Consider the following 57671-nt stretch of genomic DNA (forward strand, 5'->3'; position numbering starts at 1 on the left):
GATCGGGTGGAGCAGGTCGAGATACGCGAACGCGACGATATAGGTGGGCACCGCCAGCGGCAGCAGCAGCGCCCACGTCAGTATCCGGCGGCCGGGAAAGTCGTACGCGGTGACGAGCCATGCGCAGCCGGTACCGACCACCGTGACGATCGCGCCGACGCCGGCGAGCAGCAGCAGCGTATTGGCGAGCGCCTGCGGCAACACGAACGCGCCGAGATGTTTCCAGTGCGCGAGATCGGCGCCGAACGCGGCAGCCACCAGCACCGCGAGCGGCGCCGCGACCGCCGCGGCGATCGCGACGGCCGCGCCGAGCCAGAGGCTGCCCGCGCGCGAACGCAACGACCGGCGGCGCGCGCGGACGAACGATGCGTCAGTTGTCAAAGCCGACCTTGTCGACGAGCTGGCTGGCCGCCTTGCGATGCTTCGCGATGTCGGCCAGCGGCAGCGGATCGACCTTCAGCGTGCCGAAGCTCGCGATCACCGGATCGAGCTTCACGTTCGCGCGCACCGGGTATTCGTAGTTCGCCTGCGCATAGAGCGCCTGTGCTTGCGGCGACACGAGGTATTCGAGCAGCTTCACCGCGTTGGCCTTGTTCGGCGCGTGCTTCGCGACCGTCGCGCCGCTGATGTTGACGTGCGTGCCGCCGCTCTTCGCGTTCGCGAACGTCGGCCGCACGACCTTGATCGCGTCGCCCCACTTGCGCGCATCGGTGCCCGGCTCCGCGTTCTTCATGTGACCCACGTAGTACGCGTTGGCGAGGCCCACGTCGCAGATCCCGCCGAGAATGTCGCGCGCGACGTCGCGGTCGCCGCCCGTCGCCTTGCGCGCGAGGTTCGCCTTCACGCCGCGCAGCCACTTTTCGGTCGCGGCTTCGCCGTCGTGCGCGATCATAGCCGCGACGAGCGCCGTGTTGTACGGATGCTGCCCCGAGCGGATGCAGACCTTGCCCTTCCATTTCGGATCGGCGAGATCCTCGTAGCGGAACGCGTCGACCTTCAGGTCCTTCTCCACATACAGCACGCGATCGCGCAGCGACAGCGCGTACCAGTCGCCCTGCGCGCCGCGCAGGTTCGCGGGAATCGCGTCGTCGAGCACCTTCGAGCGCACCGGCTGCGCGAGCCCACCGTCGACGAGGTCGAGCAGGTTGCCGATGTCGACCGTCATCAGCACGTCGGCCGGCGACTGCGCGCCTTCCGCCTTCACACGCTCGAGCAGGCCGTCCTTCACGAATACCGTGTTGACCTTGACGCCGCTCTGCTGCGTGAACGCGTCGATCAGCGGCTGGATCAGCTTCGGTTCGCGGGTGGTGTACAGGCTCACTTCCTCGGCGGCGTGGGCCAGCGGCGCGAATGCGGCGACGGCAACGGCGAGGGCGCCGACGAGCGGCAGCAGGCGGGTGCGCGGATTCGACATGGAGACTCCGGTGAGGCAGGCGGACGAAGAGGCGTTCCGGGGCGTGCCTGCCACCCGAGCGACCCGAAACATTACAAAGCGAAAGATTCTGGATTCTAGATCGAAATGGGAATGATTATCAAATGAAAGGTGTCGGAAGGCTGGACGGAAGGCGGGACGAGGGGGACGTAACGGGGCGTCGCGGCGCGGGCGCAAGCGCGTAGAATGCCCGCTTCAACGAATTCGACGGAGCCGGACCGACCATGAACGATCAGCGCAAGAAGAACCCTGTCCGCAACGTGAGCATCCTGATCGTCGTGGCCGTGCTGCTCGTGATCGGGACGATCGCGTACAACGCGATCTCGCAGAAGCACGCGTACGACGAGGCCCATCCGGCCGAGGCCGCGAGCGCCGCGTCGCACTGACGCCGGCACGGCGGGCCTGATCGCTGCGGCCTGGTTGGCTGGGTGCGCAAGCGACGTTGGGGAACAGCAGGAGGAGCGGCGGGCGACGCAATGCGTCGCGCCGGGACAGACGCGGGCGCCGGACCCGGCGCGCCGCATGGGAAGGTCAGTCGTGCGTCAACGTGACGCAGCCGCGAACTTCGGGCGGATCCGTGCGTAGAACACGACCGCGAGCAGCACGAGCCATCCCGCGCCGACGTAGAGCGCGACCCGCGTGTCATCGAACCACCCGAGCATCACGATCACGAAACCCATGAACGCGATCGTCAGCGCGGGCGCGACCGGCCACAGCGGCACCTTGAACTTTAGCGCGGCGAGTTCCGCGCTCGACAGGCGACGGCGCATCGCGACCTGCGACAGCAGGATCATCAGCCATACCCACACGGTCGCGAACGTCGCGATCGCGGCGACCACCAGGAACACGTCCTTCGGCATCAGATAGTTGAGCACCACGCCGACCAGCAGCGCGCCGGCCATCACGAGCACCGTGACCCACGGCACGCCGTGCCGCGACGTTGTCGTCAGCACGCGCGGCGCCTGACCCTGCCGCGCCATCCCGAACATCATCCGGCCCGCGCCGAAGATGTCGCTGTTGATCGCCGAGATCGCCGCGCTGATCACCACGAGGTTGAGGATCGTCGCGGCCGACTTCACGCCGAGCGCCGAGAAGATCTGCACGAACGGGCTGCCGTCGCTGCCGACGCCGGTCCACGGGCTGATCGACATCAGCACGACCATCGTCAGCACGTAGAACAGCAGGATCCGCACGGGTACCGCGTTGATCGCGCGCGGAATCACGCGCTCCGGATCCTTCGCCTCGCCGGCGCTCATCCCGATCACCTCGATGCCGCCGTACGCGAAGATCACGACCGACAGCGACGCGATGAGGCCGCCGATCCCGTTCGGGAAGAAGCCTCCATGGTTCCACAGGTTCGCGAATGTCGGCACGTCGGCCGAATGGCCGAAGTGCATGCCGGTCAGCAGGATCGCGACGCCGCCGCCGATCATCGCGACGATCGCGCCGACCTTGATGATCGACAGCCAGAATTCGAGCTCGCCGAACACCTTCACGTGGCACAGGTTCAGCCCGCAGATGACCGCGACGACGCCGAGCACCCAGATCCATTGCGGCACGTCCGGAAACCAGAAGCTCATGTAGATGCCGAACGCGGTGATGTCGGCGATCGCGACGATCACCATTTCGAGCGTGTAGGTCCAGCCGGTGACGAAGCCGGCGAACGGGCCGAGGTTTTCGGTCGCGTAGTGGCCGAACGAGCCGGCGACGGGTTCGCGCACGGCCATCTCGCCGAGCGCGCGCATCACCATGTAGACGGCCGCGCCGCCCAGGATGTAGGCCAGGATCACCGCCGGGCCCGCGAGCTGGATCGCGGACGCCGAGCCGTAGAACAGGCCGGTACCGATCGCCGAGCCCAGCGCGAGAAAGCGGATGTGCCGTGCGCCCAGATGGCGCTGCAGGTTCTTCATCGAGTCTCCGATATCGTTATGCGACGGACCGGGCGAGCAGGGCCGGCCCGGTCGGCTCAAGTTGTATATACAACTTGAATGTGAACGAATGATAACAAGCCCGGCCATGTGACCGGAATCGGGTATTCCCTGACTGGCGCAACCGGTTGAATCGCGGGTGGGGCAATCGCGCGGCGCGCGCACGGGCCGCGTGGGGCGGGCGGGTCATGCTATGGAACGGTATTGCGGGAGCGGGAAAGCGGTGGAGCGCCGCCGGTCGGCTCGCTTGCATGCGCGGCCGGCCGGCGGCGGGAACGACGTCATGCGGTCATGCAGGAAGGCGGATCACGCTCGCGTCCTTGCGGATCAGCAACGACGACGCGAGCATCTGCTTGCACTGGTGCGCGAGCACCTTCAGGTCGTGCGTGAGCTCGGCGCCCACCGCGTCGGATTTTTCCGCGGACACGACCATCGCGTCGAGGTCGCGCGTGATCTGCTTCGTCGCATCGAGCCGGTCGGCCGGCGGCGGCTCGCCGGCTTCCGCCTTCTCGAGGTTCTCCAGCACGGCGGACAGGCCGCGGTGCAGCGCGTCGTCGTGGACGAGGGTCTCGTCGGCCGCGCATGCGCTGCGGATCAGCGGCGCGGCGGCGGTGATCTGCGCGCCGAGGACATGCGTCTGCACGAGCAGGTCGTTCAGCTCCGGCACGAAGCGCTGATGCGCCTTCGGCTCGATCATCATCCGCTGGAACGCCTGGCCGAGGTTCGCGAACGCGATATGCACGTCCTTGCGCGCGAGGCGGTAGCGGTAGTCGTCGTCGAGGGCGGTGGTGGGCGCTTCGATCGCCGCGGCGACGACCGGCACGACCGCCGCGCCGTCGGCAGTCGGCACGGGCGGCGGCGATGCGCCCCGTCCGGCGCGCCACACGGCCTCGAAATACTTGCGGGTCGACGTCAGCATGTCGGTGACGAGCTTGCCCATCAGCCGGTATTCCCAGTACGGGAACAGGCGGCTCGCGGCGATCGCGATCATGCAGCCGACCACGGTGTCGATCGCGCGCTCGCCGATGATCCGCATGCTGCCCGGCGCGAGCAGGTGGAACATCAGCAGCACGTACGACGACGTGAACACGACGCTCGCCGCGTAGTTGAACAGCAGCAGGCTGTAGCTCATCACCATCGAGCCGAACATGATCGCGATCAGCAGGTGCGGCTCCTTCACCGTGTAGATCAGCGCGATGCTCGCCGCGCAGCCGATCAGCGTGCCGACGATACGCTGCGCATTGCGCTGCTTGGTGAGCGAGTAGCCGGGCTTCAGGATGATGATGGTCGTCATCACGATCCAGTATGCGTTCGTGAGCGGCAGCAGCCGGCCGAGCCAGAAGCCGACCGCCACCGCGATCGTCACGCGCAGCGCGTGGCGAAAGCTCGGCGAGCGCATGTTCAGGTTCGAGAAGATCAGCAGCGGCGACATCCGGCGCCGCTGCAGGAAGCGCGTGAGCGCCTTGTCGATCTTCAGTTCCATCTGCTGCGGGTCGGCATGGCCCGACAGGTTGCGGCGCATCCGGTCGATCAGGCGCGTCGCGCTCCAGATGCGCCGGAACGTCGCGAGCACGGCCGCGTACGCTTCCGCATTGCTGGCCGGGAAGTTCTTCTTGCGCATCAGCTCGATCTCGTACTCGATCGCGCGCAGTTCGGCCTTCACGCTGATTCGCGAATGCGGCGCGCGGTTTTCGAGCACCGCGAGGCCGATCTGCTCGAGATCGGCGGCTGCCTTGCGGATCAGGTCGCGGTAGAAAATGATCAGATCCGAGCCGCCGAAGGTGTTACGCACGAGCGGATAGTCGGTGTGCGCGCCCACGAACAGCTCGTGCAGGTCGACGCTGTTGATGAACAGGTTGTACATCGTCGCGCGGCCGGGATCGAGCTTGCCGCGACGCAGCTTCGGCAGATTGCGCAACACGATGTCGCGCGCGGTTTCCTGCGTTTCGACCGCGGTGATCTGCTTCGCGACGAGGTTGCGGTAGCACTCGTCGAGATCGGCGTCGAGATCGTAGAACTGCGCGCGCGCGAGCAGGTAGTCGGCGCAGGCGAACAGGCTTTCGGCGAGCGCCTGCTGTTCGATCCGGCGCGCCTGCCATTGCGACACGAGCGTCGCCCAGTACGTGTACCAGAGGCCGCCCGCGAGAATCCAGCCCGCGTTGACGAACGCCTCCAGCGGCGTGAACTTCTCCTCGAGCGTCATCACCATCATGAACAGCGTCGCGAAGCTGATCTGCGGCCAGCGGTTGCCGTAGACGACGATCAGCGACAGCACGAACGTGAGCGGCACGATCGTCAGCCACAGCCCGAAGATGTTCGGCGTGGCGAGGCCGGTTGCGAGCGCGGCCAGGAAGCCGATCACGCTGCACGCGAGCATTTCGTTGTGCTTGTACTTCAGCGGGCCCGGCATGTCGACGACGCACGCGCCGAGCGCGCCGGTCGAGATCGTGAAGCCGAGCTCCCGGTTGTGAAACACGATCAGGCACAGTACGGCCGGCAGCGACACGCCGACCGCGATCCGCAGGCCGCCGAAAAAGTACTGGCTGTAGAGAAACTTTCTGATTTCGACCGAATAGCGCATCGATGGGCTGAATGACAGACGAAGACGCCGGGGCGGCGTATTGACTGGCGACGAGTCTATCGTATTTCGCGGTCCGCAAAACCTGGCCGTTCGGACGAGCTTCGTGGTGCCGGGCCTTTTGCTATCCTTGGTGCTTCTGTTCGCCCGGCCCGGCCGGCGCGACGCTTCGACACCCGCTTGATGCTCCATCTCTTCTATTCGAACCGTCACGAAACGCTCGCCGACGCACTGCTCGACGACCTCGCCGCGTTCCCGGCCCGCAACGGCCCGTGGGCGCCGCAGCAGGTCATCGTGCCGAGCGCGGCGCTCCGCCGCCGGCTCGAGCTCGACATCGCCGCGCGCCACGGCGTGTGCGCGAACGTCGAGTTCACGTATCTCGCGCAATGGCTGTGGGCGCAGATCGGCCGCGTGCTGACGGTGCCCGCGCGTTCGCCGTTCGCACCCGACCGCCTCGTATGGCGCTGCTACCGGTTGTTCGCGCAGGCCGAGGGGGACGCGCCGTGGCTCGCGTCGCCGCGGCTGGCCGCGTATCTGTCCGCATCCGACGACGCGATGCGCTACGAGCTGGCGCAGCGCGTCGCGGCCGTGCTCGATCATTACCTGACCTATCGGCCCGAATGGCTGGCCGCGTGGCAGGCCGGCGAGTCGGTGCTCGCGGGCGACGCCGCGCCGCGCGGGATCAGCGATGCCGCACGCGACGACGAGCACTGGCAGGCCGCGCTGTGGCGCGCGCTGCTCGCCGAGCTGAGCGACAGCGGCACGCCGCCCGCGCATCGCTTCCTCGTGGAGGCGCGCAACCTCGATCCCGAAACCGTCGCGCGCGCCGACTGGCCGGAATCGGTCAGCGTGTTCGCGCTGCCGACGATGCCGCCGCTGCACGTCGCGCTGCTGCGCGAGCTGTCGCGCTGGATCGACGTGCGCGTCTATGCGCTCAACCCGTGCCGCGAATTCTGGTTCGACATCGTCACCGCCGCGCATGCCGAGGCGCTCGATGCGGCCGGCCGGCTCGACTATCAGCAAGTCGGCCATCCGTTGCTCGCGGAGTGGGGCCGGCAGACGCAGGCGCAACTGCACATGCTGCACGAACTGACCGAGAGCGCCGCATTAGGCGACGCGTCGCGCTTCGTCGGCAATCCCGCGCCGACCTGGCTCGCGCGCGTGCAGAACGCGATCCTCGACCTGCAGCCGGAGGCCGAACTCGGCGAAGCGCCGGCCGAGCACGGGATCGAGGTGCACGTGTGCCACAGTCTCGCGCGTCAGCTCGAAGTGCTGCATGACCGCCTGCTCGCGTGGTTCGACGCCGACGCGACGCTGCAGCCGTCCGATGTGCTGGTGGCGGTCGCCGATCTTGCGGCGGCCGGGCCGCTGATCGATGCGGTGTTCGGCACGGCGGGCGCCGGCGGAGCGCGCGTGCCTTACCGGATCACCGGCCTGCCGCCGTCGCAGGCGAACCCGGTCGCGCGCGTGCTGCTCGAATGGCTCGCGTTGCCGGAGCGGCAGGTAGGCGCGCCGGAGCTGGTCGAATGGCTGCGCGTCGACGCGGTCGCGGCCCGTTACGGCATCGACGCCGCCGCGCTCGAGACAGTGCAGACCTGGCTCGCGGCCGCCGGCGCGCGGCGCGGGCTGTCGCCGACGGCGAGCGACGATGCGGCGGTGCCGGCGCCGCGCCATACATTCTCCGATGCGCTCGCGCGGCTCTTTCTCGGCTATGCGATGCCCGAAGGCGCGGCCCCGGTCGGCGCGTGGCTGCCGATCGAGGCGGCCACCGGCAGCGAGGCCGAACTGCTCGGCCGGCTCGCGCGCTTTACCGACGATCTCGATGGCTTTTCGCGGCGGCTCGCCAGCGCGCATACGCCGCGCGCATGGAGCGAACTGTTCGCCGACACCCTCGCGCGCTTCTTCGATTCCGGCGCCGCGTATGCCGATGCGCTCGCGGGCGTGCGCGACGCGCTCGACGCGATGCTCGCCGCGATGACGGAAGGCGCGCCCGACGAGGCGTTGCCGGCGGCCGTCGTGCGCGCGGGTCTGACGGCCGCGCTCGACGATCCGGCGCGCGGCGGGGTGCCGTGGGGCGGCGTCACGTTCTCGTCACTGACGAGCTTGCGCGGCTTGCCGTACCGCGTCGTGTGCCTGCTCGGCATGGACGACGGCGTGCTGCCGAGCCTCGCGCGCGCGGACGAGTTCGACCTGATGGCCGTCCTGCCGAAGCTCGGCGATCGCCAGCGCCGCGACGACGAGCGCAACCTGTTTCTCGACCTGCTGCTCGCCGCGCGCGACCGGCTGCTGATTGCCTATACGGGGCGAAGCATTCGCGACAACGCGCCGTTGCCGCCCGCGGCGCTCGTCGACGAACTGCTCGACCATCTCGCGCTCGTCACGGCCGGCGCGGACACCGCACCGGGCGCGGTCGATGCCGCGCGGCGCGCGTTTATCGTCGAGCATCCGCTGCAACCGTTCGCGGCCGAGTATTTCCGGCCCGGCAGCGAACTGGCGTCGTACGACGCCGAGCGCGCGACGCTCGCGTCGCTGCTGGCGGCCGAAGCCGCGCGCGACGCAACGCGCGAGCAGCCGTTCTTCGCGCAGCCGCTGCCGGCCGAGCCGGTCGAGCCCATTGCATTCAACGAATTCGAACGTTTCTGGCGCCATCCGGCCCGCGCGCTGCTGCGCGCGCGGCTCGGCATCGTGTTGTCCGACGCGCAGGCCGAACTGCTCGACACGGAGCCGTTCGCACTCGACTTCGCCGGCAGCGACGCGCTCGCCGAGCGCGTGCTGCCGCTCCTGATCGAATCGGACGAAGGCGGCGTGCACGATCATGCGCTGCGCATCGCGGACACCAGCCCCGAACTGCCCGGCGGCGCGACGGGTGCCGTCTGGCGCGACCAGGCGCTCGGCTCGATGATGCAGCTTGCGTCGAACGTGCGCCGTGCGCTGGCCGACGGCATGGAGCGGCGGCCGTTCACGCTCGCGATCACGCCCGCATGGCCCGACACCGACCAGGCGCTGTTCGGTGCCGATGACGCGATGCTGTCGGGCGACGCGCTGAGTGCGCCGCTCGAATTGCACGGCACGCTGAACAGGGTGACGCCGGCGGGCCAGATCATCTATCGCTATGCGCGGCCGAGCGCGCGTGACTACCTGTCCGCGTGGCTTGCGCACCTCGTCTATTGCGCGGTGGAGCCCGACGGCCCGCGCCGCACTATGTGGTTCGGCAGTGGCGGCGCATTCGAGCTCACGCCGGTCGCGACGCCGCTCGAGCGGCTCGCGCCGCTCGCCGCGCTGTTTCGCGCGGGGCGGCGCATGCCGCTGCGGTTTTTCCCGCGCAGCGCATGGGCGCGCGTTTCCGACGGCGAGGCAAAGGCAGCGAGCGTCTGGATCAACGAGCGCGTGGTGAGCGAGGCGGACGATCCGGCCATCGCGATCGCGTGGCGCGGCGCCCATCCGTCGCTCGACGAGCCGTTCGGCACACTTGCGCGGATCGTGTTCGAGCCGATGCTGGAACATCTGAAGGAGATCGCATGAGCGCCGCATCGCAGCCGCAGGCGGCGCTCGAACTCGACGTGTTCGCGTGTCCGCTCGGCGGCGTCAACCAGATCGAGGCGTCGGCCGGTACCGGCAAGACGTGGAACATCTGCGCGCTGTACGTGCGCCTGCTGCTCGAGAAGGATCTCGGCGCGGACGAAATCCTCGTCGTGACCTTCACGAAGGCCGCGACCGCCGAACTGCACGAGCGGATCCGCGGGCGGCTCGCGCAGCTCGCGCATGCACTCGATACCGGTGACGACGGCGGCGATCCGTTCGTCGCGCGCCTGCTCGAGACGACACTCGGCGACGCCGGCACGCTCGACCCCGAGACCGCCGCGAAGCGGATCCGGCGCGCGTTGCGTGCCTTCGACCAGGCGGCGATCCACACGATCCACGCGTTCTGCCAGCGTGCGCTGCAGGAAGCGCCGTTCGCGGCCGCGATGCCATTCGCGTTCGACATGCAGGCCGACGATGCGGCGCTGCGCTTCGAACTCGCGGCGGACTTCTGGCGCACGCGCGTCGAACCAATGGCCGCGCGCTGGCCCGGCTTCGCGACGTGGCTCGTCGATTCGGGCGCGGGCCCGGCCGCGCTCGACGCCCAGCTTGCGCGCCGGTTGAAGAAGCCGCTCGCCGCGCTGCGCTGGGACGGCGTCGTCGAACCGGACGAATCGGCGGAGGCCGCTGCCGCCGAGTGCTTTGCGGAGGCGGCGCGGCTGTGGGCCGACGAGCGCGATGCGATCGACGCGTTGCTGCGCACTGCGCAGCCCGCGCTCAACCAGCGCTCGCACAAGCCCGACGCGCTCGCCGATGCGCTCGCCGCGTGGAGCGCGCATTTCGCGCAGGGCGATGCCGCGGCCGCGCTGCCGAAGGCGGCGCTCAAGCTCACGCGCACCGCGCTCGCGAAGGCGACGAAAAAGGGCGGCGTGACGCCCGAGCACGCGTTCTTCGACGTGGCCGACGCGCTCGAAGCGGCGGTGGCCGCGGCCGAGGCCACGCAGCGCGCCCGCTGGCTCGCGCTGATCGCCGACTGGCTCGACACCGCGCCGGGCGAGCTGGCCGAACGCAAGCGTACGCGGCGCGTCGTGTCGTTCGACGATCTACTCGCGAACCTGTATCACGCGCTGCATGCGCACCCGTGGCTTGCCGAGACGCTGCGCGCGCGCTATCCGGCCGCGCTGATCGACGAATTCCAGGATACCGACCCGCTGCAGTTCGCGATCTTCAACCGGATCTTCGCGCCGGGCGGGCCGCTCTTTCTCGTCGGGGACCCGAAGCAGGCGATCTACAGCTTCCGCGCGGCGGATCTGCATACCTATCTCGCCGCACGGGCAAGCGCGAGCGCGTGCTATACGCTCGCGGTCAACCAGCGCTCGACGCCGGCGATCGTCGACGCGTGCAACCGCTTCTTCATGTCGAACCCGCGCGCGTTCGTGCTCGACGGGCTCGACTATTACGCGGTGCGCGCCGGCACGCGCGTGCGCGCACCGTTCGTCGACGCAACGGATCCGGGCCCGGCCGGCGATTTCCGGATCTGGTCGCTGCCGGGCGGCGATGGCACGCTGCTCAAGCGCGAGGCGCAGGCGCAGGCCGCCCAGGCGTGCGCGGCCGAGATTGCCCGGCTGATGCGCGGCGCGCGCGAGGGCCATGCGCGGCTCGGCGATACGCCGCTGTCGCCGGGCGACATCGCAGTGCTGGTGCAGACACACCGGCAGGGCAGTCTCGTGAAGCGCGTGCTCGCCACGTGGGGTATCGGCAGCGTCGAGCTCGCGCAGGCGTCGGTGTTTTCGACCGGCGATGCGGAGCAGCTCGAGCGCGTGCTGGCGGCGATCGACGCGCCGGGCGACTTGCGGCGCTTGCGTTCGGCGCTGGCCGCCGACTGGTTCGGCCTCGATGCCGGTGCGCTGTGGCGGATGGAGCAGGGCGACGGCGACGCGTCGCGCGAAGCGGCTGACAGCGCGGACGCGATGAGCTGGGTCGAGCGCTTCTCGCGCTATCGGCTGCTGTGGCGCGAACGCGGCTTCGCGGTGATGTGGCGCACGTTCACGCGCGAGCTGCGCATCGCCGAGCGGCTGATGGCGGGTGCGGACGGCGAGCGCCGCGTGACCGACATCAACCATCTGGCCGAACTGACGCAGGCGCGCGCGTCCGCGCAGCCGGGCATCGCACCGACGCTGCGCTGGCTCGCCGCGCAACGGCTCGACGGTGGCGGCGAGGAAGCCCAACTGCGCCTGGAATCCGATCGCAACCTCGTGCAGATCGTGACCGTGCACAAGTCGAAGGGCCTCGAATACGCGGTCGTGTTCTGTCCGTTCCTGAACGACGGCGGGCTGCGCGAGCCGCCCGCGTCGGGGTTGCCGGACGCGCGCGAGTATCACGACGACGCGGGCGACGCCGTGCTGCATTACGGGTGCGACGACGAAGCCGCCGAGCATGCCGCGCGCCAGGCGCTGCGCGAACAGGCGGCGGAACGCGCGCGGCTCGTCTACGTGGCGCTCACGCGCGCGGTGTATCGGTGCTATCTCGTCGCCGGGCCTTATCTGTCGTCGCGCTCGACCCGCGAGGCACGGCGCAGCGTGCTGAACTGGCTCGTGGCCGGCGCCGGCCAGTCGTTCGACGCTTGGCTCGACGAGCCGCCCGACGAAGCGGTGCTCGACTCGGCGTGGCAAGCACTGGCCGGCGGCCCGGTGAGCGTTGCACCGTTGCCGGTGCCGGCTCGGCGCGAACGGCTCGCGGCCGGCCACGATGCAACGCAGACGCTCGCGGCGCGCCATGCGACGCGCGTGCTGCGCGACGCGTGGCGGATGGCGAGCTTCAGTTCGCTGACGTCGTCGATGGCACGCGAGGAGGCGGGCGTCGCGGTCGTGCCGGACGACGAGCTTCGGCCTGATCACGATGCGCTTGCCGCCGTGGCGCCGGATGGTGCGTTCGTCGCGGCCGACACGGTTGCATCCGAGCCGCCGGACGACGACATCCTCCGGTTTCCGCGCGGTGCGGCAGCGGGCGAGTGCCTGCACCGCCTGTTCGAACTCAGCCGCTTCACGGAGCCCGATTCGTGGTACCAGGCAGCGCTCGGCGCGCTGCACGACCGGCCGGTCGAGGCCGAGCCCGAACTCGCGACGCGTCTGCCGGCGATGATGGCGCGGCTCGTCGACGATGTCGTGCGTACGGAGCTCGTGCCGGGCATGCGGCTTGCGGATCTCGACCCAACCAGGCGGCTCGACGAAATGGGTTTCCTGTTCCCGGCGCCCTCGCTCGAGCTGGGCGCGCTGCGCCGGCTGCTGGTGGCGCACGGCTATCCGGACGTTGCGCTCGACTCGGGCATGCTCGCCGGTTTCATCAAGGGTTTCATCGACATGATCCTCGAACACGACGGCCGGTTCTGGATCGTCGACTGGAAGTCGAACCATCTCGGCAATACGCCGGATGCGTATGGCCCGCGCGCGCTCGACGTCGCGATGTCCGATCACGCGTATCACCTGCAGGCGCTGCTCTATACGGTCGCGCTGCATCGCTATCTGCGCGGGCGGCTGCCCGACTACGACTACGACACGCATATGGCGGGCTACCTGTACCTGTTCGTGCGTGGCGTGCGGCCCGACTGGCGCAGCGGCGGCGAACCGGCCGGCGTGCATGCGCGGCGGCCCGCGCGCGAACTCGTCGACGCACTCGACCGGATGATGGAAGGGGGCCGCGCATGAACGCGTCCGACGATACGCTCGAATTCACCGGCGGCCTCGTCGCGCGCCTGCCCGAGCCCGCGGATTTCGGCATCGCGCTCGCGGAAGGATTCGCGCGCCGCATGGGTGACCTGTCGCGCCGCGCGGGTGCGCCGGCCGTGGCCGCGCGCTGGGCGGCGCGTGCCGCGTTCGCGGCGAGCCGTGCGACCGCGGGCGGCCACGTGTGCGTGTCGCTCGGCGCGCTCGCGCAGCGCTACGAGGAGCCGGTCGACGACGTGCGCGCGGCGCTTGCCGCGAGCGGCGTGGTGGCGTTCGGTACGCTCGCGCGCGGCGACGAGCGGCCGCTGATCGTCGACCGGCTCGACCATCTGTATCTGTCGCGCTATTTCGACTACGAACGGCGGCTCGCCGATGCGCTCGTCGCGCAGGCCGGCGTCGCCGCACCGGGCGACGCGCTGTCGCCCGAGCGCTTGCGCGACAGTCTTGCGCGTTACTTCGGGCCCGCGACCGGCGAGGTGGACTGGCAGCGCGTCGCCGCGATCGTTGCGCTGACCGGGCGTGTGACGATCGTCAGCGGCGGCCCCGGCACCGGCAAGACGACGACCGTCGTCGGCGTGCTGGCTTGTCTGCTCGACGCGCATCCGGGGCTGCGCATCGCGCTGGCGGCGCCGACCGGCAAGGCCGCGCAGCGGATGCAGGAAGCGCTGCACGCGCGGGCGGGCGATCTGCCGCCGGAACTTGCCGCGCGCCTGCCCGACACGTCGTACACGCTGCATCGCCTGCTGGGCGGCGGCGGGGCGGCGGGCTTCCGCCATCACCGCGACAATCCGTTGCCGTATGACCTGATCGTCGTCGACGAGGCGTCGATGATCGACGTCGCGCTCGCCGCGCATCTGCTCGATGCGCTCGCGCCCGGCGCACGGCTCGTGCTGCTGGGCGACAAGGATCAGCTCGCCGCGGTCGAGGCCGGCGCCGTGTTCGCCGAGCTCAGCGCACGGCCGACGTTTACCGCCGCGGCACGCACGCGCATCGCGGGTGCACTCGGGATCGACGAAGCGGCTTTCGTCGCGGCGTTGCCGGTGCCCGACGGCGAGGCGGCGGCGGTTGCGGCGACCACTCAAGCTCCGGCCCCAGCGCCGGCTCCGGCATCCGCGCCGGTGTCGACGAGCGCTGCGCGCAGGCCGCCGGCGCGGCGGAACGTGGATACGCGCCAGGCGTCGCTGTTCGACGACGATCCGCAGGACGAAGCGATGTCCGCTGCCGATGTCGCCGCGCCGCCGGCCGCTTCGTTGTCACCTGCGGCGGCCGCGCCGACCGACATCGATAGTGTTGGCGCTTCCGCCGATCCAGCATGGATCGAGGCCGACGAACTCGCGTGGCTCGACGCGATCGAGCTCGCGCCATTCGATCCGGCCGATGCAGCCGATGCGGCAAATGCGTCGCTTGCATCCACCGCCGCAACGCAAGCCGACGACCCCGCCGCAGCGTCACCCGCACCCGCACCGCTTGCAGACTGCGTCGTATGGCTCGAACGCAATTACCGTTTCGGTCTCGATTCGCCGATCGGCCGCCTGTCGCTGGCGATCCGCCGCGGCGACGTGCAGGCCGCGCTCGATGCGTTGCCGGCGGACGATGCCGCTGCCGCGTCGTTTCATGACGACGCGGGCGATACGCTTGCGGCGTCGACGGTCGAGCGGCTCGCGCGCCGGTTCGCCGCGTACCTCGACGCATTGCGTACCGCGTTGTCCGAGCCGGTGCCCGATCCGTTGCCGCTGTTCGATGCGCTCAATCGCTTCCGGATCCTGTGCGCGACGCGCACCGGATCGCGCGGCGCCGAGCACGTCAATGCGCTGGTGGCCACGCACGTGCGACAGGCCGCGCGCGTGCCGCTCGCAGTCGGTGCACACTGGTTCACCGGGCGGCCGATCATGGTCACGCGTAACGACTATGCGCTCGGACTGTTCAACGGCGACATCGGCATCGCATTGCCGGACGCGCACGGCGTGCTGCGCGTGTGGTTCCGGCGCGCGGACGGCACTGCGCGCGCCGTGTCGCCCGCCGCGCTGCCGCCGCACGAAACGGCGTTCGCGCTGACGGTCCACAAGTCGCAGGGCTCCGAATTCGACGAGGCCGCGCTCGTGCTGCCGGCGTCGTTCGGGCGCGTGCTCACGCGCGAACTCGTCTATACGGCCGTCACGCGCGCACGCACGCGCGTGCAGGTGATCGGTCTGCGGCGCGTGCTCGCGCAGGCAGTCGCGACGCGCACGCAACGCGATTCGGGCCTTGCGGCCCGCGTCGACGAGGCGCTCGCGCGGCGTCGCAAGGAGCCGTCGCGATGATGATCCGCTACACGCTCGATCCGGCCGAAGTCGAATGGACCGCCGTGCGCGCGCAGGGCGCTGGCGGACAGAACGTCAACAAGGTCTCGAGCGCGATTCATCTGCGCTTCGACATTCGCGCGTCGTCGCTGCCGCCCGTCATCAAGGAGCGGCTCCTCGCGCTGTCCGACCAGCGCATCACGCGCGACGGCATCGTCGTGATCAAGTCGCAGGAATACCGCACGCAGGAGAAGAACCGCGACGCGGCGCTCGCGCGGCTCGATGCGTTGATCGGCAGCGTCGCGTACACGCCGCGTGCGCGGGTCGCGACACGCCCGACGCGTGCATCGAAGGAGCGGCGGCTGGAACACAAGTCGCGTCGCAGCGCGGTGAAGTCGGGAAGAGGGAAGGTGACGGACTGACGAAGGGCCGTGCCGGTCGGCGTGGCGGACGGTTCCGGGCCGCCGCGCGCGCTACCGCATCACGGTGCCCGCGCTGTCCAGCACGAAGTCGACGCAGAACACGACGAGGCGGCTTTGCGCGCGAATCGCCACCGCCGCGGTATAGCAGTCGCGGCCTTCGGTGAGCGAGAAGTGCGGGCCCATCAGCGCGACGCGGCCCGGCGCCGCGATCGCGCGCTGGAAGTAGGGGCGTCGCGACCAGTTGCTGTGTGTTTCCGGGAACAGCGGCGAGAGCCGGGTGCCGCCCGCCTGGCCGTCCTCGGCGGGCGCGCCGATCGACGGCAGGAACTGTTCGCCGATCTCGTCGGTGACGAACACGCGGCGCGCGGCCGGCACCGCGAATACGCGCTGCGCGGCGTCGTTCAGGTTGCCGCTCGCGGAAAACGCGGCCGCGCCGGCGAGCACGAGCCGCTCGATCGCGTCGAAGCCCGGCTGCTCGGCGCTCCCCGGCGTATGCCGCTGCGCGATGAAACGCTGCCACGCGGCATCGAGCATCGCGGGCGCCGCGGCGCTCGCATGTGCGATCGATCCATCGGGCTGGCCGAACTGGAAGCCCTGGACGAAATCGATATCGGCGTCCATCAGCGCCTGCAGCGCGTCGTCGTTTTCGACACCCTCGGCGAGCACCATCGCGCCGGCCTGGTGGAGCATCGATACCAGGTGATGCATGATGCGGCGATCCTCGCCCGACCCGGTCGCGCGTTCGACGAGCGAGCGGTCGAGCTTCACGATATCCGGCCGTGCGCGCCACACGCGGTCGAAATTCGAGAATCCGGTGCCGAAATCGTCGATCGCGATCAGGAAGTCGCGATGCTGGATCATGTCGATCGTGCGGGCGAGCGCGGCTTCGTCGCGCGACGGCTGCTCGACGACTTCCAGCACGATGCGGTTCGGCGGGAGTGCGAAATGCCGGCACAGCGCCTCGACGAATTCGCGCTGCACGAGGCCCGAATCGAGCACGCGCGGCGTCACGTTCAGGAACAGCCAGCCGTCGCCGATGCCTTGCGCGACGAAGTTGGCCGTATGCAGGCAGCGCGCGAGCCGGTCGAGCAGCAACGCGTCGGCGACCGCGCGCGTCTTGTCGAACAGTGCGACCGGCGACACCAACGTGCCGTTCGCGTCCACGACGCGCAGCAGCGCTTCGTAGCCGACCACGCGTTTGTGCGTGATCGACAGCACGGGTTGGAACACGCTGCGCAGCGTCGTCTCGCGATACGTGGCGATCCAGCCGCTGGGCGTCGGCGTCAGGCGTTCGAGCAGGGATTCGAGCGAGAGCTCGCGGGAGGCCTTCATGTCAGTGGTGCGCTGGCGCGCTCCGGGGGGCCGTGTCGTGCCGCCACGCCGAAGCCGTCGCACGCGCAGGTGGACGCGAAAGAACGTGGCGCATCGTGACCGCCTTCTGCGGATGAGTGTCCCGAGTGTAACGGGAATGGCGCGGCGCGCGTATCAGGGTAACTCCAGACGCAAACGCTACACAGCACGTGGGCGGCGTTTTGCGGCCGCGAGCATGCACCCCGCGAGGGCGCCGGTCGAGCTCGCGGCGACAGCGCAGCGTGGCCCGCATGCATTGCGTGCGAAGAATGCGGCGGGGTTCGGAAAGCGGGGGGCCGGAAGGCGGCGTACCGCGCGCGGTCGTCGGCCTTGGACGAAAGACGCCGTGCTTCCGCGCGTATCGGTGGACGCGCGGTGTTCGAAGAAGACCGAGAACTGACAACGGGCGCGTCACGCGAAACCGACAACCGGCGGGGCGCCGGCCGCCACGCTCACCGCCGTTCAGTTCGCTCAGGCTGCTCAGTCCGCTCACACCGCTCACACCGCTCACACCGCTCACACCGCTCACACCGCTCAGGCAACTCCGGCCGCTCAGGCAGCTTCCTCCCCCCGCGGACGGACCCCGGGAATCCGCTTGATCACGCCAGTCGCAAGCGCGGTGCCGACGAGCACGATCGCGCAGCCTTCGAGCATCACGACCGATACGTGTTCACTGAGGAACAACGCACCCCACAGCAGCCCGAACACCGGGATCACGAACGTCACGGTAATCGCGCGGGCCGGGCCGACATGCGCGATCAGGTAGAAGAAGATGAAGTACGCGATGCCCGTGCACGCGATGCCGAGCGCGAGCACGGCGCCCCATGCATGTGCACTGACCGCCGCCGCGGGCCAGGTCGCGATTGCGAACGGCAGCAGCAGCACGGTCGAGCCGATCATGCTGCCGGTCGCGTTGACGAGCGGATCGACGCCGCTGAGCTTGCGCTTCGTATAGTTGGCCGCGATGCCGTACAGCAGCGTCGCGCCGAGCGCGGCGACGGCGGCCAGCGCGGTCGCGCTGGCGCCGGTGCTGCCGTGCGCGTTCGCGATCTGATCCCACACGAGCGTGAGCACGCCGGCAAAGCCGATCACGAGGCCGAGTGCGCGCGGCAGCGACAGCTTGTCCTTCAGCCATACGTAGGCGACGAGCGCGCCCCACAGCGGCGTGGTCGCGTTGATCACCGAGGTCACGCCGGCCGACAGCGTCAGTTCGGCATAGGCGAACAGGCAGAACGGTGCGCCCGAGTTCAGTAGTCCGACGACGAACAATGGCCACGCATGCCGACGCAGCCGCGCGGCGAGGTCGGCGGGCTTGAAACGCGTCAGCGCGAGCCCCGTCAGGAACAGCGCGCCGATCCCCACGCGCAGCGCCATGAGCGGCGCGACGCCGAATTCGGCGACGCCGATCCGGATGAACAGGAACGACGCGCCCCACAGGGCGGCGAGTACGGTCAGCAGAAAGGCGTTCTTGGGCGACATCGAGGGCGGCGGGCGAGGGGAGGGGATGCGCTGAATCTTACACCGCGCTACCACGCCGTCGTTTCACGATCGGATGAAACGACAAGAAACGGGAAATCCGCTCGCTGCCGCCGCGAACCGGCCGGATGGCCGGCTCGGTGGCTCAGTGATGGCGATGGCCGCCGCGTCCGCCGAAACCGAAGTTCAGCGACAGCGCGGGGCCCCAATAGCCGCCCCATGCCGGCGCATACGCGGGGGCCGGATAGTAGTACGCGGGGCCGGGCTCGACATACACCGGCGCGGTCTGTACCGGCGCCGCTGCGTAATAGCCGGACGGATAGTAGCCGTAAGGGTAGTAACAACCAGCGAGTGTCGCGCACGCGAGCGCCGCGGCGACGAGGGTCCTGTTCATGATGTTTCTCCGGCGGGGCCGGCAATCGGCAGATGCTTAAAGCTTAGGCCGCGCGGCGATGACACGGTGCGCAAAACGGTAACGGATCATTTCCGGGCGTCGGCGGCGTCGGCCGCGCCGGATGCGAAAACGGCGCTTCCGCACTGCGGAAACGCCGTCTGGTCAAAACTGAAACGTGCCGCGCGTCGCACGGCACGCGTGGGGCCGGCTTACTTGCCGACCTGGTTGCCGATGAGGCCGCCGGCTGCCGCGCCGCCGAGCGTCGACAGTGCGTTGCCGCCGATCGCCGCGCCGGCTACGCCGCCGACACCCGCACCGATTGCCGTATCGCGCTGGCGCCGTGACATCGAATCGCAGGCCGACAGGCTGGCCACCGTCGCGACGAGGAGCGCGTATACCCCAAAACGCCGAATCGAGTTCATGATCGTTGTCCTTGTGGTAGTGGGCGGAAGTCGCGCGACCCCCGGGTCGCGCATGACCCCAATCTACGCGCCGTACCCCCATGCTGCTGTAAGGACTTGTTAAGCGTGGTACGGTTTCGTAATCAATTGTTTCCCGCCCCCGAGCAGGCATGCGTGATGCGGGCGCAAAAAAGCCCGCTCGAAAGCGGGCTTCCTGCAGGGCGTCACGAGGCGGTGCGTGCGGATCGCCATGCGCGCTTACTGACGGTGATAGATCTCGGCGCCGGTCTTCACGAACTCGACCGCCTTGACTTCCATCCCCTTCTTCAGCGCCTCGGTTTCCGACACGCCCTGCTGCGCGGCGAACTCGCGCACGTCCTGCGTGATCTTCATCGAGCAGAAGTGCGGGCCGCACATCGAGCAGAAGTGGGCGACCTTAGCCGAATCCTTCGGCAGCGTCTCGTCGTGGAATTCGCGCGCCTTGTCCGGATCGAGGCCGATGTTGAACTGGTCTTCCCAGCGGAACTCGAAACGCGCCTTCGACAGCGCGTTGTCGCGCACCTGCGCGCCGGGGTGACCCTTGGCGAGGTCGGCCGCGTGCGCGGCGAGCTTGTACGTGATGATGCCTTCCTTCACGTCGTCCTTGTTCGGCAGTCCGAGGTGTTCCTTCGGCGTCACGTAGCACAGCATCGCGGTGCCGAACCAGCCGATCATCGCGGCGCCGATGCCCGACGTGATGTGGTCGTAGCCCGGTGCGATATCGGTGGTCAGCGGCCCGAGCGTGTAGAACGGCGCTTCCTTGCACCAGTCGAGCTGGAGATCCATGTTCTCCTTGATCAGCTGCATCGGCACGTGGCCGGGGCCTTCGATCATCACCTGCACGTCGTGCTTCCATGCGATCTGCGTGAGCTCGCCGAGCGTCTTCAGTTCGCCGAGCTGCGCTTCGTCGTTCGCGTCGTAGATCGAGCCGGGGCGCAGGCCGTCGCCGAGCGAGAAGCTCACGTCGTACGCCTTCATGATCTCGCAGATCTCTTCGAAGTGTTCGTACAGGAAGCTTTCCTTGTGATGCGCGAGGCACCACTTCGCCATGATCGAGCCGCCGCGCGACACGATGCCCGTCATCCGGTTCGCGGTGAGCGGCACGTACTGCAGCCGCACGCCCGCATGGATCGTGAAGTAGTCGACGCCTTGCTCGGCCTGCTCGATCAGCGTGTCGCGGAAGATTTCCCAGGTGAGATCCTCGGCCTTGCCGTTGACCTTTTCGAGCGCCTGGTAGATCGGCACCGTGCCGATCGGCACCGGGCTGTTGCGGATGATCCACTCGCGCGTTTCATGGATGTGCTTGCCGGTCGACAGGTCCATCACGGTGTCGCCGCCCCAGCGGATCGCCCACGTCATCTTGTCGACTTCCTCGCCGATCGACGACGTGACGGCCGAGTTGCCGATGTTCGCGTTGATCTTCACGAGGAAGTTGCGGCCGATGATCATCGGCTCGGATTCCGGGTGGTTGATGTTCGCGGGGATGATCGCGCGGCCGCGTGCCACTTCGTCGCGCACGAACTCGGGGGTGATCTCGGCGAGCGCGTTCGCGCCGAAGGCCGCGGCGCCGAACGCCTGGCCCGGGTGCTGGCGGCCCATCATCGCGGCGAGCTTCGCGCCGTTCGGGCCGCTCGACTTCAGGCTCTCGATGTACTCGGCGCGGCGCTGGTTCTCGCGGATCGCGATGTATTCCATTTCCGGCGTGATGATGCCCTGACGCGCGTAGTGCATCTGCGTGACGTTCTTGCCCGGCTGCGCACGGCGCGGGTTGCGGTGCAGGCCCGGAAAACGCAGGTCGGCGGTGGCCGGGTCGGCCGCGCGCTCGAGGCCGTACTGGCTCGACAGGCCGTCGAGCACTTCGGTGTCGCCGCGCGCTTCGATCCAGCCCTGGCGCAGCGCGGGCAGGCCCGCGCGGATGTCGATCTTGGCGTCCGGATCGGTGTACGGGCCCGACGTGTCGTACACGTAGATCGGCGGATTCTTTTCGCCGCCGAAGCCGGTCGGCGTGTCGGCCTGCGTGATTTCACGCATCGGCACGCGGATGTCGGGCTGCGAGCCGGTTACATAAACCTTTCGCGAATTGGGCAGCGGCGCGACGGCAGCGGCATCGACGTGGGCGTCGGCGGACAGAAACTTCGGATTGGCGTTCATGCAATCTCCTGTGTGAGCGCCGGGCACGCGCTGCGGCGCTTGCCCGGAGCCCTTGACGAATGTGGGGCTCGAGCTAAGCAGGAGACGAGGTTTGGTGAGGCGGCGGATTTCGTCAGAAGGAAGGCGGCGAAATCCGTACGCTTCCCTGCGCTGGCATTATCCAGATCAGGTTCAAAGGGTATTTCTCACCCGCAATGCCGGTTTGTTTGACCGAACGCATTGCAGGACCCCCGCGTTAGCAAGGGCACACGATACACCGGCTTCGCGGCGGTTTCAACCGGGGGGCGGAACTTAGGCGAGGGTGCGGCCGCGGCATCGCGGGCCGCGCGCGCGGCCGTCGCCCGGGCCGCCAGCACGGCCGCCGCGGCGAAGCGGTGCGGCATCGCGGCCATTCGATTCCTGCCGGAAACCCCGATCGAAAAAAAATATTCAACCGGCTGTCATTTCCAGGCTCATGCTGCGTCTATTCGGCTCCTTAAACCCATGTACCGGAGAGATGTCATGAAAAATGGACTGCTGGCTGCCTGTGTCGCCGCTTTCGCGATGGTTGCCGTGAGCGCGCATGCGCAGAACGATGCGATGTCGAAGGACGGCACGTCGATGTCGAAGGACGCGATGGGCCACGACGCGATGGCGAAGGACGGCGCGATGAAGAAGGGCACCATGAAGAAGCATGCGATGAAGAAGGATGCGATGGGCCACGACGCAATGGGCAAGACGACGCCGAGCGACAAGATGGCGCCGTCGAACTGACGCCGGCGGGCGCGGCAGGCGGTGCGTGCATTGCATCGCCCGCCGCGCCGTATGAGTGCGTTTGCGTCATTCCCGCATCTCCGGAGGTTTCATCATGCAAACCGTTCCCGCCACCGGGCGTGCGGCCGCCACGCCGCCCGCGCGGCCGATCCATCCGCTGTGGGTACGCGCGAGCCACTGGCTCAACGCACTCGCGGCCGTGCTGATGGCGCTATCCGGCTGGCGCATCTACGACGCGTCGCCGATCTATCCGCCGTTCACGTTTCCTCACGGCATCACGCTCGGCGGCTGGCTGGGCGGCGCGCTGCAATGGCATTTCGCGGCGATGTGGCTGCTCGTCGGCAACGGGCTGTTCTACCTGACGATGTCGCTGGCGACCGGGCGCCTGGTGCGCAAGATGCTGCCGGTCACGCCGGCGTCCGTGTGGCGCGACGTGCGCGCGGCGCTCCGCGGGCGGCTGTCGCATGCCGACCTGAGCGTCTACAACGCGGTGCAGCGCGCGGCATACCTGACCGCGATCGTCGATCTCGTCGTGCTGGTGCTGTCGGGGCTCGCGATCTGGAAATCCGTGCAGTTCCCGCTGCTGCGCGAACTGTTCGGCGGTTACGACAACGCGCGCGTCGTGCATTTCTGGGCGATGTCGCTGCTCGTCGCGTTCTTCGTCGTGCATGTCGCGATGGCGCTGCTGGTGCCGCGCTCGCTGCTCGCGATGCTGCGCGGCCGCTGACCCGCGAGCCGCGGGCGAAGGAAATCATCATGTCGGAATCCGAAAACAGGCGCGGCCAGCCGCGCTGGACCCTCGACCGGAAGTCGCTCGAACTCGATGTGCGCCGCGAGCTCGAGATGCCGTCGCGGCGGCTCTTCAACCGGCGCGTGCTGACGCTCGGCGGCCTGACGATGCTGACCGGCTGCACGCTGCAGGACGACGCGTCGGTCAACACGTTCCTCGAGAAAGTGTCGCGCATGAACGATCGCGTGCAGGCGTGGCTGTTCAGCCCCGACCGGCTCGCGCCGACCTACACCGAAGCCGACATCACGCGGCCGTTCCCGTTCAACGCGTACTACGGGATCGACGACGTGCCGCACGTCGATGAATCGACCTATCGGCTCGTGCTGTCCGGCCGCGTGACGGGCAAGCGCGTGTGGACGCTCGACGAGCTTCGCGCGCTGCCGCACGCGGAGCAGATCACGCGGCATATCTGCGTGGAAGGGTGGAGCGCGATCGGCCGTTGGGGCGGCACGCCGTTTGGCGCATTCCTCGCGCGCGCGGGCGCCGATACGCATGCGAAATACGTCGGCTTCAAATGCGCGGACGATTACTACGAAAGCATCGACATGCCGACCGCGCTGCATCCGCAGACGCTGCTCACTTTCGACTACGACGGCCAGCGCCTGCCGCCGGAATTCGGCTTTCCGATGAAGCTGCGGATGCCGACCAAGCTCGGCTACAAGAATCCGAAGCACATCATGGAAATCTTCGTGACCGATACGTTTCCGGGCGGCTACTGGGTCGACCAGGGGTACAACTGGTTCGGCGGATCGTGAGCCCGGCGATTCACGTCGATCGACGCGCCGCGCAATGCGGCGCGCACGCATGACGGCGGCCGTTGCCGGCTCAGCCGAGTACGACACACAGTCAGAATATTTCGGACGCGTCCCATTGCTGGTGAATCGTACCGAACCGTAACATTTGTCCGATGGCACGTCGCCATATGCACGACATGCCGGTGCCGCGGACTGCCGCGGCACGCGTCGACGGACCCGCGTCGGGACGCAGCAAGAGGCGTCCTGTTTCTATGCACTCCGAACCGAACGCCGGGCGCCAGGCCGGATGCTTCGTACGCGGGTCTCCTGTCAATCCCGTTCGTGATGAAGTGTCGAAGATGAATCCATTCGTATCACGGCGCGCTGTAGCGCCGGCTTTGCTGTGCGCGCTTGTTTTGGTGCTGTCCGCGTGCGGGGGCGACGATTCCGGCGCACCCGCGATCGTCGTGCAGGAGCAGCAGGGCGAGTCCGGAGAGCACGTGAAACCGGCGCCGGAAATCGTCGCGGACGGTGTGGCGGTTTCCGATGAGCCGGGCGCGCCGCCCGATCCCTCGTATCCGCGGCCGCCGGTCGCGCCGGAGCCGGGAGAGCCGCCTGCGACGATCGAACCGCCGTCGCCCCGGCCGCCCGCGATCGTCGAGCCCGCGCCGCCGGAGCCCGCGCCCGAGCCGCCCGCGATCGTCGAGCCCGCGCCGCCGGAGCCCGCGCCCGAGCCACCCGCGATCGTCGAGCCCGCGCCGCCCGACCCGCCTCCGGCGCTCGACACGAGCCTGGCGATCAGGAATCTGGCCACGGGCGAAGCGCTCTGTCTGGGGATGTCGACCGGCAACGGGACCTATGTCGGCTTCCAGTCCTGCAACGGGTCGGATGCGCAGCGCTGGCGCATGGTGCGTGCCGCGAGCCCTTACTTCAACGTGAAGAACGTGCTGGCCGAAGCGCAGGGCAGGGACGTCTGCCTGCGTGCGGCGCCATCGGGCCAGAGCCCGGCCAACCTGGCGCCGTGCGGCGGCGCCGATTACCCGACCACGCGGATGTGGCGTGCCAGCATCGGCGCAAGTGGCGCGTTCACGCTGCAGAACAAGCACTGGGTCGATACCGGCCGCCGCGCGACGCTTCAGGCGATGGACCGTACCCTCGCGATGCTGCCCGAGATCGACGCGCCTGCCGCGCGCTGGACCTACGACGGCGAACTCCCGTCGCCGAGACGCGTCGTGACCGGCGCGCGCAGCGTGCTGCTGGTGTCCGGGCATTTCACGGGACAGCGGGCGAATCCGGCGGAGCCGGTGCGCAAGGCCGTCTTCGGCGACGGCGACGATTTCGCGTCGCTCGCGCACTACCTGAAGCTGGCGTCGCGCGGCAAGCTGACGTTGAGCGGCACGATGCTGACGAACGTCGATCTCGGCGCGTTTCCGGCAGGTTGCCAGTCGGGCGCGATCCTCGCTCAGGCGAGGGCTGCCGCGCAGGCGCGCGGCGTCGATGCGAACGGATTCGATTACCTGTTCGTCGATTATCCGCGCTCGAGCGAATGCAAATTCGCGGGGCTGGCGGCGCGGCCCGGGCAATGGATTCTGTCGAACGGCGCCGGCACCGGCTACTGGATGTGGACGCATGAATTCGGTCATGGGCTCGGCGCGGGGCATCCCGATTCGCTGCGGAACTGTCCGGTGGCGGACGGCGCGGTCGTGCTCGGCAGCCTTTGCGTGACAGGCGGCATCGACGATCCGACCGACACGGTGGGCGGCGGCGGGCGGCGGATGTACCCGGTCGACTATCAGCTGTTCGCCGGCTGGCTCGACGATGAAGACGTGCCGACGCTCGTCAAGCCGGGCACGTATCGCATCGCGCCGCTGTGGAGCGCGCTGCCGGGCAAGCAGGGCTATCGTCTGCCGCGCGCGGACGGCTCCACGCTGCTGCTCGAATTCCGGCGGCCGATGGGCGCGAAGGGCACGTTCGAGGACTGGCCCGACACGTCGCCGTTCGTCAATGGCGTGACGGTGCGCATCGTCCGCTATCCGGGCAACGCCATTCAGAACACGCTCGTCGACGCGACGCCGGGCAGCCAGGACGGTATGAAGGATGCGCCGCTGATGCCGGGCCAGTCGCTCGTCGACACGTTGTCCGGGCGACGCATCACCGTGCTGTCGGCCGACGGAAGCGGCGCGGTGGTCCGGATCGAGCCGGCGTCGTGACGCGGCGCGGCGCTGGCGGCTATCCGGTCGGCGCCGCGTTGCGCGCGCCCGGTCGAGGCGGCCGCGGGCGCAGTGTCGCGCCGAAACGTCAGTCGATATCCTTTCAGACAGGTCCGACGATGCTTTCGAATCCTTGATGCCATAATGCCGAGCATTGCGTGGACGAAGCCGTTCACGCACGTTTTCGTGACCCTCTGCCGCCGCTCGCCGGTTCTTATTCGTCGCCGTTCGCACCGCCATGTCGTTCCGCACGTTCGTCTGCGCCTTCCCGGTCCCGTCAGGGCCGTTTGCCGGTTTCTCCGGCGTCTTTCAGCGCAGCGCGCGACACGTCGTGCAGGCAGGCTGACCGATGACACCGCTCGACCGCCTCCTCGATTTCCTCGCCCGCCTGCCGTTCCGGATCCGTCTGCCGCAAAGCCGCGGCGGCCGTGTCGCGCTGGCGCTGGTATTCATCTATTTCGTCTGGGGTTCGACCTACAGCGGCCTGCATTTCGCGCTGCAGTCGTTCCCGCCACTGCTGCTCTCGGGGCTGCGCAACCTGCTCGGCGGGATCGGCCTGTTCATCTTCGCGCTGCGGCGCAAGCCCGAATGGCCGACGCTGCTGGAAATCCGCAACTCGGCGATCGTCGGCACGATGCTGGTCGCGCTGTCGTCCGGCACGATCGCGCTCGGGATGCGCACGGTCAGCAGCGGCTCGGCCGCGGTGATGGTCGCCACGGTGCCGCTGTTCGCGACCGTGATCGCGGCGGTCGCCGGGCGCCCGGTGACGAAGGGCGAGTGGTCCGCCGTCGCGCTCGGGATGGTCGGCATCGTCGTGCTGAATTCGGGCGGTGCGGCCGCCGCAAACTCCGCGCTCGGCACGATCAGCGTGCTGGCCGGCGCGCTGTTCTGGGCGGGCGGCGCGCATCTGTCGACGCGGCTCAAGCTGCCGTCGGACCTGTTCCTGTCCACGTCGCTGCAGATCGGTCTCGGCGGGCTGATGTCCACGCTGGCCGCGTGGCTGCTCGGCGAGCGCATCGAGCAGGTCGCGGCGGCGCCGGTGTTCGCGTTCCTGTACCTGATGGTGTTCTGCACGATGGCGGCGTACGTCGCGTACGGCTACCTGATTCGCCACACGAGCCCGATCATCGCGAGCAGCTGCATGTACGTGAACCCGATCGTCGCGGTCGCGCTCGGCGCGCTGATGCTCGGCGAGCCCGTGACGATGGCGACCGTGATCGCGACGGTCGCGATTCTCGGCAGCGTCGGGCTGTCGTTCCTGTTCGATCCCGCGCGCCGTCCCGCGGCGCGCGCGGCGGTCGACGTTTCGCCGGCCGTGGCGACCGGCTCGGCGGCGGCGCCTGCACCGGTACCTCCACCGGATCAGGCCGCGGTGCCGGATTCGGCGCCGATCCTCACGCCTTCCGCGATACCGCTTGCGGTGCCGACCCCGGCCGCCGTCGTGGACCCGGCCGCGGTCATGGATCCCGCGCAGGCATTCACGCCGCCACCCGCCGACGAACCGGCCGAGTCGCGCGCCCGCGCGTGATGCCGCTGCGCGCGGCGGCGGTCAGGCGCGCTGCGCGCCGCGATGGTGGAACCAGCCGGCGAGTGCGGTAAACAGCAGGCCGGCCGCGCACATGCCGATCCAGCCGAATGCATGCCACGCGGCGACGCCGACCGACGAGCCGAGCGCGCCGCCGATGAAGTAGCACACCATGTACACGGTGTTCACGCGACTGCGCGCGTCGGGCTTCAGCGCGTAGATGCGCGACTGGTTCGAGATCTGCGCGGCCTGCACGCCGACATCCAGCACGATCACGCCGATCACGAGCCCGACGAGGCTCGTCCCCGACAGCGCAAAAATCACGAACGACGCCGCGAGCAGCGCGATCGCGAGCGAGATGATCGCGCGCGGGCCGCGCTTGTCGGCGAAACGGCCCGCGTAAGGCGCGGCCAGCGCACCGGCCGCGCCGACGATGCCGAACAGCCCGGCGGCCTGCGGGCCGAGATGAAACGGCGCGCCGGCGAGCAGCAGCGTGAGCACCGGCCAGAACGCGCTGAACGCGGCGAACAGCGCGGCGCCCGTGAGCGACGCCTCGCGCAGCCCGCGCAGTTCGACCACCAGATGCCACATCGAGCCGAGCAGCTTGCCGTACGACAGCGTCGACGTCGGCGAACTGCGCGGCAGCCGCAGCACGATCACCGCGGCCAGCGCGGCGAGCGCCGCGACCGATGCACCGAATACCGCCCGCCAGCCGAAATATTCGGCGACGAAGCCGGCCGCCGTGCGCGCCAGCAGGATGCCGAGCAGCAGGCCGCTCATCACGGTGCCGACTGCATGCCCGCGCTCGGCGGGCGGCGCGATCTCGGCCGCGAACGGCACGGCCTGCTGCGCGATCGTCGCGAGCACGCCGATCGCCAGGCTCGCCGCGGCGAGCACCGCCAGCGATGGCGCGGCCGCGGCCACGATCAGCGCGATCGACAGGCCCGCGATCTGCAGCAGGATCAGCCCGCGGCGATCGAAACGGTCGCCGAGCGGTGCGAGCAGGAACATGCCGGCCGCATAGCCAAGCTGGGTCGCGGTCGGCACCGCGCCGATCCACGACGCGCTGTGGGGAAAGGCCGAGCGGAAGCTGTCGAGCAGCGGCTGGTTGTAGTAGATGTTCGCGACCGACACGCCCGCGATCGTCGCGAGCAGCAACAGCAGGCTGCGCGAGTAGTGGGGCGAGGCGGCGTCGGTCGGACGGTCGGTGGAGGCGGCGGACATGGCGGCAACGGAACGGAGTGGGACGGCGTGGCGCGCGGCGCGGCGTCGGCTGCGCAGGCGGCCGGGCGCCGATCGAGCGTGCCGATCATACCGGAGCACCGTGAATCATGCCGGGAGGGCAGTCACGCGGCCAGGCGGCCAAGCGGCCGGCGTGAGCGTGGCTCGACCGGCCGCTATCGGCGCCGCTCGGCCGCAGCGGGCGCCGACGGGCCGCCGCCCGTCATGCGCTCGCGATGCGCATCGTCAGTCGACAAGTTCCCCGCTCGGTTCATAGAACGGATAAGGCCCGTCGCCTTCGTCCACGTACACGTGATGGGACGTCATCCCCGTCTGCGGCGTATGGACGTGCACCGCGAACGCGGGCGGCTCGAGCCGGAACGCCGACGGCGCGTCCGCGCGCAGGTCGAACGCCACCTGGTGCGCGGGCGCCGGCACGGCAGACGCGAGCGTGCCGCCGAAGCGCGTGAACATCGTCCGGTGCACGTGGCCGCACAGCACGCGTTCGACGTTCGGATAGCCGCGCAGCAGCGCATCGAGCTTCGCGGCGGCGGCGGGCGCGAGGCGCAGCGCGTCCATGTGCCCGATTCCGGACACGAACGGCGGATGATGCAGCGCGACGATCACCGGCCGGTCGCGCGCGGCGTCGAGCCGAGCGGCGAGCCACGCGAGGCGCGCGTCGCACAGGTCGCCGTGGCTCGCGCCGGGCACCTGCGAGTCGAGCGCGAGCACGCGCACCGCGCCGACGTCGAGCGCGTATTGCACGAACTCGCCGTCCTGCAATTCGGGGCGATCGGCGAATGCGCGGCGCAGCCCCGCGCGATCGTCGTGATTGCCGACCATCAGGTAATACGGAATCTCGAGCGGCGCGAGCAGGTCGCGCAGATGGCGGTATTCGTCGTCGTGGCCGAAATCGGTCAGGTCGCCGGTGACGAGCACCGCATCGGGGCGCGGCAGCAGCGCATTCAGCTTCGCGATGCAGCGCGCGAGCGCGGCGGCCGTGTCGACGCGCCGGTACGCGAGCTGGCCCGGACGCTTGATGTGGAGATCGCTGATTTGAGCAAGCAGCATCGTCGTTCCTCGGAATGTCGGGTTATCGTGGGGCGCTGTCATGCGGCGAGCGCGATCAGGCCTTCCGCCGCGATCGCGATGCCGACCGCCGTGCCGCGTGCGAGCTCGATGCGGCCCGGCACGTCGATCACGAGCGCGTCGGGCGCGGCATGCTCGATCGTGAGCCGCGTGCGCTCGCCGAGGAACGCGCACGCGCCGATCGCACCGCGCAGCGGCGCATGCGCGGGATCGGCGAGCTGCGCGTCTTCCGGGCGGAAGAACCACTCGTCGGCGGCGTGCGGCGTGACGATCGCGCCACCCGTCGTCACGAGCGCGCCGTCACGCCATTGTCCTGCAAGCCGGTTCAGCGTGCCGATGAACTGCGCGACCGTGCGGTTCGCCGGACGGTAGTAGATGTCGCGCGGCGTGCCGATCTGTTCGATGCGGCCCGCGCCCATCACGACGATCCGGTCGCCGAGCTCCATCGCCTCGGCCTGGTCGTGCGTCACGTACACGGTCGTCACGCCGAGCTCGCGCAACAGCGCATTCATCTCGCGGCGCAGCACGTCGCGCAGCTTCGCGTCGAGCGCGGTCAGCGGTTCGTCGAGCAGCAGCACGCGCGGGCGCACCGCGAGCGCGCGCGCCAGTGCGACACGCTGGCGCTGGCCGCCCGACAGCTGATCGACCGGTTTGTCCGCGTGCGCGTCGAGCCGCATCATCGCGAGCAATTCGTCGACGCGTTCGCGCAGCGCGCGCGGCTCGGTCTTGCGGATCTTCAGTCCATAGCCGACGTTGCCGCGCACCGTCAGGTTCGGAAACAGCGCGTAGTTCTGGAACACCATGCCGACCTGGCGGCGTTCGATCGGAAGCGCGGTCACGTCGTCGCCGCCGAATGCGATCGTGCCGCCGGCGTCCGGCGTGTCGAGGCCGGCGACCAGGCGCAGCGTCGTCGTCTTGCCGCAGCCCGACGGGCCGAGCAGCACGAGCGTCTCGCCCGCGCCGATCGACAGGTCGAGCGGTTCGAGCACGCGCGTGCCGCGGAACGTCTTCGCGCAGCGGGTCAGGGTGATGGGCGTGGAATCGAGTTTCATGGGATCGGTAAAGTCAGCACAGGGTCAGCGCGGGCGGCGCTTGAGCGCGCGCGTGCCGGACGGATCGACGCCGAGCCACTGCATCGCGACGAGGAGCGGCAGCGTCATCAGCAGGAACACGATCGTGTAGGCGCTGCCGACTTCGAGACGCAGCGATGCATAGGTATCGGCGAGTCCGACGGGCAGCGTCTTCGTGTCGGGCGTGTGCAGCATCCACGTCAGGTTGAATTCGCCGATCGACAGCGTGAGCACCGCGAGCGCGCCCGCGACGATGCCGGGGCGCAGGTTCGGCAGCACGATCGTCACGAAGCGCGTGACGAACGACGCGCCGAGGCTCGCCGCGCCTTCCTCGAGCGTGCGCAGATCGGCGCCGGCCGCGACGGCCGCGACCGCGCGCACCATGAACGGCAGCGTGAACACGACGTGGCCGACGACGATGAACCACAGGCTCATCCGGAACGCGGTGAAGCCGCCGTACACGACCAGCAGCGCGAGCGCCGACGCGAGGCCCGGCAGCGCGACCGGCAGCACCAGCGCTTCCTCGATCGCGCGGGCGACGCGGCTCTTGCTGCGCGCGAGCGCATAGCCGGCCGGCACGCCGACGGCGAGCACGATCGCGAGCGTCGCGAACGCGACGCCGAGCGACAGTGCGACCGAGCCCTGATATTGCTGCCACACCTGTTCGAGCCAGCGCAGCGTCAGGCCGCTCGACAGCCCGCGGAAATAGTTGACGGTGAGGCCCGCGAGCACCGACATCACGACGGGCACGATCAGGAATGCGCACAGCAGCAGCGTGACGCTCCATTGCAGCGCGGCGATCGCGCGCGCGCCCGTGACGCGCGGCGCGCGTCGTGCGACGCCGTTCGCATGCGACGGAGCGGGCGCCGGCGACGGCGCGGACGAACCGGAAAGCGATTGCATTAAGGAATCCTCAGGCCGCGGCGGTGGCGGTATGGCCGGTGAACCGGCGCGCGAGCGCGAGCACGGCCCACGTGACGATGCCGAGCACGATCGACAGGCCGGCCGCCGTCGCGATGTTCGCGTTCAGCGTGAACTCGGTGTAGATGGTCATCGGCAGCACGTTCAGGTCGGTGGCGAGCGTAAACGCGGTGCCGAACGCGCCCATCGCGGTCGCGAAGCAGATCGCGCCGGCCGCGATCAGGCCCGGTGCGAGCGCCGGCAGCACGATGTCGACGAAGATGCGCCACGGCGACGCGCCGAGCGAGCGCGCGGCTTCCTCGAGCGATGCATCGAGCTTCGACGCGGCCGCGATCACGGTGACGATCACGCGCGGAATCGAGAAGTACAGGTAGCCGACGAACAGCCCGGCAACCGAATACGCGAACACCCACTTGTCGCCGGTCAGCTTCGCGGACAGCATGCCGACCAGCCCCTGCCGCCCGGCGAGCATGATCACCATGAAGCCGACCACGACGCCCGGGAACGCGAGCGGAAACGTGAGCAGCGCGAGCAGCACGCGCTTGCCCGCGAATTCGCGGCGCGCGAGCAGCAGGCCCGAGATCGTCGACAATGCGAGCGTCGCGAGCGTGACGCCGGCCGACAACGCAACCGTTTCGCCGAGGCTTTTCATGTAGCGCGCATTGCCGAGCAGCGTCGCGTACTGCGTGAAGAACGCGCCGTCGGCGGACACGTGCACGAGCGCCGCCATCGGCAGCAGCCAGAACGCGGCGAACACCGCGAGCGCCGGCGCGACGAGTGCAACGCGCCAGCGCAGCGGGAAAGTCAGATCGAGCATCGCGTGGTTCCGGCCGCTTACTGCATCACCTGCAGGTATTGCAGGCCGAACGCTTGCTGGCCGGCCGCCATCTTGCCGAAGTCGACCGGTTTCGCGCGCGCGTATTCGCTTGCCGGCAGGAATTTCGCGGCGACGTCGGCGCCGAGCGTCTGCGCGCGCACCGGACGCAGATACGCGTTGGCCCACAGTTTCTGGCCTTCGTCGGACAGCACGAAGTCGAGCACCTTCCTGCCGTTCGCGTCGTGCGGCGCGCCCTTCACGAGGCTCATCACGTACGGCACCGCGATCGTGCCTTCCTGCGGAATCACGAACTCTACGTTCGCGTGATCCTTGTACTTCGCGCGATACGCGTCGAAGTCGTAGTCGAGCAGGATCGGAATCTCGCCGGACAGCACGCGCGCATACGCGGTCTGCTTCGGCACGATCGGCGCGTTCGCCTTCAGCTTGCGGAACCAGTCGAGCGCCGGCTTGAAGTTATCGAGGCTGCCGCCGAGCGCCTGATTCACGGCGACCGCACCCGCATAGCCGACGAACGCGCTCGACGGGTCGAGGTAGCCGACCATGCCCTTGTATTCGGGCTTCAGCAGATCGGCCCACGAGCGCGGCACCGGCTTGCCGTCGAGCGCGTCCTTGTTCACGAAGAAGCCGAGCGTGCCCGAGTGGATCGCGAACCAGTAGCCTTGCGGGTCCTTCAGGTTCGCGGGAATGTCGTTCCAGTGCGCGGGCTTGTACGGTGCGATCACGCCCTTGTCCTTCGCCTGGAACGCCGACGACACGCCGAGATAGACGACATCGGCGACCGGGCTCTTCTGTTCGGCGATCAGTTGCGCAATCGCCTGGCCGGAGTTCTTGTTGTCGAACGGCACGCGGATACCGGTTTTCTGCTTGATCGCCGCGATTTGCGCGGCCCAGTCGGCCCATTCGGGCGGGCAGTTGTAGCAGATCGCGGATTCGTCGGCATGGGCAGCGGGCGCGAACGCGACGAGCGCGGCGCAGGCAACGGGCGCGGCGAGCACGCGCAGCAGCGAGGTCAGGCGAAAGGACACGGTAGGTCTCCGGGCGGGGTAAGGGTATGTCGCCGCGCGCTCGCGCGGCACATGCATTCAGGCTTGGTGTAATTGCAGATTGGCGGCCGGCGGCGCGACCGTCGCGCCGTCGCGCACCGTGTGCGGCAGGATCAGCGACGTGCGCTCGATCGTCGCGCCGCCGATACATTCGACGAGGCGTCGCCATGCATGACGGCCGATGTCCTGGTTCGGCGTCGCGACGCTCGCGAGCGGTGGCGCGAGCAGCTCGCCGATCGCGATGCCGTCGAAGCCGAGTACAGACAGGTCGTCGGGAATCGAGAAGCCCGCGCGGCGCAGGCCGCGCATCACGACCATCGCGAGCAGGTCGTTGCTGCAGAACAGGGCAGTGGGGCGCGTGGCTTGCGCGGTGAGGTGCGCGAGCACCGCGTCGGGCAGCTCGGCCGCGTTGAAGTCGACTTCGACCGGCGGCAGCGTCGCGACGCCGGCTTCCTCGAGCGCCTGCGCGTAGCCGAGATGACGCTGGCGTGCGCGGTCCGACGCGGCGAGCGAGCCGGCCAGCATCAGCACGCGGCGATGGCCGCGCGCGGTCAGCAGACGGACGCCGTCGTAAGCGGCGCGGCGGTTGTCGACCGACACCGACGGGCGGCGTTGCGTGTCGTTGTGCATCAGCACGTAGTGCGGGCCGTCGCGGTCGAGCATGTCGAGCAGCGGATGCGTGTCCGCGTCGGCGACGGTCAGGATCAGTCCTTCGACGCGCTGCTCGCGCAGCGTCTCGATCGCGTGGCGCTCGCGGGCTTCGTCGTATTCGGTCGTCATCAGGATCAGCTTGAAGCCGGCCGCGGTCGCGAGTGCGTCGATGCCTTGCAGGCAGTCGGCGAACACCGGATTCGACAGCGTCGGCACGACCACGCCCACGAGGCGCGTGCGCTCGCCGCGCAACTGCCGGCCGAGCGGGCTCGGGCGGAACTGCAGCGTGTCGATGGCGGTGCGGATGGTCGTCAGCGTGGCGGGGCTGACGGTGTGCGGCGCGTTGATCGCGCGCGAGACGGTGGCGATCGAAAAGCCGGCGAGGGCGGCGACATCCTTGATGGTCGGGGTCATGAAATTACGCGATGTAAACGTTTTCGACCGATGGATTATCGAAAATGTTTGTGACTTCGCGATGACTCACCAGACATCTGTTTCGTAAAAAGTACGATACAAACATCAGACGTTTTGCGTCCCGAGAATGGGGCGCAGTGATTGTATCGGGGGATATTGCGGCGCGGCATGAAATCGATGACGCTGTGGCGGCGAAGTCGATGTCCGGATATGAATTCGGCCGCGAATGGCGCAGGCAGGCATGCCGCGTCGCGATGCATAACGCGTGAATCAGGGAACGCATGCGCGAAGCAATGGTAGAATCGCGTCCCGCCCTTTTGCCGGGGTGATGAAATTGGTAAACATAGCGGACTTAAACGATTGAGTGCCCGACCGGAAACGGTCGGTGCAGAACCCTTCAAATTCGGCGAAACCCCTGATGCGCGCATCGAGGCAACGCCGAGCCAAGCCTCGCGGCGAGATTGCAGCGAGGAAGGTGTAGAGACTAGACGGGGGGCGCCTAAGGCGCATGGGCGGCGACCACGCCCGCGCGCGACGGTGAAGGCATAGTCCAGCGCACGAACGGCGTCGTTTCGACGAGGCCGGCTTCGAAAGAAGCAGTGTGACGAAAATCCGCCGCCTTAATTGGCTTGCCGGTTCAAGTCCGGTCCCCGGCACCAACATCGCTTCCGTGTGATTCCACGAAGCTTCAAAGACCCGCGAGAAACAAGCGTCTCTCGCGGGTTTTTTGTTTTCACGGCGTGCCGTCGGGTGCATTTTGCCATCCGGGGCTACCGTGCCGATCCCGCGCAAGCGCAGTTCCTTGACCGACCGACTCTGACACGCAGAGAAACACGCGCGCTTGTTTCAGCGCGGATACACCGGAACCGTTCCCGGTGCGTTGCGCGGCCGCGCGTATCGCAGTCCGCATGTCGGCCGGCATCCGACGCGTGCGTGTGCAACGGTGCTGGACGAGAGTCGGTTGCCGGCTCTGCCGTCCGTTGCACGGCCCGTGCGCCGCCCGAGCCGCGCGCGCAAACGGCCCCGTCCGCTCCGGCAAATCAGCGCGCGCCCGACACGGCACGTAGCAGGTTTGAAACGAAAACGCGTTTTTGCGTCGCGATTCTCATGCGCGCGGCCCGGTATCCCTCAAAGGGGCTGGATTTCCGATGGGTGGCACGCTTCTCGCTGGCGCTCGGAGGCAAGGCCAACGCCGACGCATATGAGCGCTGTGCCTGCATGGCAGCGGCTCGCCCTCTGAAGGGTGAGCGCTCACGCGTCCGCACTGCATTGCGCGGAACGCTGCGGCCCTTGCGATCGTATGAATGGCCGGTGCCCGCATACACGCAACCTCGGCAGTGGTGCTCATGCATTGCTGCCTCGATACGAAGAGGTATGACGCGATGTTACATAATCGACGTGAACGGGCGAAAGCGCCGGGGCTCGAATCCGGCGGCAGGACGGCTGCTTGTCGGCCAGTGGCCGCCGTGGCAGCGGGCACGTCGTGGCTGGCGGTCCTGACGATCGCGGCGGTCGTGCTGAACGGATGCACGCTGGCGCCGGGCATGAGCTTCAGCGACAGTTCGGCAGGGGGCGCCGCGCCCACGGCACGGTTTGGCGACGCGTCGCGGGCGGTCCACGATGCCAGAGGCACTGGCGGGAAGGGCTCGGCTGCATCCGGACGCGATGCGGCCCCCGCGGGCTCGCTGATCGAGATCAATGACGAGCTCATCCGTACCGAACGCGCCGCCGTCGAACCGGGCATTCCGACGAACGTGCGCAAACTGTTTGCCCGGCCCGGCCCCTATACGCTCGGTCCCGGCGATGTGTTGAGCATCGTCGTCTGGGATCATCCGGAGCTCAACATGCCGCCCCCGACGATCGGCGCCGGCGTGGACGCAGCCGGATCGAACTCGGTCGTCGCCGGCTACACGGTCGATTCCGGTGGCAACGTGCAATTTGCCTATGCAGGCCCGATCAAGCTGAGCGGCCTGACCGAGATGAAAGCGCGCGACCTGCTGGCGTCGAAGATCGCGCGCTATATCCGCAACCCGCAGGTGACGCTGCGCATACAGGCATATCGCAGCAAGCGCGTCTATCTCGACGGAGAAGTGCGCAACCCGGGCATCCAGATCCTCAACGACCTGCCGATGACGTTGCCCGAGGCGATCAACCGGGCGGGTGGCTTTACCGCCAACGGCGATCGTGCGGCGGTCGCGGTGACGCGTGGCGACGATACCGCCGTCGTCGACATCGCCGCGATGATCGAAAAGGGCATCAATCCGGACAAGATCCTGCTGCGCGACGGCGACCTCGTGCGCGTGTACTCCGTGAACGACCGAAAGGTGTTCGTGCTGGGCGAGGTTGGGCGCGCGACCTCGCTGCCGCTCAACAACGGACGGCTGTCGCTGAACGAGGCCCTCGGGTCCGCCGGCGGGGTCAGCCAATACTCGGGCGATGCCGGGCAGGTGTATGTCGTGCGCAACAAGCGTCCTGGCAAACCGGAAATTTTCCATCTCGACGCTCGATCGCCGGTTGCAATGGCGCTGGCCAACGACTTCGAACTGAAGCCGAACGATGTCGTGTTCGTCGATGCGTCGCCGCTCGTTCGCTGGAGCCGCGTCATCAACATGCTCCTGCCGAGCGCGCAGACCCTCGCCACCGGTCGAAACGCTGCGTACTGACGGCGGGCGGGACCCTGTAACCCTTCGTTTTCCGATCATTCAGCGCGCCGCCCCGGCGGCGCGCTGAATGATCGCGTCCATCCCATCGATCATGTTGTTGGAACGACGAAGCGTACGCGTCATGCCATTGGTTGTTCATACACCTATATCGACGAATCTCTCAAGACTTGGTCTCGCATCGCCGCTCGTATGCGAGTGTGCTCTAACACACCGTAACGGAGGCAACGTGCGCATAACCTTCTTCATTGAGATGCGTCACCTGATTCGATTCATCGAGTCCGGGCCATTTGCCGATGCGCACGAAGGCGTTTCCCCGTCGACCGATGCGCATGCCGGGCTTTGACGAACACGAAAGGGGTGCCGACGGGATTCGGCGGATGAAAGACACAATCGATGGAGACGTTTCCATGTCGCACGCATACGATTCTGACCAGAAGGTCGCGGTTGTCGTGGTCGGCTGCTCGCTCAACGGGCTGGGCGTTGTCCGCTCGCTCGCCCGCGAGCGGGTTCCGATCGTCGCGGTGGATTGCAAACGAATCGGGCCGGCCTTGTGGTCGCGCCATGTCCGCGGGCATTTGATCCGAAGCTTCGTGGGGCGGAAGTTTGTCGACGACATGGCCCGTCTCGGCGCGATGTTCGAGCGTCCCCCGGTGCTCCTGCTGACGGACGAGGATGCCGTTCATTCCGTTTCCGAGAACCGCGACGAGCTGGCGAAATGGTTCTGCTTCTGTCTACCCGAGGATCGCAACGTCAAGCTCCTGAGCAGCAAGTCGTCGTTTCATGAATTTGCGTGGCAGCACGGTTTCCCGGTCCCGCGCTCCGTCATTCTGCAGACGCAGGCCGACCTCGGGCTGCTCGCCGAGTTGCGCTTTCCGTGCGTGCTGAAGCCCGACGACAAGCGCTACGTACTGACGGGGAAGAAAGAGCGGGCGGTGCGCGTGCGGACTTTGAGCGAGGCGCGTGAACACGCGGTCGTCATGCTCAGTTCACCGGGCGGCATCGTCGCGCAGGAATGGATCGAGGGGCCAGGCAGCAATATCCATTTCACACTCTTCTATCGCGGAGCGGGCGGCGAAGTCGTCAGCGTGTTCACCGGCCGCAAGCTCCTGAGCGATCCCCCCGACATCGGCAATACGGCGATTTGCGTCGCCGCGGATGAAGCGCGCGACGTCCTCGAGCCAATGACGCTGGACTTCGCGGAGCGTGCGGGCATGGTCGGCATGGGCAGCATGGAATACAAATGGGACGACAACTACAAGGAATTCGTGATGATCGAGCCGACCGTCGGAAGGACGGATTGGCAGGAGGAAATCGCGACGCTGTGCGGGGTCAATATTCCCGCGGCCGCGTATCGATACGAACTCGGCTTTCCGCCATTGCCCGATCAAACGAATCATGCAGCGGTCGCGTGGCGCGCGACCTTCCTCGACCGGCCTCCGCCCCGCCTGACGGGTGCCGATACGAGGATGATCGACGGCTACTTCCGATGGAACGATCCGTTGCCGGCGTTGCAGTTTTACTGCGCGATCGGTCCTCTGCGCCGCGTAGTCAGAGGATGGCGGGAAAAAAAGCGTACGCGGATTGCTCGACAAATACTCAGGGAGGCAAAGAATGCCATCGACTGACACGGTAATCATTGGCGCAGGTCCGTACGGCTTGTCGCTCGCGACACATCTGAAGGCCGCCGGCGTGCCGCATCAAATCCTCGGTCAGCCGATGTGCGCGTGGCGAAACTACATGCCGCCCGGCATGCTCATGCGCTCGGAGGCATTTGCTTCGAATCTCTGTGCGCCGCGACGCGGTTATACGCTGAAGGACTATTGCCGGGTGAAGGGCATCCCGTATCAGCCGGTGGGCATGAAGGTGACATTGGAAACCTTCGTGGACTACGGGCTTTGGTTTCAATCTGCCCTGGCCGTCGAGACCCGGCCTGTCGAAGTCGTCGACCTGCGCCGCAGCGACGATGGCTTCAGCCTGAGCCTGAGCGACGGCAGCACGCTGGACGCGCGCAGGGTGGTGATGGCGCTGGGCCTCAAGGGATTTGCCCACACACCGCCGGCGCTGCAGGGATTGCCGGATACCTACGTGTCGCATTCCGAAAAGTACGGCAGCCTGACGTGGGCCGCTGGACGGGACATCGTCATCGTCGGTGGCGGGCAATCGGCGCTCGGGCTGGCTGCACTTCTGAACGAAGTGGGCGCAACCGTTCGCGTGCTGGTGCGAGATCAGTCGGTGGACTGGAATCCGACGCCGGAAACCGAGCGCTCGTTCGTGTCGAAAATGCGGAGTCCGGACGCAGGCCTGGGCCGTGGCTGGCGAACGCATGTGCTCTGCGAATATCCGCGGGTCTTTCACGCGCTGAGCCCGCGATTGCGCAAGCATCTAATCGAACGATTGCATGGCCCGTCCGGCGCGTGGTGGCTGCATGATCGCGTCGTCGACAAAATCCCGATCGCCGTCGGCACGGAAGTGCGAAGCGCGGCAATCGACGACGACAAGGTGGCGCTGCGGGTCGCGAACGGGAACGGAGAGTCGACCGTCACGGCTTCGCATGTCATTGTCGCCACCGGATTCAAGACCGACATGACGCGGCACACGTTCATTTCGAAAGAAATCATGGAGTCGATTTCGCTCTTCAGCGGCGGGCCGGAGCTGACGAGCCACTTCGAGACGACGGTGCGCGGACTTTACGTGATCGGCCCGGCTTCCGCGCAATCCTTTGGTCCGGTGATGCGCTTCGTCTACGGGGCAAAACACGCCGCTCCGCACGTGGCATCGCACATCGGCGACGCGCACCGAAGCGAGACGGCGAAGATCGGATGGCGCGGCGCGCCAGGCCAACTCCTCGAGCCGACGAGCGAGCGAGACGGTTCGTTATAGGAAACCGGCACCAGCGCACCGTGGCTGAACGAAACCATTCGAATCGGTTGCCCGAATGCAACGATACGGAGAGTCGACGATGATCTCGGGTAAAGCAATATTGAAAGAGATCCTTTCGCGATGTGTGATGATGTTCGGCATCGACCATATGGTTCGCGTGTTGCTATGGCGCGATCGCGTGGCGATCCTGCTCTACCACGACCCCGATCCGGCGACGCTGGATCGACACCTCACCTACCTGAAAACCATTTGCGATCTCGTGCCGCTCGACGCACGCGGTTTGCCGGGGAACGGGCGTCCGCGCGCGGCCATCACGTTCGACGACGGACTGGCCGGGAATGCCCGCCTGCTGCCGATCTTCATCAAGCACAAGGTGCGGCCGACGATTTTCCTGTGCAGCCGTATTGTCTGCCGAGCGCGCAGACACTGGTGGTTGCATCCAGCCGCGGAGCGGCTTGGCGTCGAGCGCCTGAAGCGACTCGCGAACGATCAACGCCTCGCCGAGCTACGTGTGCACGGCTTTGATCAGGATGGCGACGACGAGCCGACGGGGCTGAACCTGGAGCAGCTCGAAGCGATGCGTCCATTCGTGGATTTTCAGGCGCATACGCGCTTTCACCCGATACTGACGCGCTGCGGCGATAGCGAATGCAAAGAGGAAATCATCGAATCCCGGCGTGAAGTCGAGGCGTTGACCGGCACCCGTTGCGAACACTTCGCCTATCCGAACGGCAATTACGGCAAGCGGGAAATCAATCTGCTGAAGGCGGCGGGGTACAAGAGTGCGCGAACCTGCGATGTCGGCTGGAACGATCACCGTAGCGACGCGTTTCGTCTGAAAACCATCATCATCGACGATCGCGCATCGCTCAGGTGGTTCATCTGCAATTTGACGGGCATCCCGCCGTTTCTGGGTTATCTGCGCAAGGGCGGCGGTTTGCGCGGGCATTTTCCCCAGTTCTGATCCGGCCGCGACCCTGTCGATACGCCAGCGCCCCCGCGATATGGAACGTGCAATGTGCGCTGGTGAACATACACGGCGCCAGCCGATGACAGACTACGGATATCGCAAGACGGACGACGTGGCTTGCAGATATTTCGGATTTCGAAAGAGTCGTGCATAAGGAGTATTCGACATGATTGCCCGACAGCTTGAAATGGGGACGATCGATGCCAGCGATGAAACCGGCGGTTCGTCTCCGAAGGAGATGATGCGTTTCGTCATCGACAATATCTGGACCGTCATCCTCATCGCCGCGGCGGTGACGATAGCGGCGAGCCTTTACTGCGTGTTCGCCACGCGCGTTTACTCCGCCGATGCGGTTCTGCAGGTCGATCGATCGAATTCCGGCGGGCTGGGCATCGCTGCGCAGCCGACCGCGCAGACCCAGCAGCCAGCCACGCCGATGGCGCAGCTGAGCCAGACCGAAATACAAATCATCCGCAGCCGCTCGGTGCTGACGCCGATCATCGAGCAATACCGGTTGTTCGTGTCCGTTACGCCGCGTACGGTGCCGGTGCTCGGCCAGATTGCCGAGCGATTTGCGACGCCCGGCCATCTCGCCGCGCCCTGGCTGGGACTGAGCGACTACGGCTGGGGCGGAGAGCGAGCCGATATTGCCGTCCTGGATGTGCCGGCCAGTCTCGAGAGCAAGGAACTGGAATTGATCGCGCTGCAACATGGCGGCTATCGGCTTGCCGATCCGAATGGACGGGTGCTGGTGGAAGGGACGGTGGGCAAGGAGGCGTCCGGCAATGGCGTGCGGATCCTGATTACGCAACTGGTGGCACGGTCGGGGATGCGCTTCGGCGTCGTCCGTTATAACGACATCGACGCCATGCAGCGCTTCTTGCGCGATCTGCGGGTGAGCGAGCAGGGCGCGGATACCGGCCTCATCAAGGTTTCCTACGAAAGTGCCGACCCCGCGCGTGCCACCGCGGTCGCCAACGATATCGCGCAGAACTACATGGCCTCGCATATTGCGTACCGTCAGGACGAGGCCACCCGGATGCTGGCCTTCGTCAACGGCGAGCTGCCGCGCCTGCGTACCGAGATGAAGGAGGCGGAAGACAAGCTCACCAAGCATCAGGCGACGACCGCTTCGCTGCAGCCGGCCAGCGAGAGCCAGGTCTATCTGCAAGGGATCATGGACTTCGACCGACAGATCGCGACGCTCTCGATTCAGCGCACGCAAATGCTCGAGCGCTTCACGACGGAGAGCGCCCAAGTCCGGACTATCGATCAGCAGCTCGGCCAGCTCAACATGGCGAAGCGCAATTTCGAGGCCCGCTTTGCCAGCATGCCTGCCGCCGCGCGCCAGTCGGCCGATCTGACACGCGATGCGAAAGTGGCCGAGCAGATCTACGTGGCAATGGTCGGCAAGGCAAACGAGTTGTCGGTCACGCGTGCGGGCACGATCGGCAACGCGCACATTCTCGATGCCGCCGTGCGACCCGCGGCGCCGATCAAGCCGCAGAGCGCCTTCATCATCCCCATAGGCGGCGTGCTGGGGCTCATGTGCGGCGTGTTGTTCGTCACCGTTCCGCGCCGGTTCTCGTCGAAGATCGAAGATCCGGTTGCCGTGGAGCGGCGCTTCCGGCTATCCGGTCTGGGCGTGATCCCGTTCAGCGAAGAACAGGTCAGGCTTTCGCGTTGCCTGCAGCAGGTCGATGCAATGCAACGCGAGCCGGAGTCGTGCGGCGATGCGTCGGCTCCCCGGATTCCGGACGGACGTGCAGGCGTCCCGGATGAAGCCGCGCCGCCGATGTGCGACTTGCGCGCCACGCTGCTGGCGATGCGGTGCCCTCAGGATGTCTCGGTCGAGGCGCTGCGCTGCGTGCGCACCGCGGTCGTCAGCGAGATGGCGGAGTTGCCCAGCAAGGTGCTGGTGATCACGAGCCCGACGCCGTCGACCGGCAAGAGCTTCGTCGCGTCCAACCTTGCCGTGCTCCTGGCGGAAACGGGCAGTCGGGTGCTTCTGATCGACGCCGACTTGCGGCGCGGCAATCTCGCTGCGCGCTTCGGGCAGCCGCGCGCATGCGGTCTTGCCGATCTGCTGGCCGGGCACATCGAAGCACGTCAGGCGATTCGGCCGATCATCGACGGCAGGTTGTCGTTCATCTCGACGGGGCCGTATACCGCCAATCCGTCGGTATTGCTGTCGACGCCGCGGATGAACGAATTGCTGAACGAGTTCCGTGCCGGTTTCGACTTCGTCATCGTCGATTCCCCGCCGGTGCTGGCCGTCAGCGATGCGTCGATGGCAGCGGGCAGCGCCGACGCGACGATTCTCGTGCTGCGTGCAAACGTGCAGACCGAGCGCGAGATCGAGGAAACACTGAGCCGCCTCGAGCGGGCAGGCGCGCGCGTGATCGGCCCGGTGTTCAATGCCGTCGCGATCCGGCGCAGCGACAAGCGCCTTTACCAATACACGAGCGCCTATATCGCCGACGAGCCGGCCAGGTGGCAAATCACGTAACGACGTCGCCGGCGCCCCAAGGGCGCCGGTGAGAACACTATCCGACACCATTCGAGCTGCTTCCCGTGGTCTACATCACGCTCCTCGCGCTGCTTTTCAGCATCACGAACTTCATCCCGGTCAGTGCGATCGGCTTCGCGCCGATTTGCCTCTGCGCGTGGCGCTTGTTCGACCGGCGCTATCCGCCGTTCGTGACATGCTTGTCAGTCTTCGGGCTGTTGGCGTTGGGATCGACGCTGCTTTACGACCCGCAAGCGTTGCTGTCGTACGACTTCTACCGCCACGACGGCAACTTCTTCGTGTCTTATGCGCCGATTCTTGCCGGTTGCCTGTATTCGCACGAGCTGGATCTCGACAAGGCGCTGAGACGCTTCTTCGTGTTTGCCGTGCTCGCGAACCTGCCGCCCTATGCCGTCTATGTCGCGCAAAACGGCCTGTTGGCGATATTCTCGAACGCCAACGACTCGTTCGGCAGCTACTTCATTGCCCGTAACGCCGCCGGCGGTTTCCTCGCGATGCTGTTCTGTCTCGGCCTGTCCTGTTACGTGAAGCGCCACGACAAGCTCGTGCTCGGGTTGCTGGTCCTCAACGCGATGTTCGTGTTTTCCACCTACAGTCGCGGATCGATGCTGGGGATGGCGACCGCAATCGCGTACCTGTTGCTGGGCCGCAAGCGCTGGTTGGTCGCGGTGCTGATGGCCGCGGCAGTGGCGTTCTCCTTCGGCGCGGCCTGGAATCACACGCAATCGGCAGTCGACTACATGGCCCACGAGCACACGGTGCGGGATGTGGACGCGAAAACGGCCAACGTGGACGTGCGCTTCGGATGGCTGTGGCCGCGGGCATTGGCGTATTTCGAGGCAAGCCCGATCATCGGGATGGGTGTCGGGTCGTTCGACGACGAAGTGCATGACGTCGTGAACTATTTCGGTGTGGTCGGCCAGCCGCGGGACGTCTCCGTGTTCCATACCGATGCGCATGCACACAATTCCTACCTGCATATCGCCGCGGAGCTGGGCGTGATCGGTCTCGCGCTGATGTTGGCCTTCTATTGGCATCTCGTCAAATGGGCAGTGGAAGGCGCCGCATCGACACTGCCTGCGCGCCGCAGCAGTGTCGGCGCGTATACGTTCGTCGAGTTGTCATCGGTGTGTCTGCTCGCGATGGGCACGACGGAGCACCGCCTGACCACGCCGTCGAATGTCCTGATTCTCGCGCTGGTCGTGTCGTTGCTGCTGTCCTGGCGCGTGCGGCGCGCGGGTGCGGTGGCAAAAGTGGCGCGTCCCGCGACGCGCGGCGTGGCGCTTACGGCAGCGGCGTCACGACGAGATAGCCAAGACACGGGCACGGTTTGTCGTCAGCGCCGGGTCGCGGCTCCGGTACGTAGAAGCTGATCGACAGGTGACTGCCGGCCCAGGACGACACGAGACGCGGTTCCGGAATCGGCGTGCCGAGGATGGCATCGACGTAATCGATGCGAAACCGGCCCGATGCCGGTGCCGGCAGGCCGTCGACCGAAAGCCATCTGCGCCCGGGTGTGCCGCCGACCTGGAACACGATGCTGTCGCCGGAGATCAGCGCGTTGCCGGACAGTTCGGGACTGAATTCGATCCGGTGATGAAACGCAGCGAGCGGGCCCGACAAGACGGACCTGAGCGTGATCAGTGAGCGCCCCGACGCGTTATAGACGCGCGTCGACCCGCGATGCGTGAGCCGGTACGGCTCGCTGCCATCCCAGTGATAGATCATCGACACGTATTTGTCGGGGTCGTCCCAATTCCGGTCGAGCGCCCACGCGGCAAGATCGAAAAAGTACGTGGGCAGGTAATTCGGATTGTCGATGTAGGTATCGCCCATCTCGGTCTGCCACAAGCCGCGCACCTTGCCGGTGGCAACGTAGCGCTGGTAAAGCCGGTCGAGGCTGTCGAGGCCGAGATAATGGACGTCGAGATAGTCGACCCAATCGAGCATTCGCGCGTGAGCGGTGGGGCTGGTGTATTCGAGCCAGCGCATGTAGTTGTCGAGGCCGCCCTGGTCGGGCCAGCCGCCGTAGACGACGTACGCGTGATACTTGCGGATGATTCGGGCGGCCGGTATGTGAATCCGCTCGACATAGTCGCGCATCGCGTCGGGGTACGGGCGGGCCAGCGCCGGATTGCGGTTGTTGCCCGGTCCATGCCAGAACGACGCTTGAGGCGAGCCGCCCGAAAGCGGGCCGGCTGCCTCATTCCAGATCTGGAAGTACTTGACGTTGTACGGCGGTGCCGAATACTTCTTCACGACGGCCTCGACATACCGTTCCCACACCGCGACGTCCTTCGGCGCGGAAAACCCGTCTCCGGGCACGGACGCATTCCATGCCGGGGTATAGCCGACGAACAGCAGGGACTTGATGCCGTTGCGGTTGTTGCGCAACAGGATCGGCGGCAATTCCGCGCCGTAGCTCGGGCCGGTCCGGTCAATATCGATCCGGCCGTCGTGCGGGCCGGGTTGCCCCGGGCCGACGGAATCGCGTCCCCAGCGGAGGCCCATGCGTTGCCAGTACGGAATATCTTCGTCCGAGCCCGGCCATCCATTGGCGCCGATCAGCTCCGTGATCCGGTGTCGCGCCGGCGACGTGCGCGGCGCAGGATTCGTGTCGGCTCCGCTCCATGCCGGCAGCGCGTTCCCCAGTAGCGCCAGCGCAAACGCAACGCACGCGCCGCGCGCCGCGCGCGTCATTTCAACGGGACGGCACATGGGCGGGCGCTCCGTTCGCGACTGGATCGTGCGCTTCGGGGAGCAGCGCGGTGTTCGGCTCGCCGAGCGACAAGTGACGCATCACCTCGCACGCGTAACGCGACTTCGTGTACAAGCCCACGTCGTACGACAGCTGCGCGTTCGCGAGATGATCGGCGAGCGCATCGAGTGCTGCCGTGAGGCTGGCGGGGTTCGACGAGTATTTGATCTTGTTGCCGATTTCGTCACCGAAGGTCGACATGCTGCCGAGATCATGAACCAGGATCGGCATGCCGAGCGCGGCCGCTTCGACGATCACCAGCGGCGCGTTCTCGCCGCAAATCGACGGGAGCACCAGCGCGTCGAGTCCGCGCGCACGCGGAAACAGCTCGGCGTGCGGCAGACTGCCTGCGAACGACACACGTCCTGCGTCGATCAGCGAAGCGTACTGGCTTTCCAGCCGGCGTCTGTCGGGACCGTCGCCGAACAGCGTGATGCACCGCACGCCGTGAAATTGCGTGGCCGCCAGCAGCTCGAGGAACTGGCCGATGCCCTTTTCCGCCGAAATTCGCCCGATGAACGCGAGTTGCAGGCCTGAATCGCGTCGGCCGGCGCGCCGTGGATGACATTCCGGAATCGCGACGGGATTGGGGACGAACACGCTGTTCGTGATGCCGCGCCGGCGCAGCGCTTCGCGCATGAACACGCTCGGGCACAGGAACAGATCGAAGGCGCTGCGCGGATCGGTCAGCCGGTCCATGGTCAGCCAGTGCATTTTCCTGAGCGTGTCGTAGACGAAGCCGCGCGGGCTCGAGCGTGTCATCAGCGGACGCAGCGTGCCGATATCATCGAGCGCGACCGGCACCACGCGCCCGCGTGGGTAATAGAGCATCAGCGGGTTATGAAACACGAGGTGGTAGTCGTGGCAGGTCAGATAGGTCCTGTAGCCGAACCGCTGCCTGTTTCGCCTGATCACGCCGAGAATCGACGAAGACATGTAGCCGTGATAGTTGTGGACCCAGATGCGATCCGGCATGAACCGTTGAATCGTCCTGTCAAGCGCCAGCGCGGCACGAATGTTCCATACGGGATGGGCGGTCAGACTGACCTCCGCGACATCGCCCTTGTCGAATTTCTCGACCACGACATCGGGCATCTCCCGCAACGTCTCCACCGACAACCGATAGACCTGCTCGGCCCCGCCGAAGGCATCGTAGTCGTTCACGATCAGCACGCGATTGTTTTGCATAAGAGGCCTCGGAGCGTGCCGATCCGCCATAGGTCAGGACGCGATGGTTTCGGGGCGCATCGCGATGGATGAATGGAATGGCTTCGATCCGGAACGGATCGATTTCGAGTGGTGCCGCCATTGATTCACGAATACGCGCCGGATTTTCCCGATCCACTTGTCAGCATGCGGTATGCCAGCAGTGAAAGAAACGAGGCGTGCCAAGGGTAAGCGCGGAGAGGCGGCATTTTTAAATGCCTAATTCGATGAAAAACGTTGCAGGAGTGAATCGTCGGCGCGTGGAACCAGCGTGTGGTGGGCATCCGTGGTTTCAAGTGAGAAACGTTGCGCGGGATAACGGCGCGATCGCTCGTTCGATGATCGTATGAATTTCGCCCGCCCGATTCGATATGAACATTTGAATTAATTAAAAGGAGCCGTCCAGAGACGCTTTGCGGAATTACGGTATTTCTTTGTGGGTTTCATAACAGAGCACGCGTGCTTCCTTCAGTACGATCGATCATGAATCGGGGTGGCGGGCGACAGACGCCGAGTAGCGAAGGGACGCGGGCCAGCGGCCATTTCCAGTCCTCGGTCGGTGCTGTCGTCATAAGCGGAAGGACCGGCTACGTCGGCGGTTTCGTGGCACGACCGTCGCGGTGGCTGCAATGCTGGGGGAAGCTGAAATGCCTGGATATTTCCACAGAGCGATCGACGTCACGTTGATCGTGTTGGGCGCGGTCGGAACATCCCATGTCGGTATGGCCGATATCGGCAGTCCACCCCGACTGGATCCCTCGTTGGTCGCATTCGTCGCCGCGCTTGCGCTGTCGGTGTTCCCCGCTTGCGGCACCTACTCGGCGCGATGCACGAAGTCGCTCGCAAGCGCGATCAGCCGCACGACGCTCGCGTGGTTCGTCGTGCAGCTGTGCGGCCTCGTATTGCTGTTCATGATTCATCGCAGCGCGCCGCCGTTGTTGCCGTGGTTCATCTACTGGACCCTGGTGAGCGGGATTTCGCTTCTCGTTTCACATACGGCCGCCCTCGTTGCATTGTCTGTCGCGCGGCCGGCATGGCTCGGCCATGGGCAGACGGCACATGGCTACGGAATCGGCGGCGCCGCCCCGGCATCGGCCGGCGAAGCGCGCCCGTCCGTGCCGGCGCGGTACATCGTGAAGCGCTGTTTCGACGTGGTCGGCGGTGCGTTGCTGCTCGTCGTGCTGTCGCCGCTGCTGATCACGCTGATGGTCGTCGTATGGTGCGACGGCGGGCCGGCGTTCTACGGACACGTTCGCGTCGGGCAGCATGGCCGCAAATTTCGCTGCATGAAGTTCCGCTCGATGGTCGTGAACGCGGACCAGATGCTCAAGCAGCTTCTGGACACGGATCCTCAGGCTCGCGCCGAGTGGGAGAGTGGCTTCAAGCTCAAGAACGATGTCCGCGTGACACGTATCGGCCGCTTTCTGCGCCGCACGAGCCTGGACGAGCTGCCGCAGCTGTGGAACGTGATGCGCGGAGAGATGAGTCTGGTGGGGCCGCGGCCGATCGTCGATGAAGAGCTTGCGCGTTACGGCGCCGACGTCAAGTACTACCTGCAGGTCAGGCCCGGCATGACGGGGCTTTGGCAGGTCAGCGGCCGCAGCAATACCGACTATGCGACGCGCGTGTCGCTGGATGTGGACTATGTGAAGAACTGGTCGGTCCTTCGGGACGTGGTGATCCTGTTCAAGACGATCAAGGTGGTCGTCAAGGGCCACGGCGCGTACTGATCACCCGGGCGCGATCCCGTCGCCGGGATCGATTACCTCACGCACATACTGAAGAGATGTCGACATGGCTCATGTGATGCAAAGCGATACGGCCGTCAGCGATTCAACGCGCTTCGGCAGGGTGGCGATCGTGCACGACTGGCTGACGACGTATGCCGGATCCGAACGCGTGCTGGAGCAGATCATCCGGATCTGGCCTGACGCGGACTTGTTCAGCATCGTCGACTTCTTCCCCGAAGAGCATCGCGCCGCGCTGGGCGGCAAGCATGCGAAGACCTCGTTCATCCAGCATCTGCCTCGGGCGAGAACGGCTTTTCGCACGTACTTGCCGCTCATGCCGCTGGCCGTCGAACAGTTCGATCTCTCCGCGTACGACCTCGTGATTTCGTCGAGCCATGCGGTTGCGAAGGGGGTCATTACCGGGCCCGACCAGGTCCATGTCAGCTACGTGCATTCGCCTATCCGCTACGCGTGGGATCTTCAGCACCAGTACCTGATGCAGGCCGGCGTGACGAAGGGGCCGAAGAGCTGGCTCGCACGCAGCGTGCTGCATTACATGCGCATCTGGGATCAGCGCACCGCGCATGGTGTCGATGCGTTCGTCGCGAACTCGGAATTTATCGGCCGCCGGATTCGCAAGATCTATGGAGCCGGCTCGACGGTCGTGTATCCGCCGGTAGACGTCGATCGTTTCGACCTCGGCATACACCGTGAGGATTTCTATCTGATCGCGTCGCGGATGGTGCCGTACAAGCGTATCCCGTTGATCGTCGAGGCGTTCGCGAGCCTCCCCAATCGACGTCTGGTCGTCGTCGGCGACGGGCCCGACTTCAAGCGGGCGAAGGCGCTGGCGGGGCCGAACGTCACGTTGCTCGGGTATCAGCCGACCCCCGTGCTGATCGACCTGATGCGGCGCACGCGCGCGTTCGTGTTCGCCGCGGAAGAGGATTTCGGCATCACGCTCGTGGAGGCGCAGGCCTGCGGCGCGCCGGTCATCGCGTACGGCCGCGGCGGGGCGCTCGAAACGGTCATCGAGTCGCAGGATCCGAACTACGGCACGGGCCTGTTTTTCATGCAGCAGAGCGTGCCGGCGATCGTCGATGCGATCGCGCGCTTCGAAGCGCATGAGCCGATGCGTCCGGAGGTGTGTCGCGGCAATGCGGTTCGCTTTACCGCGGAGCGCTTCAGAGCCGAGTTTCTGCAGGTCGTCGAGAACGCCATATGCGAGGCGCGCGCGCGATGTTCGCCACACGGTGCATTCGAGGGAGCATGAATTGATCGCACAGATCGCAGCGTGGCGGAGCCGCCTGTCCCGGCTTCACCCCGACCATCTGCGGATCGCGCGGGGCGCGATCTGGATTTCGACGTTTGTCTTGCTCGGCAAAGTCGCGGCCGCGCTGCGGGAAATGGCGATCGCCTACCACTACGGCATCAGCCCGGTCGTCGATGCCTACCAGCTCACGTTCAACCTGATTACCTTTCTGCCGGCGGCATTCGTCGTCGGGCTTCAGATCATGCTGGTGCCCACGCTGGTCGGATTACGCACGCAGCCCGTGCGCGAGCAGGCCCGCTTTCTGGGCGAATTGCAGATGGTGGCGCTGGTGTTCGGCAGCGTCTGCGCAACGGCGTTGCTGGCTGCGTGGCCCTGGGTGCTCGGACTGTTCGAGCGCAACCTGTCCGGCGAGACGCGCGAGATGTCTCGCGCGATGATGATGACGATGAGCCCGATCGGCATCCTGATGATGACGATCTGCGTGTTCGCCGCGCGCCTGCAGGCGCGCGAGCGCCACATCAACACGTTGCTGGAGGCCCTGCCTGCCGTCGTGGTGCTGCTCTTCCTGGTCGTCTGGCAGCAAGGGAATTCGCCCGCGCCGCTGATGTGGGGTACGACGATCGGTTTCCTGCTGCAAGCGGCGTGGCTCGCCGCGCTGGCGCGCGCCACCGACGGTGTGCAAACCCGATTCTTTTTTTCGCTGCGTTCGCCGCAATGGTCGCGCAACTATCGCACGGTCGGCATGTTCATGCTGTGTCAACTCGTGTTGAGCCTTGCGGTGCCCCTCGATCAGTATTTCGTCGCGGGCCTCGGCGATGGCGCGATCGCGACGCTCTCCTATTCGGGCCGGCTGATCGCGCTGCTCGAGGGCGTCGGCGCGATGGCCATCGGCCGCGCGACATTGCCGGTGTTCTCGGATATCCAGAGCAACGGCGAGCCGGCGAGGGCACGCGAGATGGCGCTCAAGTGGTCGTTCCTGATGCTGGGCGTTGGCGTGCTGGTGACGGCGATCGTCTGGCCGCTCGCGCCGATCGTCATCAAGCTGATCTTTCAACACGGCGCGTTCACGGACGCGGACACGGCCACCGTCGCCCATCTGGTGCGCTGGAGTCTCGTGAAGTTGCCGTTTTATTTCGCACAACTGGTGCTGCTGCAACTGTTCGCGAGCGAAGGGCGCCTGAAGGCATTGGCCGGCATGGCCATCGTGTGCTTCATCGTCAAGGCGCTCGCCAATGTCGTGTTGATCCAGTGGCTCGGCATCGTCGGTATCGTGCTCGCATCGGCGGCATCCGCCGCGAGCGCGTTCGCCTACCATCTATCGCTCATGGGTTGGGATCGGCACGTTCGAACGGTCACCCGGAGCGGCAAACGAAAGTCATGATCGTCGTCCGTTCACTGCGCGGCCGTGGAGCGGCGGCGACGACATGATGAACCACGCATGTCGCGAATCGAACGTCCAGTGTGTCGTTACGCACGGTCTGCGAAATCGATGCGACTTAGAGTGAATGCATGAAAGGGCGGGCGCGATCGTCCGGAAAGCATCGCGCGTCCGAATGCGCTTCAGTCGCGGGAGACAGCGGCGCGTTCCTCGACAGCGGAGCGATACCATGTCATCACTGCAAGTAGAGACGTGCGACCTCGACGAAGGCCGGCAGCCGGAGTGCGGTCCGGTCGTCGATCAGTCGACGGCGCCGGTGCGTACGCGGATTCTGCCGGTCATTCTGGCCGGCGGTTCGGGCACACGCCTATGGCCGGTTTCGCGCGAGCATTATCCGAAGCAACTGATCGACGTCGTCGGATCGGATTCGTTGCTGCAAGCCACCGCGACGCGAATGACCGATCTCCCGGCCGGCTGGCAGGTGTCGGGCTCACCTGTCGTCGTGTGCGGCGCCGACCTTCAATTCCTGATCGCCGAGCAGCTGCGCGCGGGCGGGATCGACGCTCGGTTCATCGTCGAGCCCGTGCGGCGCGATACCGCGCCCGCGTTGACACTGGCGGCCTCGTTCGCATGCGCGGCCGGCGACGACGCGATCCTGGTCGTCATGCCGTCCGACCAGTTGATCAAGGACACGCCGGCGCTCAAGCGGGCCGTTGCCCTGGCCGCGCGCCATGCGGAAGCGGGAGCGATCGCGACGCTCGGTGTGCCGCCGACCCATGCCGCGACTGCTTTCGGGTACATCTGCGTCGGTGCCGCGATTGGCGACGGCGCGCACCGGATCGAGCGGTTCGTCGAGAAGCCATCGGCGGAGCGCGCCGCCGAGTACCTCGCGGCGGGCGGCTACTGGTGGAACAGCGGCATCTTCGTGTTGCGCGCGTCGGTCTGGCTCGCGACGTTGCAACGCCTGCAGCCGGACATGCACGAGTCGTGTCTTGCTGCGTTCGTCGCCGGCGCGTCCAGCGGCAGCGTCTTCAATCCCGAGCCCGGTGCGTTCGCCCGCGTCGACGCGAACTCGATCGATTATGCGGTCATGGAGCGCATCGGCATGCCCGAATCGGAGTGCGACGGAGTTGTCATACCGCTCGACGCCGGCTGGTCGGACCTCGGTTCGTGGGATGGCGTGTGGGACGCGCTCGACAAGGACGATTGCGGCAATGTGGGACGCGGACGCGTCATGTTCGAAGGCGCGGCTTCCACGTACGCTCATTCGAACGGACGCCTCGTGGCATGCGTGGGTACCACCAATGTCGTCGTGGTGGAAACGGCCGATGCGGTGCTCGTGGCCGACCGGGCGCACGTGCAGGACGTGAAGCGGCTCGTGGCGCGCATCAAGGCGGAGCGGGCGCCCGAGGCCGATTCGCATCGCAAGGTGCATCGTCCATGGGGCTTCTATGATTCGATCGATCGCGGCGAGCGTTTTCAGGTGAAGCATATTGTCGTATCGCCCGGTGGGCGGCTGTCGTTGCAGATGCATCACCACCGTGCGGAGCATTGGGTCGTCGTGCGTGGCACCGCGCTCGTCACGCGCGGTGACGAGCAGCTGCTGCTTACCGAAAACGAGTCGGCTTTTATCCCGGTCGGCGTGCGTCACCGGCTCGAGAATCCGGGTAAAGTCCCGCTCGAGATCATCGAGGTTCAATCGGGCACGTATCTGGGCGAAGACGACATCGTTCGTTTCGATGACAGCTATGGGCGCTGCGACTCGCACGCGTGATGCCGAATGAAGCGCGTGCGACGTCCGCCGCATCGGCGTTGCCCGCCTTATCCTGGTGCCGCGCCTGCCGGGGCATCGCTTCGTCGCGTCGGTTCATCGCGGCACGGCACGGCAACCCGCGCCGACGCGCGTTCGCGGCGCGGCGCACCGCTGCCGCATTTCGCATGCGGGGTTAGAGAGAGGGGCTGGGCAACGGGGTAAGGCTGCAAACCGCTTCGCCCTCCGGCCGCCCGACCGTACCTGCGTCGGGCAGGGCCGCGCGGTGCCGATGCGGAAACAAGCGGTCGAACTCGCGCTTGACGAGTCCATAGCATTCGCAGGCGTTCGCTTCGAGACCGTTGCGATCCAGCACCCGGATATGGCCGCGGCGATGGAGGATGAGGCCTTCGCGATGCAGCTTTCCGGCCGCTTCGGTGACGCCCTCGCGCCGCACGCCGAGCATTTCCGAGATCAGTTGCTGGGTGACCGCCAGTTCGTACGAGTCGACCCGGTCGACCTCGATCAGCAGCCACCGGCAAAGTTGCTTGTTCAATGAATGGTGCCGGTTGCACGCGGCCATCTGTGCGATCTGGGTGAGCAGTGCGTGCATGTAGAGCAGCATCAGGCGCTGCATGCGCTCGGATCGCGCGAAATGGAGCCGGAGCGCCTGCGCGCTCATTCGATACGCGAAGCCGGCGTACTGCACCTGGACGCGGTTCGGCATCGCTTCGCCGCCGGTCAGGACGGGCACGCCGGTCATGCCTTCGCGGCCGACTGCGGCAACCTCGACGGAGCCGCCGTTTTCCATCGTGTAGAGGATGGAGATGACTGCCGTGGTCGGGAAGTAGACGTGATGGATCCGCTGCCCCGAGTCATACAGCAGTTGTTCCGCGCGCAAACGAACGAGTTCGAGGTGGGGTGCGAGCGCTTGCCATTCATCGTATGGCAAAGCGCTGAGGAGGTGGTTGCCGTGAAGATCCGATTGCAGCGCCAACATGTCAAGTTCTCCATCCGAAGCCGCATGTGACGCAGCTTGTTGCATCCACATCCGATTTGCGCGCCTAGCCATGATCTGCCGGATGAACGGCGAGCAGGGGAAGTACCGGCGTGTCGATTCAACGCTATGCGGCCCGGATGCAGATGCTGAATTTATCGAGCAAGTGGCTAGGTTTAAAGCTAGAAACATGCCAATCGAACGGAAAGCAAGCGCTGATATGGTGCAACCAGTTGTCCGTGCGAGCGCTTGCGGAAATACGTACACCGACGATTGAGTTGTGTTTCAATTTCGAACGCCGTTTTCGGCGAGCGGCCCGGCGGTCTTCCCGATGATTCAACCGAGGTGGTTGATTCGATTGGGTTTCCATGGCCAAGACCCGCGCACGTCCGCTGCGCATCGCACGTCAGGCGGCTGCATCTGCGGCAAATCGGCATCCCGCCGGGATCGAATTGTTTCAGAAGTGTTCACGGTGGTTTCCCTATGGCGGCCCGCACAAGGTCGCCGAACGTCAGCCTCGCTCGCGGGTTTTTTGTTTTCACGGCGTGCCCGTCGGGTGCGTTCGTGGCCACCTTGCTAGGCGATACCCCAATGCCTTTCACCGGCGCCTCAACGCACACTGGTTCTCGTCGCTCGAGGAATGCCGGCGGCCACGTCCAGTACCGGATCCGATTCGCATGAAGTTCGTTCAACCGTCGTCCAGCATCCGGGTTCAGCTCAGGTGGGGAGGCCAAATGGGACAGTGCCGTCGCATCTATTCACGTTTCGTCGTCGCTAGCTCGATCGCCGGTCTGGCGATTCTGGCAGGCGTTGGCCACGCGCATGCAGAGGACGGTCCCGCGAGCTCACCGACCGCGTTCAAGCCATCGGAAAGAACGATCAACGCTTATGCGGTGTATGGCGACGGACGCGCGACCGACGGCGGCGATATGCATTGGCGCGCCTACGAAGTCGGCTTCGGCGACGTGTTGAACGACTACTTCTCGATCTACCTCGCCTATTTGAACGAGGGGCATCCGGTGGATCACCACCGTGACGGCTTCGCCGCGCTGGGTTCGTTTCGTTGGCCGCTTGGCAATCGCGTGGCGGTCGAATTGTCGGCGGGGCCGTATTTCGGCATCGACACGACCCATGTCGACAACCAGGCGCGCAATGAAAAGCGCTGGGGTGTGCGCGCGTCAGCAGCCGTGCGGTATTACATCGTTCCCGATCGCTTCTTCCTCAAGCTGCAGTACAACCACGTCCAGATGATTGGCGGATTCAATTCCGACGCGGTGCTGTTCGGCATCGGTTCGGATTTCGGCGGCGATCCCGGCCCGGCGTTGTCGGACGGCAAGACGCAGGTCAGCGTGTGGGCGGGGACGTCGCAGACGAACCGTCCGCAAGTGCCGATCGAAAAGGGCTATATGGTCGAAGTCAAGCGGCCGCTCGGCAATGCGTGGGCCTATTCGGCGAGCTTCGTCTACGAAGGCAACAATGGCGTCGCCGGCCGAAGAGGTGTGGCGGCGCAACTCTGGTACGTCGCGCCGATCAAGACCAAATGGACGCTTTCGGCAGGGGCAGGTCCGTATCTCTCGCACGATCGGGACGAAGTGTCGAGCAAAACGAGAGTCAATGCGTTGCTCAGCGCGCAGGTGAGTTACCAGCTCACGAACGATTGGGCGGCGAGCTTGCGCTTCAATCGCGTCGCAACCGGCAACGACAAGGACCAGGACATGTTCATGGTCGGCTTGGCCCGCAATTTCTAGGGCTTCATTCTCACGCGCAGTTTCGCGGCGCAACTTGAAATTCATGGGTGGTGCGGCACAAGCGTCGCACCTCGAGCGGTGCTGCCGGATTCCAGCGTGCCGGGGGAGCGGCAGCGCCTGCTTGGGGCAGGCACGAAAATCGCTGCGACACGCAAACAAACGTTGCACTGACAACCGGTCGGGGTGCCGGTTGCCTGCGTCGGTAAAAATCTCCCACCCATCACGGAATCGCGTGCAGCGTTGAAAAGGAGCGGCTACGAAGCACAGGGTCGCGCAATACGGGTCCAAGGCGCTCCAATTGTCGATTTCGCGATCTATTGTTAAGGGGCAACGCCATGCACATATTCACGAACTTGAGCCCGTTGGTCTCGCTGATCGCTGGCATTCTGATTCTGGTGGTGCCGCGCTTGCTGAATTTCATCGTTGCGATCTACCTGATCATCATAGGATTGCTCGGACTGTTCGCAGGACATATACACTGACGAGCCCGTTTCGGCCTCTGTCCCCGATTCGACGGGCACCGATCGCTTGAATACGGATCCAATGACGATTTGAAAAAACCGCGAGCGAGAAAACGAATGAAGCGCTCGCGGTTTTTTGATGTTGCATGCCACATGCATCGGCGCTGCTACGTAGCGCGCGACCGTACCCTCACTGCAACGAAACCGACCCCATGTGATACTTGGCGCGCACATCGCACCGCACATCGTTGCTGCCCCCTCGGCACACGCGCGCCGGTCGATGGACTTCAACGCAGTTTGCCTGCCTCGACATCAACCGCCATGACCGACTCGACCCATCACTATTACGAACCCTCGCAAGGCCACGGCCTGCCGCA

General features: G+C 66.7%; 41 protein-coding genes, 1 pseudogene and 1 riboswitch (2 of these 43 only partly in view). Of the genes and pseudogenes, 23 read left to right on the plus strand and 19 right to left on the minus strand.

Going from position 1 to position 57671, the window contains the following annotated elements:
* Both FFI87_RS05835 and FFI87_RS05840 read right to left on the minus strand, forming a co-directional pair.
* On the minus strand, nt 1–381 hold the 5' portion of the coding sequence (locus FFI87_RS05835) for an ABC transporter permease (protein WP_138848012.1). The gene continues 1296 nt to the left of window position 1, outside the view; the window shows 381 of its 1677 coding nt (coding positions 1–381); its start codon is at nt 379–381; its stop codon lies beyond the left edge, outside the window.
* A complete protein-coding gene (locus FFI87_RS05840; RefSeq protein WP_012363472.1) occupies nt 371–1414 on the minus strand; it encodes a Fe(3+) ABC transporter substrate-binding protein in 1044 nt (347 codons plus the stop codon). Before FFI87_RS05840 ends, FFI87_RS05835 begins: the two co-directional genes overlap by 11 nt.
* A gap of 242 nt (nt 1415–1656) precedes the next feature.
* On the opposite strand from FFI87_RS05840, the gene FFI87_RS05845 reads away from it, so the two are divergent.
* Complete coding sequence (locus FFI87_RS05845) at nt 1657–1818, plus strand: hypothetical protein (protein WP_006754390.1); 162 nt, start codon at nt 1657–1659, stop codon at nt 1816–1818.
* 156 nt (nt 1819–1974) lie between these two features.
* Here the strand turns inward: FFI87_RS05845 and FFI87_RS05850 are convergent, their stop codons facing one another.
* Nucleotides 1975–3342 (minus strand): amino acid permease, encoded by a 1368-nt coding sequence (locus tag FFI87_RS05850; protein WP_012363473.1) that lies wholly within the window; start codon nt 3340–3342, stop codon nt 1975–1977.
* 307 nt (nt 3343–3649) lie between these two features.
* Nucleotides 3650–5941: an FUSC family protein gene (locus FFI87_RS05855; RefSeq protein ID WP_138848011.1), complete on the minus strand. Its 2292-nt coding sequence runs from the start codon at nt 5939–5941 to the stop codon at nt 3650–3652.
* A 180-nt stretch (nt 5942–6121) separates the two neighbouring features.
* On the opposite strand from FFI87_RS05855, the gene recC reads away from it, so the two are divergent.
* Genes recC through arfB form a run of 4 tightly spaced genes read left to right on the plus strand, consistent with a single transcriptional unit; the run spans nt 6122 to nt 15880 of the window.
* A complete protein-coding gene (gene recC, locus FFI87_RS05860; protein WP_138848498.1) occupies nt 6122–9460 on the plus strand; it encodes an exodeoxyribonuclease V subunit gamma in 3339 nt (1112 codons plus the stop codon).
* Nucleotides 9457–13161 (plus strand): exodeoxyribonuclease V subunit beta, encoded by a 3705-nt coding sequence (gene recB / locus FFI87_RS05865; protein ID WP_138848010.1) that lies wholly within the window; start codon nt 9457–9459, stop codon nt 13159–13161. The genes recC and recB overlap by 4 nt, the downstream gene beginning before the upstream one ends.
* Nucleotides 13158–15479 carry an AAA family ATPase gene (locus FFI87_RS05870; RefSeq protein WP_138848009.1) on the plus strand — a complete coding sequence of 774 codons (2322 nt, stop codon included), beginning with the start codon at nt 13158–13160 and terminating at the stop codon, nt 15477–15479. The genes recB and FFI87_RS05870 overlap by 4 nt, the downstream gene beginning before the upstream one ends.
* Nucleotides 15476–15880 (plus strand): alternative ribosome rescue aminoacyl-tRNA hydrolase ArfB, encoded by a 405-nt coding sequence (gene arfB, locus FFI87_RS05875; RefSeq protein ID WP_012363478.1) that lies wholly within the window; start codon nt 15476–15478, stop codon nt 15878–15880. The genes FFI87_RS05870 and arfB overlap by 4 nt, the downstream gene beginning before the upstream one ends.
* A gap of 51 nt (nt 15881–15931) precedes the next feature.
* On the opposite strand, the gene FFI87_RS05880 is transcribed toward arfB, so the two are convergent.
* The 5 genes from FFI87_RS05880 to thiC form a co-directional block, all read right to left on the minus strand.
* Nucleotides 15932–17212: an EAL domain-containing protein gene (locus FFI87_RS05880; protein ID WP_138848008.1), complete on the minus strand. Its 1281-nt coding sequence runs from the start codon at nt 17210–17212 to the stop codon at nt 15932–15934.
* Between the two features lie 570 nt (nt 17213–17782).
* Nucleotides 17783–18709 (minus strand): DMT family transporter, encoded by a 927-nt coding sequence (locus tag FFI87_RS05895; RefSeq protein WP_011656437.1) that lies wholly within the window; start codon nt 18707–18709, stop codon nt 17783–17785.
* A gap of 142 nt (nt 18710–18851) precedes the next feature.
* On the minus strand, nt 18852–19100 hold the full coding sequence (locus FFI87_RS05900; RefSeq protein WP_011656438.1) for a hypothetical protein: 249 nt from the start codon (nt 19098–19100) through the stop codon (nt 18852–18854).
* Nucleotides 19101–19309: 209 nt separating this feature from the next.
* On the minus strand, nt 19310–19522 hold the full coding sequence (locus FFI87_RS05905; protein WP_006759245.1) for a glycine zipper 2TM domain-containing protein: 213 nt from the start codon (nt 19520–19522) through the stop codon (nt 19310–19312).
* Between the two features lie 237 nt (nt 19523–19759).
* Nucleotides 19760–21691, minus strand: a complete 1932-nt coding sequence (thiC, locus tag FFI87_RS05910) for a phosphomethylpyrimidine synthase ThiC (RefSeq protein WP_012363481.1) — start codon at nt 21689–21691, stop codon at nt 19760–19762.
* Nucleotides 21692–21815: 124 nt separating this feature from the next.
* A riboswitch (TPP riboswitch) is annotated at nt 21816–21933 on the minus strand.
* 259 nt (nt 21934–22192) lie between these two features.
* Here thiC and FFI87_RS05915 point away from each other — a divergent pair.
* From FFI87_RS05915 to FFI87_RS05940, 5 genes are all read left to right on the plus strand, one after another.
* Nucleotides 22193–22444 carry a pentapeptide MXKDX repeat protein gene (locus FFI87_RS05915; protein WP_012363482.1) on the plus strand — a complete coding sequence of 84 codons (252 nt, stop codon included), beginning with the start codon at nt 22193–22195 and terminating at the stop codon, nt 22442–22444.
* Nucleotides 22445–22538: 94 nt separating this feature from the next.
* Complete coding sequence (locus FFI87_RS05920) at nt 22539–23171, plus strand: cytochrome b/b6 domain-containing protein (RefSeq protein ID WP_138848006.1); 633 nt, start codon at nt 22539–22541, stop codon at nt 23169–23171.
* A 29-nt stretch (nt 23172–23200) separates the two neighbouring features.
* Nucleotides 23201–23989 (plus strand): molybdopterin-dependent oxidoreductase, encoded by a 789-nt coding sequence (locus FFI87_RS05925; RefSeq protein ID WP_012363484.1) that lies wholly within the window; start codon nt 23201–23203, stop codon nt 23987–23989.
* Between the two features lie 338 nt (nt 23990–24327).
* Nucleotides 24328–26178, plus strand: a complete 1851-nt coding sequence (locus tag FFI87_RS05930) for an RICIN domain-containing protein (RefSeq protein ID WP_261378558.1) — start codon at nt 24328–24330, stop codon at nt 26176–26178.
* A 349-nt stretch (nt 26179–26527) separates the two neighbouring features.
* Nucleotides 26528–27706 carry an EamA family transporter gene (locus FFI87_RS05940; RefSeq protein ID WP_138848004.1) on the plus strand — a complete coding sequence of 393 codons (1179 nt, stop codon included), beginning with the start codon at nt 26528–26530 and terminating at the stop codon, nt 27704–27706.
* Between the two features lie 21 nt (nt 27707–27727).
* Here FFI87_RS05940 and FFI87_RS05945 read toward each other — a convergent pair whose 3' ends face one another.
* From FFI87_RS05945 to FFI87_RS05975, 7 genes are all read right to left on the minus strand, one after another.
* Entirely contained in the window at nt 27728–28927 is a 1200-nt protein-coding gene (locus FFI87_RS05945; RefSeq protein WP_138848003.1) for an MFS transporter, read from the minus strand.
* A 243-nt stretch (nt 28928–29170) separates the two neighbouring features.
* Entirely contained in the window at nt 29171–29995 is an 825-nt protein-coding gene (locus FFI87_RS05950) for a phosphodiesterase (RefSeq protein ID WP_138848002.1), read from the minus strand.
* 38 nt (nt 29996–30033) lie between these two features.
* The gene (locus tag FFI87_RS05955) at nt 30034–31065 is read right to left on the minus strand and encodes an ABC transporter ATP-binding protein (RefSeq protein ID WP_138848001.1); all 1032 of its coding nucleotides are present in this window, start codon (nt 31063–31065) and stop codon (nt 30034–30036) included.
* Nucleotides 31066–31089: 24 nt separating this feature from the next.
* Nucleotides 31090–31986 (minus strand): ABC transporter permease, encoded by an 897-nt coding sequence (locus FFI87_RS05960; protein WP_105787219.1) that lies wholly within the window; start codon nt 31984–31986, stop codon nt 31090–31092.
* 10 nt (nt 31987–31996) lie between these two features.
* Nucleotides 31997–32821 carry an ABC transporter permease gene (locus FFI87_RS05965; RefSeq protein WP_138848000.1) on the minus strand — a complete coding sequence of 275 codons (825 nt, stop codon included), beginning with the start codon at nt 32819–32821 and terminating at the stop codon, nt 31997–31999.
* A gap of 17 nt (nt 32822–32838) precedes the next feature.
* Nucleotides 32839–33867: an ABC transporter substrate-binding protein gene (locus FFI87_RS05970; RefSeq protein ID WP_041489781.1), complete on the minus strand. Its 1029-nt coding sequence runs from the start codon at nt 33865–33867 to the stop codon at nt 32839–32841.
* 57 nt (nt 33868–33924) lie between these two features.
* Nucleotides 33925–34950, minus strand: coding sequence for a substrate-binding domain-containing protein (locus FFI87_RS05975; protein WP_012363493.1), 1026 nt, complete (start codon nt 34948–34950; stop codon nt 33925–33927).
* 1382 nt (nt 34951–36332) lie between these two features.
* Here FFI87_RS05975 and FFI87_RS05990 point away from each other — a divergent pair.
* The 6 genes from FFI87_RS05990 (at nt 36333) to FFI87_RS06015 (ending at nt 45366) form a co-directional block, all read left to right on the plus strand.
* Nucleotides 36333–37613 carry a polysaccharide biosynthesis/export family protein gene (locus tag FFI87_RS05990; RefSeq protein ID WP_138847999.1) on the plus strand — a complete coding sequence of 427 codons (1281 nt, stop codon included), beginning with the start codon at nt 36333–36335 and terminating at the stop codon, nt 37611–37613.
* 407 nt (nt 37614–38020) lie between these two features.
* Entirely contained in the window at nt 38021–39238 is a 1218-nt protein-coding gene (locus FFI87_RS05995) for a carboxylate--amine ligase (RefSeq protein WP_138847998.1), read from the plus strand.
* Entirely contained in the window at nt 39225–40493 is a 1269-nt protein-coding gene (locus FFI87_RS06000) for an NAD(P)-binding domain-containing protein (protein WP_138847997.1), read from the plus strand. Before FFI87_RS05995 ends, FFI87_RS06000 begins: the two co-directional genes overlap by 14 nt.
* 79 nt (nt 40494–40572) lie before the next feature.
* On the plus strand, nt 40573–41457 hold the full coding sequence (locus tag FFI87_RS06005) for a polysaccharide deacetylase family protein (protein WP_138847996.1): 885 nt from the start codon (nt 40573–40575) through the stop codon (nt 41455–41457).
* Between the two features lie 172 nt (nt 41458–41629).
* A complete protein-coding gene (locus FFI87_RS06010) occupies nt 41630–43972 on the plus strand; it encodes a polysaccharide biosynthesis tyrosine autokinase (RefSeq protein ID WP_138847995.1) in 2343 nt (780 codons plus the stop codon).
* A gap of 65 nt (nt 43973–44037) precedes the next feature.
* Nucleotides 44038–45366 (plus strand): O-antigen ligase family protein, encoded by a 1329-nt coding sequence (locus FFI87_RS06015; RefSeq protein WP_138847994.1) that lies wholly within the window; start codon nt 44038–44040, stop codon nt 45364–45366.
* Here the strand turns inward: FFI87_RS06015 and FFI87_RS06020 are convergent.
* Both FFI87_RS06020 and FFI87_RS06025 read right to left on the minus strand, forming a co-directional pair.
* Nucleotides 45278–46711 (minus strand): hypothetical protein, encoded by a 1434-nt coding sequence (locus FFI87_RS06020; protein ID WP_138847993.1) that lies wholly within the window; start codon nt 46709–46711, stop codon nt 45278–45280. The two genes, FFI87_RS06015 and FFI87_RS06020, sit on opposite strands and share 89 nt — an antisense overlap.
* Nucleotides 46695–47939 (minus strand): glycosyltransferase family 4 protein, encoded by a 1245-nt coding sequence (locus tag FFI87_RS06025; RefSeq protein WP_138847992.1) that lies wholly within the window; start codon nt 47937–47939, stop codon nt 46695–46697. Before FFI87_RS06025 ends, FFI87_RS06020 begins: the two co-directional genes overlap by 17 nt.
* A gap of 665 nt (nt 47940–48604) precedes the next feature.
* Here FFI87_RS06025 and FFI87_RS06030 point away from each other — a divergent pair.
* The 4 genes and pseudogenes from FFI87_RS06030 to FFI87_RS06045 all read left to right on the plus strand — a co-directional run bounded on the left by FFI87_RS06030 (nt 48605) and on the right by FFI87_RS06045 (nt 54112).
* A complete protein-coding gene (locus FFI87_RS06030; RefSeq protein ID WP_138847991.1) occupies nt 48605–49687 on the plus strand; it encodes a sugar transferase in 1083 nt (360 codons plus the stop codon).
* A 64-nt stretch (nt 49688–49751) separates the two neighbouring features.
* A pseudogene (locus FFI87_RS06035) lies at nt 49752–50957 on the plus strand (glycosyltransferase family 4 protein); the annotation flags it as partial.
* 4 nt (nt 50958–50961) lie between these two features.
* A complete protein-coding gene (gene murJ, locus FFI87_RS06040) occupies nt 50962–52341 on the plus strand; it encodes a murein biosynthesis integral membrane protein MurJ (RefSeq protein WP_138848497.1) in 1380 nt (459 codons plus the stop codon).
* Between the two features lie 226 nt (nt 52342–52567).
* The gene (locus FFI87_RS06045) at nt 52568–54112 is read left to right on the plus strand and encodes a mannose-1-phosphate guanylyltransferase/mannose-6-phosphate isomerase (RefSeq protein WP_138847989.1); all 1545 of its coding nucleotides are present in this window, start codon (nt 52568–52570) and stop codon (nt 54110–54112) included.
* A gap of 172 nt (nt 54113–54284) precedes the next feature.
* On the opposite strand, the gene FFI87_RS06050 is transcribed toward FFI87_RS06045, so the two are convergent.
* Nucleotides 54285–55088, minus strand: coding sequence for a Crp/Fnr family transcriptional regulator (locus FFI87_RS06050; RefSeq protein WP_138847988.1), 804 nt, complete (start codon nt 55086–55088; stop codon nt 54285–54287).
* A gap of 731 nt (nt 55089–55819) precedes the next feature.
* Here FFI87_RS06050 and FFI87_RS06055 point away from each other — a divergent pair.
* The 3 genes from FFI87_RS06055 to FFI87_RS06065 form a co-directional block, all read left to right on the plus strand.
* Nucleotides 55820–56833: a hypothetical protein gene (locus FFI87_RS06055; RefSeq protein ID WP_138848496.1), complete on the plus strand. Its 1014-nt coding sequence runs from the start codon at nt 55820–55822 to the stop codon at nt 56831–56833.
* 335 nt (nt 56834–57168) lie between these two features.
* Nucleotides 57169–57315 carry a DUF3096 domain-containing protein gene (locus FFI87_RS06060; RefSeq protein WP_011656453.1) on the plus strand — a complete coding sequence of 49 codons (147 nt, stop codon included), beginning with the start codon at nt 57169–57171 and terminating at the stop codon, nt 57313–57315.
* A gap of 300 nt (nt 57316–57615) precedes the next feature.
* Nucleotides 57616–57671 carry the 5' end (the start) of a flavin reductase family protein gene (locus tag FFI87_RS06065; protein ID WP_138847987.1) on the plus strand. The gene runs 571 nt beyond the window's last position, so only the first 56 of its 627 coding nucleotides appear in the window; its start codon is at nt 57616–57618; its stop codon lies off the right edge, out of view.

It is taken from the genome of Burkholderia sp. KBS0801 (genome assembly GCF_005937855.2).
Lineage (GTDB): Bacteria > Pseudomonadota > Gammaproteobacteria > Burkholderiales > Burkholderiaceae > Burkholderia > Burkholderia ambifaria.

Bases quoted from the DNA above. Each gene is read 5' to 3' on its own strand.
- FFI87_RS05840 (WP_012363472.1), bottom strand. From the start codon at position 1,414: ATGTCGAATCCGCGCACCCGCCTGCTGCCGCTCGTCGGCGCCCTCGCC.
- FFI87_RS05845 (WP_006754390.1), top strand. From the start codon at position 1,657: ATGAACGATCAGCGCAAGAAGAACCCTGTCCGCAACGTGAGCATCCTG.
- FFI87_RS05850 (WP_012363473.1), bottom strand. From the start codon at position 3,342: ATGAAGAACCTGCAGCGCCATCTGGGCGCACGGCACATCCGCTTTCTC.
- FFI87_RS05855 (WP_138848011.1), bottom strand. From the start codon at position 5,941: ATGCGCTATTCGGTCGAAATCAGAAAGTTTCTCTACAGCCAGTACTTT.
- recC (WP_138848498.1), top strand. From the start codon at position 6,122: ATGCTCCATCTCTTCTATTCGAACCGTCACGAAACGCTCGCCGACGCA.
- recB (WP_138848010.1), top strand. From the start codon at position 9,457: ATGAGCGCCGCATCGCAGCCGCAGGCGGCGCTCGAACTCGACGTGTTC.
- FFI87_RS05870 (WP_138848009.1), top strand. From the start codon at position 13,158: ATGAACGCGTCCGACGATACGCTCGAATTCACCGGCGGCCTCGTCGCG.
- arfB (WP_012363478.1), top strand. From the start codon at position 15,476: ATGATGATCCGCTACACGCTCGATCCGGCCGAAGTCGAATGGACCGCC.
- FFI87_RS05880 (WP_138848008.1), bottom strand. From the start codon at position 17,212: ATGAAGGCCTCCCGCGAGCTCTCGCTCGAATCCCTGCTCGAACGCCTG.
- FFI87_RS05895 (WP_011656437.1), bottom strand. From the start codon at position 18,709: ATGTCGCCCAAGAACGCCTTTCTGCTGACCGTACTCGCCGCCCTGTGG.
- FFI87_RS05900 (WP_011656438.1), bottom strand. From the start codon at position 19,100: ATGAACAGGACCCTCGTCGCCGCGGCGCTCGCGTGCGCGACACTCGCT.
- FFI87_RS05905 (WP_006759245.1), bottom strand. From the start codon at position 19,522: ATGAACTCGATTCGGCGTTTTGGGGTATACGCGCTCCTCGTCGCGACG.
- thiC (WP_012363481.1), bottom strand. From the start codon at position 21,691: ATGAACGCCAATCCGAAGTTTCTGTCCGCCGACGCCCACGTCGATGCC.
- FFI87_RS05915 (WP_012363482.1), top strand. From the start codon at position 22,193: ATGAAAAATGGACTGCTGGCTGCCTGTGTCGCCGCTTTCGCGATGGTT.
- FFI87_RS05920 (WP_138848006.1), top strand. From the start codon at position 22,539: ATGCAAACCGTTCCCGCCACCGGGCGTGCGGCCGCCACGCCGCCCGCG.
- FFI87_RS05925 (WP_012363484.1), top strand. From the start codon at position 23,201: ATGTCGGAATCCGAAAACAGGCGCGGCCAGCCGCGCTGGACCCTCGAC.
- FFI87_RS05930 (WP_261378558.1), top strand. From the start codon at position 24,328: ATGAATCCATTCGTATCACGGCGCGCTGTAGCGCCGGCTTTGCTGTGC.
- FFI87_RS05940 (WP_138848004.1), top strand. From the start codon at position 26,528: ATGACACCGCTCGACCGCCTCCTCGATTTCCTCGCCCGCCTGCCGTTC.
- FFI87_RS05945 (WP_138848003.1), bottom strand. From the start codon at position 28,927: ATGTCCGCCGCCTCCACCGACCGTCCGACCGACGCCGCCTCGCCCCAC.
- FFI87_RS05950 (WP_138848002.1), bottom strand. From the start codon at position 29,995: ATGCTGCTTGCTCAAATCAGCGATCTCCACATCAAGCGTCCGGGCCAG.
- FFI87_RS05955 (WP_138848001.1), bottom strand. From the start codon at position 31,065: ATGAAACTCGATTCCACGCCCATCACCCTGACCCGCTGCGCGAAGACG.
- FFI87_RS05960 (WP_105787219.1), bottom strand. From the start codon at position 31,986: ATGCAATCGCTTTCCGGTTCGTCCGCGCCGTCGCCGGCGCCCGCTCCG.
- FFI87_RS05965 (WP_138848000.1), bottom strand. From the start codon at position 32,821: ATGCTCGATCTGACTTTCCCGCTGCGCTGGCGCGTTGCACTCGTCGCG.
- FFI87_RS05975 (WP_012363493.1), bottom strand. From the start codon at position 34,950: ATGACCCCGACCATCAAGGATGTCGCCGCCCTCGCCGGCTTTTCGATC.
- FFI87_RS05990 (WP_138847999.1), top strand. From the start codon at position 36,333: ATGTTACATAATCGACGTGAACGGGCGAAAGCGCCGGGGCTCGAATCC.
- FFI87_RS05995 (WP_138847998.1), top strand. From the start codon at position 38,021: ATGTCGCACGCATACGATTCTGACCAGAAGGTCGCGGTTGTCGTGGTC.
- FFI87_RS06000 (WP_138847997.1), top strand. From the start codon at position 39,225: ATGCCATCGACTGACACGGTAATCATTGGCGCAGGTCCGTACGGCTTG.
- FFI87_RS06005 (WP_138847996.1), top strand. From the start codon at position 40,573: ATGATCTCGGGTAAAGCAATATTGAAAGAGATCCTTTCGCGATGTGTG.
- FFI87_RS06010 (WP_138847995.1), top strand. From the start codon at position 41,630: ATGATTGCCCGACAGCTTGAAATGGGGACGATCGATGCCAGCGATGAA.
- FFI87_RS06020 (WP_138847993.1), bottom strand. From the start codon at position 46,711: ATGTGCCGTCCCGTTGAAATGACGCGCGCGGCGCGCGGCGCGTGCGTT.
- FFI87_RS06025 (WP_138847992.1), bottom strand. From the start codon at position 47,939: ATGCAAAACAATCGCGTGCTGATCGTGAACGACTACGATGCCTTCGGC.
- FFI87_RS06030 (WP_138847991.1), top strand. From the start codon at position 48,605: ATGCCTGGATATTTCCACAGAGCGATCGACGTCACGTTGATCGTGTTG.
- FFI87_RS06045 (WP_138847989.1), top strand. From the start codon at position 52,568: ATGTCATCACTGCAAGTAGAGACGTGCGACCTCGACGAAGGCCGGCAG.
- FFI87_RS06050 (WP_138847988.1), bottom strand. From the start codon at position 55,088: ATGTTGGCGCTGCAATCGGATCTTCACGGCAACCACCTCCTCAGCGCT.
- FFI87_RS06055 (WP_138848496.1), top strand. From the start codon at position 55,820: ATGGGACAGTGCCGTCGCATCTATTCACGTTTCGTCGTCGCTAGCTCG.
- FFI87_RS06060 (WP_011656453.1), top strand. From the start codon at position 57,169: ATGCACATATTCACGAACTTGAGCCCGTTGGTCTCGCTGATCGCTGGC.